A 50,528-nucleotide genomic window follows, 5' to 3' on the forward strand; every position below is an offset into this window, starting at 1 on the left:
TCGCGCTGTACGGACAGATTAATATCGGTCACTCGGGGGTGATTGGCTTAACGACACAATCTGGCGTGCTACTGGTCCGTTATCCTTTTAAAAATACCTATATCGGCACCATTGTTTCTGACTCACCCCTCTTCAGGAAATACCTCAAGGTACAAAATACAGGGATAGCCAGCTCCATCTCGCGGTTTGATAAAATCGAGCGCATTTATGCCTATGAGAAAAACAAACGCTACGGGCTGGTCACCACCGTGGCCGTCAGCATTGATGAAGCTCTCTCTCCCTGGCGCAAACAGGCCATTCAGCTGGCGGTACTGATTTTCGTTTTCGCGGCGATACTCATCGTTGCGTCATGGTTCCTCTATTCCGACTTGTCCCGAAAAGCGCGGGATAACAAAGCGCTAAAAATTATCGCCTCTGAGGATGCGCTGACCGGGCTGTACAACCGCCGCATCTTTGATGAAAGGATCCTCTCGGAAATCGCGCGGTGTGCTGACCATGACGCGCCGATATCCATGCTCCTTGTGGATGTGGACTACTTTAAAAAATACAACGATAACTACGGTCATCCGGAAGGGGACCGGTGCCTGGCACTGCTGGGTAACAGTCTTCGTGAGAGCCTGACCCGTGATAGCCAGACTGTGGCGCGATATGGCGGAGAGGAGTTCGCCCTGATATTACCTGATACGGATATTCAGGAGGCGCTTCGTCTGGCGCAGACCATTATTCGCAATGTCTATTCCCTGCAAATCGATCATGCTTTTAGCCCCTTCAGGCGGGTTACGGTCAGCGTCGGGATTTCCACCGCGCGCGCCGTCGACATCGCAGGCAGCCAGCAGAACCTGATTATTGCCGCTGACCAGGCGCTCTACCAGGCAAAACGCGCCGGACGTAATCGTTATGCGTTTGTCGGGCTATGAGCAAAAAAAAAGCCCACTCAGGAGTGGGCAAGAAATACTGGAAGCAATGTGAGCAATGTCGTACTGAATACCTGAGTATTTCTCTCAACTATCCAGTGTTGAGAAAGATAATCTTTCTCAACAAAAGATGCAACCCTACATTTCATGTGGCGCGACCTGTTCGCTGGCTAATCATTACGCACTCTCTCGTTGTGATGCTTATCACGAATTTCCTTTCTCAGATCCTGTGCTATTCTTTTTTGTGTCGTTGATTTAATGACAAAAACCATACAGAGAGGAACGTTATGGGAATTTTATCCTGGATTATCTTTGGGCTTATTGCGGGTATTCTGGCGAAGTGGATCATGCCGGGCAAAGATGGCGGTGGGTTTATCGTCACCGTAATACTGGGTATTGTCGGCGCGGTAGTCGGCGGCTGGATCAGTACGTTGTTCGGGTTTGGCAAGGTCGATGGCTTTAACTTCGGTAGTTTCGCCGTCGCGGTGATTGGTGCACTGGTTGTTCTGTTTATCTACAGAAAGATCAAAAGCTAAGCCCTGTAAGCGTTAAAAAAGGCTGCCAGATGGCGGCCTTTTTACGTTGCGGGTTTACCACCAGCCAAGCTGCGTGCCGGCAAACGCCGCGAGGGCAACGATCAGCATAATGACGGTTGTTTTGCGCATTTATGCCCCTGGAGCCGCATAACCGCCGACAAAAAACCATGCTAAAAAGACCACCGCCGTTATAAAAATAACGACCGGGAAGAGGATCCCTATTCTCATACCATCACCTGTTTCGGTTTCTATAACGCCGTAGAGTGTACGGGGTTAATCCATAGTGAGAAAGCGTGTTTTGCTTTTTCCTTTCTTATCCTGATACATCGCGACGTCCGCGGCACGTAATGCGCTGTCCGGATCGGTTGCGCCTGGGTCAATTTCGATAACGCCGAGGCTGGCTCCCGGATAGATAATGTGAACGCTGCCCAGCCAGTATTCACCGGCAATACAGGCGCTGAGACGCGTTTTGAGCAGAGTGACCTGCGTGATATCGCCTTCACTGTGGGGCTGGCCCAGCGACGCCACCAGAAACTCATCACCACCCAGCCGGCCAATGATGTCGTCCTGCTGCTTTCCTTCCGTCAGACGCTTGCCCACTTCAACCAGGAACTGGTCACCGGCTTCGTGTCCATAACGGTCGTTAATCAGTTTGAAATCATCCAGATCGATAAACGCGATGATGGCGTTACGCTTCAGGTGCCGGGCCAGCGAAAACAGGGTGGTCAGATCCTCAAACAGGGCACGACGGTTGGGTAAACCGGTCAGGGCATCGGTATAAGAGTGCGCAATGAGGGCCGCGTTGGCTTCGCGAAGCTGGGTGACCAGCGACTCCTTCTGGATGTACTGGCCAATCAAACCCGCGAATAATCTCAGCACCTGCTCACCGCGCTCGCTGAGGGGTTTCTTCGCCGTGCTGGTGGCGCAGAGCGTTCCGTACAATGAACCATCGGCAAGATGGACGGGGATGCTCATATAGGTAGTAATGCCAAGCGCTTTTGCCGCTTCACATTCAGGCCAGCGTTCGGGGACGTCGTTACTGAACAGGGTATCGCTATCCAGCGCGCGCTTGCACAGCGTTTCATCCCAGGGAACGCTCAACCCTTCGGGGATCGTCATCTGCTTGCTGTTGCGGGCGTAGAGGATATGCTGCAGCCGGGCCTGGATATCCACTTTAGTGAGGTAAGTTGACTCCATGTCGGTCACGATCTCCAGCATCTCCAGTAACTGACGAACGAGGCTTTCAAGGGATTGTTCAGTGGCGAGGGTTTCTGAAACACGGGCAAGGATAATATCCGACATGACGTAGAATGACTCCCAGGCAGAAGACGTCTGCATCTGCATGTTATGCTGAATTTTTAGGCTTCAGCCATAGTAAAACATGAATATAAAAAATTTAATATATGCGCGGGTTGGGGGAGAGGGCGAAAAAAGCCCCGGCGTTGAGGACCGGGGCAAAGACATCTTGATTACGGAATGATGTTCTCTGGTCATATCGAGAACATTCCGCACTATAGGCTGGAAAAGTGCAGTTAAAATGGAGAAATCATGGAGAACGCGGCGCTGGCCCGTTACCCTTAGCCTGTCATGATGTCAAAAGGATCAATAAGATGAGATTTCTGCTTCTGGCCCTTGCGCTACCGCTGGCGGCCTGCACCACAAAAACCACCCCGCCGGATGCCCCTCAGCCACCGCATGCTATCGGGATGGCTAACCCGGCTTCCGTCTACTGTCTGGAAAAAGGGGGAGAGCAGATCCCGATCCAGAGCCCACAGGGCGTGCGCACGGAGTGCAAATTACCCGATGGTAAAGTGATCGATGAATGGGATCTCTACCGTCGCGATCACCCGCAACCCGCCAGGTGACAGCGGGGCCGGGATTGCGATACACTTCTCTTTAGGATTATTCTTAGCCAGTTTCTGGCCATCGTTATCGTGAGAGAAGTATGTTTCAGCTTAAACCGGGCAGCATGGCGTTGATCGTGGGTGCCCGCACGGCGTCAGGCCGTCGCAATATTGGTAAATCTGTTGAGTTATTTGGCCTTTGCCAGCCTGGTCTGCGCTTCGTTAACCCGGTTAACGGCGTAATGACACAATTACCCGCCACGGCAGATCGCGCACTTTGGCTGGTGACGGGTGATGTCTACGCCTTTGACAATCAGCATGGCTTTGCGTTTGTTCGCGCCGAACATCTGATGCCGCTCAACCCGGATGAAGCACCGCAGATTCTCGGTGAACTCACCGTCAGCTGATTACAGATGGCGCAGCCAGTCAGCTAAGACCTGCGCGTGATTTTGTTCCGTGTTTTTGGCAGCAAACAGCAGCGTGACGGTCTGCTTTTTGGCCCGCGCCGCCAGACGCATGCCGTCGTCCACATGCTGCGCCAGCTCTTCCCGATAGGCCTGACTGAAGGCCGCGAAATCAAGAGTTTCGCTGTGAAAGGCCTTGCGTAATTCATTCGACGGCGCGAGCGCTTTACACCATTCATCATAGGCGAGGTCCGTTTTTTTAACCCCGCGCGGCCACAGTCGGTCCACCAGCACCCGGTAGCCGTCCTCCGGGCTAGCCTGTTCGTATACCCGTTTGCATTGAATCATGATCCTACCCTCCCAATTTAAGGTATTGTGATAACTGCAAAAGATCGGTAGTCTGAGGTTCCTTATGTTATCTGATAATTCTCTGGCATAAGGAACCTTTCATGGAACACCTCCCGGTTAAAACGACGCTGCGCATTGCGCTGGTTGGCGACTACAATCCCGCTGTTATTGCGCATCAGGCGATCCCGCTGGCCATTGACGATGCCGCTGCCGTCCTTGACCTCACCGCCGATTACGACTGGCTTGCCACCACGGAGCTCACCAGCCCGGAAGATCTGGTGGGCTACGATGCCATCTGGCTGGTTCCTGCAAGCCCCTATAAAAACACGGAAGCCGCTTTTATCGCCGCGCGCTACGCCCGTGAAAACGGCATTCCGTTCCTGGGCACCTGCGGTGGGTTCCAGCATGCGTTGATCGAGTATGCCCGTAATGTGTTGGGCTGGAGCGATGCGGCACATGCTGAGACGGATACCGAAGGCACTATGGTGATTGCGCCGCTCACCTGCTCGCTGGTGGAAAAAACCGATGCCATTGAACTGCGTAATAATACGCTGATTGCGAAGGCGTACGGCAAACCGGAAATTGAAGAGGGGTATCACTGTAATTATGGCGTGTCGCCGGCGTTTGCCGAGGCGCTGGAGAGCGGTGATATGCATGTCACAGGCTGGGACGATCAGGGAGAAATTCGTGCCGCGGAACTGGTTACCCACCCGTTCTTTGTGATCACCTTATTCCAGCATGAGCGTGCTGCGCTGGAAGGCCGTCCGGTGGTGCTGGTACAGGCGATGCTGCGCGCGGCCCGCGGATAAAAAAGGCAGACCCGAGGGTCTGCCTCCGTATTTAACGGGGCGCGATCTCCCGGTCTCGCCCGGCCAGCATGCCGCAGACGGCCATGATCACAGCGGCCAGCGCGCAGCCCAGAAGCGGGAGACGCCAGTCTCCCGTGGTATCATGAATTTTCCCCATTACCGGCGGCCCACAGGCCGCGAGCAGATAACCAATCGACTGTGCCATGCCGGACAGCGCCGCCGCCTGATGCGCGGAGCTGGCGCGCAGACCGATGAACGTCAGACCGAGGATCATCGTTGCCCCGGTACCAAAGCCAAACACCAGCGTCCATATTACCGCCAGCTCAGGCATAAACCACAGGCCCGCCGCACTCACCGCGCACATCAGCGCCACCGCGCCGGCGATCCCCCGCTGATCCTTCAGACGGTGGAGGATCAGCGGAACGGCAAGACCCGGTACCGCCGTGGCCAGCTGTAAAAGTCCATGCACCGAGCCGGCCTGCGCTTCGCTGTAGCCGTGGCTGAGCAGTATCGCCGGCAGCCAGCCGATGATGACGTAGTAAATCAGCGAGTTGATCCCCAAAAAGAGCGTCACCTGCCAGGCGAGGGCCGAGCGCCAGATGGCGCGGTTATGCAGCGCGCCAGCGCCCGTGACCGTCGCGGCGTGTTCCTGACGCCACTGCGGCAGCCACAGCAGCAGCGCGAGCAGTGGAAATACCATCAGCATCAGCAGCGCGCCATGCCAGCCCGCCGCCCCCTGCGCCAGGGGAACAATCAGTGCCGAGCCGAACGCCGCCGACACGCCCATCGTCAGGGAATAGGCGCCGGTGAGTTTCGCCACCTGGCCGGGAAAGTCACGTTTAATTAACCCGGGTAACAGTACATTGCCGAGCGCAATGCCGCAGCCTATCACCGCCGTTCCAGCGAAAAGCGCAGCGGCGGAGGGCAGGGAGCGCACGGCAATCCCGGCGCAAATCAACAGCAGGGCGATAAACAGGCTGCGCTCCATGCCGATGCGCCGGGCCACACCGGCTGCAAGCGGCGAGACCAGAGCGAAGGCCAGCAGCGGCAGGGTGGTCAGCAGACCGGTTTGCGCCGTGCTTAAGCCATAATCAAGACGAATAGTATCGAGCAGCGGGGCTGCCCCGGTAAAGGTGACGCGAAGCGTCGTGGCAATCATCAGGATGCCTGCGATCAGCAGCACGCCGTGTTTTCCTGAGGTGCGAAGTGCAGTAGTCATTTTGTTCTCATACGTTCAAGCGAGTGCACACCATACCGATTTTCGCGGCGGTTGAAATCAGGCTAAAATGACAGTTTATCGCTAAAATCGGACAACCTGATGATTGGTCTGGGACTGGACGGCTACGATCCTGATAGCCAGCACGATGCGGCCGTCGCATTTCGCATACGCGTGGTGGCAGAGGAACAATATATTCCGCTTCATCACCACCGCAAGGGACAGCTAATTCTGGCCCTTGGCGGGGCGATCACCTGCGAAGTGGAAAATGCCATGCTGATGGTGCCGCCTCAGTATGCCGTCTGGATCCCCGGCCAGATGCCGCACAGCAACAGAGCCACGCCGGGGGCACAACTCTGCTTTCTGTTCATTGAACCGGGGACCGCGCGGTTGCCCGACCGCTGCTGCACCCTGAAAATCTCTCCGCTGGTACGGGAATTGATTTTATCGCTGGCAGAAAAATCACGTGAACAGCTGCACCTTGCGGCCACCTCGCGGCTGGTGAATGTCCTGTTTGATGAACTGCCGCTCCAGCGCCAGGAGCATCTGCAACTGCCCGTCTCACCCCATCCCAAAATCCGGCTGATGAGCGAGAAGATGGCGGAAGAGCCGGCGGCCTGGCAGACGCTGGCGCAGTGGGCAAGCCACTTTGCCATGAGCGAACGCAACCTGGCACGGCTGGTGGTGAAAGAGACCGGCTTGAGCTTTCGCCGCTGGCGTCACCAGCTGCAGTTGATTGTGGCGTTACAGCATTTGATTAGCGGCAAATCAGTGCAGCAGGTGGCTCAGTCACTGGGCTATGACTCGACCACCGCGTTTATCACCATGTTTAAAAAGGGGCTGGGTCAGACGCCAGCGCGTTATATGGCCAGCCTGACTACGACTTCCCGATAAACAGCGAGACAAGACCCGCCGCAATCAGCGGGCCCACCGGAACGCCGCGAAAGAGCGCCACACCCAGCACGGTGCCCACCAGCAGGCCCGCTACCAGCGAGGGCTGGCTGCTCATCAGCGTGACGCCGCGTCCCCCCAGCCACGAAACAAAAATCCCCACCGCGATCGCCACCAGTGATTTCCAGTTGACGAACGAGTGCAGCAGCGTTGAGGCGGGAAGGGTACCGCTGGCGATGGGCGCCATCACCCCAATGGTTAAAATGATGATCCCGATGGTCAGCCCTTGTTTTTCTATCCACGGGAAAAAGGTATTGAGCGGCGTTACGCGCACAATGATAAGCACCAGAATCGAGATGGCGACGGTAGTGTTATGGCTGATAAAGCCGAGCGCGGCGAGCGCCAGCAGAATGAGCAGAGTCGGGTCAAACATAGGGGAATCCTTGCCAGAAAAATGATCCTGCTTACTGTACGCGGAAAAACGGTGGACAGGTTTAAAAAGATTTTTATCGCTGTCATAACCTTGTCATTTACGCGGATTAAAACGAAGGGAGATATCGCAAAAGGGGTCGCCATCATGAACGATCACATGTTTGTCGAAACGCTGATTATCTCCTCATCGTTTTTTGCCATCGCCGTTATTCTGGTCGCATCCGTGCTGTTTCTGGAAAGAAAAGGCTGACAGGAGCGCCAGCCAGCGCGGTCAGGCTCTGTGGAACGTCACCAGCTCAGGACGGGCGATGCGCAGGTAATCCTGGGTGTCCATAATCACGGATTTCTCCAGCAGACCGGCGTTAAACGCGATTTCGTCAACGCGCTCGAACAGCAGCGGGTCGGCAACCAGCGCCAGATCAGGATGGAAGCTAAAGGGCGGGATGGCGCCAAACACGCAGGCGGTGAGAGCATCGACCTCGGCCGGGCTGGCGAGAGAGGCTTTCATCCCACCAAAATGGCTGGCAAGCTGGCTCAGGTCGGCCTGCAGATCGGCGGCCAGGATCGCCAGAACGTGTTTTTTTACGCCGTTTCCCTTCACTTTGCACACCAGCGCTTTTGCCCCCTGGCGCAGTTCGGTCCCGCGAATTTCACTTACCGCTTCGCATTTTCCGACCGCCTCATGCTCCATGACGCGAAACCGTGCGCCCTGCTCGGTGAGTAAAGTAATCAGTTGCTGATGGGTTCCTGCCCCAATAACGTCGTCAGTCATAACGCTTTCCCGGTGATAATCCAGTAGATAGCTTTCTACATTAGCACGGGATGTACGGGGTCGAAAGAAAACAGCCAGCGGGTTCGCTGGCTGTTGGATTATGCGTTGCTGGTGGCGGACTGCTTGTGGAACAGCTCCCTGAACACGGGATAAATATCATCCTGGTCACGGATGTGCTGCATGGCAAAATTATCAAACATCGACTGCAGATGTTCATACTCCCGCCACAGGGTCTGGTGTGCGCGACGGGTGATTTCGATATAGCTGTAGTAACGCACCACCGGCAGAATCTTTTTCGCCAGAATTTCGTGACACAGCGGTGAGTCATCTGCCCAGTTATCGCCGTCCGACGCCTGCGCGGCATAGATGTTCCACTGCGCCGGGTCGTAACGCTCTTTCACCACTTCATCCATCAGCTTCAGCGCGCTCGAGACGATGGTGCCCCCGGTCTCCTGAGAGTAGAAGAACTCGTGTTCATCCACCTCTTTGGCCTGGGTATGGTGGCGAATATAGACCACTTCCACGTTCTTATACGTTCGGCTCAGGAAGAGATAGAGCAGAATATAAAAACGCTTCGCCATATCTTTGGTGGCCTGGTCCATGGAGCCGGAAACGTCCATCAGACAGAACATCACCGCCTGGCTGGAGGGTTCCGGACGTTTTTCGTAGTTCTTGTAGCGCAGGTCGAAGGTGTCGATAAACGGTACCCGGTCGATCTTCGCTCTCAGCTCGGCAATCTCTTTACGCAGGCGTTCCTCTTCCAGCAGTTGCGCCGGCTCGCTGTTTTCCACCACCTTCAGGCTGCTCTCCAGTTCGCGCAGCTCACGACGTTTTCCTGCCGTCATGGCCGTGCGTCGCGCCAGCGAGTTCTGCAGCGAACGCACGACGCTGATATTGGCGGGCACACCGTTGGCGGTATAACCCGCGCGATGGGTTTTGTATTCATTAAGCTGACGGTGCTGATTCTTTTTCAGATTCGGCAGCGCCAGGTCTTCGAACAGCAGGTCGAGATATTCATCTTTTGAGATCTGGAAGACAAATTCGTCCTGACCTTCACCGTCCTGGCTGGCCTGTCCCTGACCGCTTCCTGAACCACCGCCGCCGCCCTGAGGACGCTCAATTCTGTCGTTCTGAACGAAGTGGTCATTACCTGGGTGTACGCGATGGCGCAGACCGCCTCGCCCCTGATGAAACATCGGTTCGCTGATGTCATCGGTGGGGATGGAGACAGACTCGCCGCTGTCGACGTCGGTCACCGAGCGTTTGTTGATGGCCTCGGAGATAGACTGTTTAATTTGCGCTTTATAACGACGCAAGAAGCGCTGGCGGTTCACCGTGCTCTTGTTTTTGCCGTTAAGACGCCGGTCAATAAACCAGGTCATATACCCCCCGTACTGCATTTGCCAACTTGCATTTTGTAGGCCCGGCAGGCGTTTAACGCCACCGGGCACTTGTTTTAAGACGATTTACGCACGCGCAGATACCATTCGCAGAGCAGGCGAACCTGTTTACGGGTGTAGCCTTTCTCCATCATACGATCGACAAAATCGTCGTGCTTTTTCTGTTCATCGGTTGAGGTTTTGGTGTTAAACGAGATCACCGGCAACAGCTCTTCGGTATTAGAGAACATTTTCTTCTCAATGACCGTGCGCAGCTTCTCGTAGCTGGTCCAGTTCGGATTGCGGCCGTTGTTGTGCGCTCTGGCGCGCAGGACGAAGTTCACAATCTCGTTACGGAAGTCTTTCGGGTTGCTGATCCCGGCCGGCTTCTCGATTTTTTCCAGCTCCGCGTTCAGGGATTCACGGTCAAACAGCTGGCCGGTATCCGGATCGCGGTACTCCTGATCCTGGATCCAGAAGTCAGCGTAGGTGACATAACGGTCGAAAATGTTCTGCCCGTATTCTGAATAGGACTCCAGGTAGGCCGTCTGGATCTCTTTGCCAATGAACTCGGCGTATTTCGGGATCAGGTAACCTTTCAGGAACTCAAGGTAGCGTTCAGCCTGCTCTTGCGGGAACTGCTCGCGTTCGATTTGCTGCTCCAGCACATAGAACAGATGAACCGGGTTAGCCGCCACTTCCGCATGGTCGAAGTTAAAGACACGGGAGAGGATCTTAAACGCAAAACGCGTGGACAGACCGTTCATCCCTTCATCAACCCCGGCGTAATCGCGGTATTCCTGATAGGACTTCGCTTTCGGGTCGGTATCTTTCAGGCTTTCACCATCGTATACGCGCATTTTTGAGTAGATGCTGGAGTTTTCCGGCTCTTTCAGACGCGACAGGATGGAGAAGCGTGACAGCGTTTCCAGGGTGCCGGGCGCGCAAGGGGCATGCGCCAGCTCACTGTGGTTAAGCAATTTCTCGTAAATTTTGATCTCTTCGGAGATCCGCAGGCAATAAGGCACTTTGACGATGTAAACGCGGTCAAGGAACGCCTCATTGTTTTTGTTATTACGGAAAGTCACCCATTCAGATTCGTTCGAGTGGGCGAGAATGATCCCGTTAAACGGCAGGGCGGAGATACCTTCCGTCCCGTTGTAGTTCCCTTCCTGGGTCGCCGTCAGCAGTGGATGCAGCACTTTGATCGGTGCTTTAAACATCTCGACGAACTCCATAATCCCCTGGTTTGCCCGGCACAGCGCGCCGGAGTAACCGTAGGCATCCGGGTCATTCTGCGCGAAGTTTTCCAGCTTACGGATATCGACTTTACCCACCAGAGCGGAGATGTCCTGGTTGTTCTCATCCCCGGGTTCTGTTTTCGCGATGGCAATCTGTTCCAGGATAGACGGCCAGACTTTCACCACGCGGAATTTGGTGATGTCGCCGCCAAACTCGTGCAGGCGTTTCGCCGCCCACGGCGACATGATGGTGCCGAGATAGCGACGCGGGATGCCATACTCTTTGTCCAGAATTTGCGCATCTTCCTGCGGGTTAAACAGGCACAGCGGATGGTCGTTGACCGGGCTGCGCTCGCCGTTCGCGCTCAGCACATAGATAGGCACGCGCTGCATCAGCGACTTCAGGCGTTCTGCCAGCGAGGACTTACCGCCCCCCACCGGGCCAAGTAAATAGAGGATCTGTTTCTTCTCTTCCAGGCCCTGAGCAGCATGCTTCAGGTAAGAGACGATTTGTTCAATGGCATCTTCCATACCATAGAACTCTTCAAACGCCGGGTAGCGGGCGACCACCCGATTCGAAAAGAGACGGGAAAGCCGGGGTTCCAGGGCAGTATCAACCATGTTTGGCTCACCAATAGCCATCAATAGCCGTTCTGCCGCATTGGCATAAGCACTGCGATCTTGCCGACAGATGGTAAGAAACTCCTGCAGTGTGAACTCTTCGTCCTTGGCAGCTTCATAACGCTGGCGATAGTGATCGAATATATTCATGGCATGCCGTCCTTTCGTTTTTTAGCACAGGATAAGAGCCGTTCGTATGAGTAGTGGAGGCTCCCGGAAGAGGATCTCTCGCACCTCACTGCCAGAGCAGCAACCTGTGTGCCAGGTCGGACGCTAAGCACCGCGGGGTGTTCAGGAAAACTCTTCTTAAATTAAAGCGTAGATGGCATTTGCAAAACTTGCATGCCGATAAAATCTAATTTCAATGACATATCAATAACTCATCCAAAAATTTCCACAGTGGTGATAAGGCAAATGCCCCTTTTTCATACAGTGGTCATATAAATGAAAGCGGGTTGTCATCTGAAAAGTTAAAAATAATGGGTTAATCAGACTGATTAGCAGGCAAAAAATTTTGGGATGTACGGGAATGGCGGTTACACTTCACCCGCTGATTATTTGACTACAGGAAAGAATGGATTGTGACCAAACTCAAACTTCTGGCATTGGGCATCCTTGCCGCGACCGCAGTAAGTACCGCACAGGCGGAAAGTCAGTGGACGGTTGGCGCGGGCGTTGGCGTCATTAACAGCCCGTACAAACAGTATGACCGTGATCTTTATCCCGTTCCCGTTGTCACCTATGAAGGCGATAACGTCTGGTTCCATGGGCTCGGCGGTGGATACTATCTGTGGAACGATACGGCCGATAAGCTCTCCATTATGGCTTACTACGACCCAACGCACTTCAAGCCGGGCGACAGTGACAGCCACGCGCTGCGTCAGCTCGACAAGCGTAAAGGCACCCTGATGGCTGGGCTTTCCTATGTGCATAACACCCAGTATGGTTTCCTGCGTACTGCCCTCGCGGGTGACACGCTGGATAACAGCAACGGCTTTATCTGGGATCTGGCGTGGTTATACCGCTACACCAACGGTGCGCTGACCCTGACGCCAGGTATCGGTGTGCAGTACAACAGCGAGAACTACAACGACTACTATTACGGCGTCTCTAAAAACGAGTCCCGTCGCAGTGGTCTGAAAAGCTACAGCGCTGATGATGGCTGGAATCCCTACCTGGAGCTGACCGCTAGCTACAACTTCCTCGGGGACTGGAGCGTATACGGTACTGGCCGTTACGAGCGACTGAGCGATGAGGTGAAAGACAGCCCGATGGTCGACAAGTCCTGGGCAGGCATTTTCTCAGTCGGTGTGACCTACAAGTTCTGATTGCACTACTAACGTGCAGTCCGTGCATTAAAACGGGGCGCTTGCGCCCCGTTTGCTTTGGTATGGTGCAGAGAAGCACAATCCCCTAGCGCTTCACAATCTTAATTGTCTGTCCTAAGCGAGAGGGTTTTTCATCGCTCGCTTTCTGCGGCGTGCTCACGCAAGCGGTTTCCACACAGACGAACGTTTTATACCCTTCATCCGTCATGTCGGCCATGCTGACAGAAAGCGCCGGGCCCGGGTTCCAGCCCACCACGTCGCTGTGATGATGATGAACCACTTCGATACCACGGTTCAGGGCGCCGTCGTGGATCACGCTGCAGGCTTCCGGATGCAGATAGACGCGGTCGGTACGGTCAGGGAAAGTCTGTACCCCGTCGCTCAGTTTACCTTCTTTCGCGTTGTCGACTTTGTCGATATACGTATCGCCAAGGCCGCTCACCTTCACCGCGCCGATGTCACCCACGTGGAAGTAGGTATGCAGGGCAGAGGTGGTTTCGAACTCACCGTGGGCTTCCAGTTCAATTTCACAGGTCTTGCCCAGCTTAAAGCGGGCGTACAGGGTGAAATCATGCGGCCAGAGGGCGCGGGTTTGATCATTCGCCTGAAGTTCAAAGGTCAGCACAGCGCCGTTGTCATCTTCATTATGCGCTTTCAGAGTCCACTGCTGGTTACGGGCAAAACCGTGGGAAGGCAGACCTGGCTGTGCGGACGGGCCAAACCATGGCCAGCAGATCGGTACGCCACCGCGGATGGCTGCCCCTTTTTTAAAAGAGGTCGCATCGCTCAGCCATAAAGCTTCGGCTTCACCTTCCGGTTTCCAGGAGAGCAGATGAGCGCCGTTCAGTGCCACGGAGGCTTTAACGCGCGGATGGTCAACGACGATGACATCGGCACCATCAATCTGACGGCGGGAAAGCACAGGGGTAAGCTGTTCGACTACCGGAAGTGCAAAAATTTTATTAATCATTAAGCAATCCTCTGTCTTGGCAATAAAAAAGGCGACCGAAGTCGCCTTTTTGCATCAAACACTCATCTCAACTTATTTGGAGATGTGAGCGATCAGGTCCAGTACTTTGTTAGAGTAGCCGGTTTCGTTGTCGTACCAGGATACCAGTTTAACGAAGTTGTCGTTCAGTGCGATACCTGCTTTAGCATCGAACACGGAAGTGCACACTTCGCCGTTGAAATCGGTAGATACAACGTCGTCTTCGGTGTAACCCAGAACGCCTTTCATTGCGCCTTCGGAAGCAGCTTTGATTGCTTTCTTAATTTCTTCATAAGAAGCAGCTTTTTCCAGACGAACGGTCAGGTCAACAACGGATACGTTAGGAGTTGGAACGCGGAACGCCATACCAGTCAGTTTGCCGTTCAGTTCTGGCAGTACTTTACCTACTGCTTTAGCAGCACCGGTAGAGGATGGGATGATGTTCTGAGCCGCGCCACGGCCGCCGCGCCAGTCTTTGTGAGACGGGCCGTCAACGGTTTTCTGAGTAGCGGTGGTTGCGTGAACGGTAGTCATCAGACCTTCGATGATGCCGAAGTTGTCGTTGATAACTTTAGCCAGCGGTGCCAGGCAGTTGGTGGTGCAGGATGCGTTAGAAACGATGTCCTGGCCAGCGTAAGTCTCGAAGTTTGCACCACGAACGAACATTGGGGTGTTGTCTTTGGAAGGACCGGTCAGAACAACTTTTTTCGCACCCGCAGTGATGTGTTTACGTGCAGTTTCGTCGGTCAGGAAGATACCGGTAGCTTCAGCTACAACGTCAACACCGATTTCGTTCCATTTCAGGTTAGCTGGGTCTTTCTCAGCAGTAACGCGGATGGTTTTGCCATTAACAACCAGGTGGCCGTCTTTCACTTCAACGGTGCCGTCGAAACGACCGTGAGTTGAGTCGTACTTCAGCATGTACGCCATGTATTCAGCGTCCAGGAGATCGTTGATACCAACGATTTCGATGTCAGAACGTTTCTGAGCAGCACGGAAAACAATACGGCCGATACGGCCAAAACCGTTGATACCTACTTTGATAGTCATATATTCCACCAGCTATTTGTTAGTGAATAAAAGGTTGCCTGTAAAATTACAAAAACCTTACGCAGCGTCAAGCGGAATCGTGTCAATCATTGCGACAAATCAATCCTGTGACTAACGTTTGTGCGACTGACTCGCCTCACTTTCCCTTTGAGCTTGCAACCACATGGGGGCTGCGCCCGGGATTTTAAAGTCCTCTCAGGATAAAAATGTGAACATGATCACAATTGCCTGACCGCCTTTTCGCGACACATAAGTTTAGATCAAAAGTGCACGCAAGGGTGTTAATGTTTTGTTAGAATCCGGGTTAAAAGATGTCTGTTTCTACAGCGAGATGTAAGCCTATGTCGAACCAACGTAACCCTGACGATTTGAAAAAAAACCTCACAGAAATGCAGTTTTACGTGACGCAGAATCACGGCACGGAGCCGCCGTTCACCGGACGTTTACTGCATAACAAACGCGATGGCGTTTACCACTGTCTGGTCTGTGATGCGCCGTTGTTCAATTCCCAGACGAAATACGATTCTGGCTGCGGCTGGCCGAGCTTTTACGAGCCGGTGAGCGACGAGGCAATCCGCTACCTGACTGACTCATCCCATGGCATGGTGCGCACGGAAATACGTTGCGGCAACTGTGATGCGCACCTGGGTCACGTCTTCCCGGATGGACCACAGCCAACGGGCGAGCGTTTCTGCGTCAATTCAGCCTCCCTGAGCTTCAGCGACGATGAAAACGGCGACCAGATCAAAGGTTGAAAAAACGATTCAGCAAATTATTCCTGCTAAAGGGAGCGATTGTGAATATTGAAGAGATGATTAGCGGCATGACGCCGGAGATTTATCAGCGCCTGGTCACCGCCGTTGAGCTTGGAAAATGGCCTGACGGCGTCGCGCTGACGCCGGAGCAAAAAGAGAACAGCCTGCAACTGGTCATGCTGTGGCAGGCGCGCAATAACACCGACGCGCAGCACATGACCATCGACACCAACGGCCAGATGGTGATGAAGAGCAAGCGTGAGCTGAAAGAAGAGTTCGGCATCACGCCGAAGCCGATTGCCACTTTCAAATAATGATCTCAATGTAGGCCGGGTAAGCGTTAGCGCCACCCGGCACAATGCAGCTTAGTGCGGGATCCCCAGCGACGCCGCCAGCTGCTTCGCTAACTGGTTTTCGTCATCCGCGCCATACTCCCAGAACATCGCCCCGGCGAGGCCTTTCGCTTTGATATAGTCCGCTTTGATGGCAACGGAACGTGGGTTCTCATACGAAATCGCAAACAGCGCGTTGCCATCGGCACCCTTCACCGAGAGCCACGGCACTTTCGCCTGGTCGTCCCAGTGCTCTGTAAAGCGCTTCTGCGGATCGTTCAACAGCTTTTTCACGATATCGTTGTACTTCACGTAGGTATCTTTGGTCAGGTCATAGCCGAGTGATCTGAACAACCCGATCTCCTGTGGCCCGAAGTAGGGCTGGGTAACTGGATTTTTTTGTGCGTCGGGTTTGCTCCAGTCAATGCCCGGCTCCACGGCGCGTTTCGGCACGCGGCCATAGAAACCGATCCCAAGGTTCATCTGCTGCGGCTTCAGCCCGGCGGCCAGATAGTTGTTCACCACAAAATCGACGCTGTATTTATCTGCGGCGGCCACCGTCGGCCAGGTGCTGGAGTCATACAAATTGGCGTTGAAATATTGCGTTCCGTACGCCATGTCGTAGGTCATCAGGTTGATGTAGTCGAGCAGGGGAGCGATGGCGGTGACATCCACCCAGCTTTTCGGACTTTCCGCGTTGGCGCCCACCGCAATGGTCACCAGCTTTTTGTCTCCGAAGGCGGCGCGCATCTCTTTTAGCAGGGCGGTGAAGTTATCCCGGTCGGCGGGCTGGCTTGCAACCAGACCCCATGCGCCATTCACCGGGTACTCCCAGTCGAGATCGATCCCGTCCAGACCGTACCTGTCGACAATCTCCTGCGCGGAGCGGATAAACACCGCGCGGCTCTCTTTGGTTGCCGCTGCGCCAGAGAAACCGCGTGCGCCCCAGCCGCCGACGGAGAGCAGGACCTTAAGGTTCGGGTTTTGTTTGCGCAGGGTCGGGATGAATGCGAGGTCGGAGGCGACTTTGGGTGATAACCAGATCTGGTGCAGCCTGGTCGAGTCTTTCAGCGCGGCGTTGGTTTCGTCTTTTTCGTCGTTATAGATCAGACCAAACGAGTAGTTGAGATGCGTAATCTGGCGGACGTCTAATTTGTTGATGTCGCCACCCGGTCCGGCAGTGACGTCACCTCCGCCGTTAAAGTAGCCTACGGACATCAGGTTACTGGCAGAAGCAACGGAAGCGCACAGCAGGGGCAAAGCTGCCAGCAAAGGCATACGTTTCATACAAGTTCCTCTTTGACATAATAAAATTAACCACGCCACGGAAAAGGCGTGGCGAAAAAACAACCTGATGAGAATAGCATTGCCGCTTCGCTGAGGATGCGAGGGAGTTCACTTTATGGGAGATCGGAGAGGGGTTGCCGGGTGGCGGCTTCGCCTTACCCGGCCTACGCTCGATATGTAGGCCGGGTAAGGCGAAGCCGCCACCCGGCATAAAAGACTACGCCTGCGTTTCCAGCCAGTCTTCGAGCGTATACAGCGTCGCGCCTTCCGCGGCCATGTCCATAAACGCCTGGGCACTGTCCTGCGGCTGAATATTCACCCCACGGCAACCATCGGTGATGACGCTGACGGTATAGCCTAACTGGAGCGCGTCCAGCACGGTAAACTTCACGCAGTAATCGGTTGCCAGTCCCAGCACAATCAGCTCCGTGATTTCATGGTGACGTAACCACGCGTCCAGCGCCGTTTTCTGGCGATGCCCGTTATCAAAAAACGCGCTGTAGCTGTCGATAGCCGGGTTTTCCCCTTTATGGAACACCGCATCGATGGCTTTCTGTTTCAGGAGCGGATGCAGTTCCGCGCCTTGTGTCTGCTGTACGCAGTGATCCGGCCAGAAGGTTTGTGGCAACCCGTCGAGTTCTCCCTGAGTGAAAGGCTCGACGTGATGCTGGCTGGCAAAGCTGCCGTGATTCGCCGGGTGCCAGTCCTGGCTTGCGACAACGGCTTCACCACGGGCTTTGCACCAGTCAATCAGCGTGTTGGCCACGTCAACGGTGCTGTCACCCTCGGCGACGGCCAGTGCACCGCCCGCGCAGAAATCATTTTGCAAATCGACCAGTAGCAGGGCGCGTTGCTTCATGAGACCTCCTTATTCGTCAGGCGTCAGTTCGCCGCGCAGGTTTTGCATCATCGCGCTGCGAATGGACTGAATATCCAGATCCTGGCTCAGTAAATAGTGAAGTTTAGTCAGCGTTGCTTCAACGGTCATGTCGAAGCCGCTGATCACCCCCGCATGCGCCAGCGCGTTGCCGGTGGCATAGCCGCCCATATTGACTTTACCGGACATGCACTGCGTCAGGTTCACCACTACAATTCCGCGCTCGCTGGCCTCCTGAAGCTCTTTCAGGAATTCGCCGTTCTGCGGCGCATTGCCCACGCCATAAGAGCGCAAAATCAGCGCTTTCACCGGCTGGCGCAGGAAGTTGCGCACCACGTCCGCAGAGATCCCTGGGTAGATGGTGACCACGCCAATCGGTTGCGGCGTGATCGGATGCACAATCAGCTCGCCTGCGGTGTTTGGCGCAGGCGGGGTTCCCAGACGACGAATATGAATACCGGCTTCCAGCAGCGGCTGAAGGTTAGGTGAAGCGAATGCGTCAAACCCGTCGGCATGGGCTTTGGTGGTGCGGTTGCCGCGATACAGGCGGTTGTTAAAGAACAACGACACTTCGTTAATCGGGTAATTCGCCGCCACGTACAGGGAGTTCAGCAGGTTGATCTGACCATCGGAGCGCAGTTCCGCCAGCGGAATTTGCGAGCCCGTCACGATAACCGGCTTGCTCAGATTCTCCAGCATGAAGGAGAGCGCCGAGGCGGTAAAAGCCATGGTGTCGGTACCGTGGAGGATCACGAAACCGTCGTACTGGTCGTAATGGGCTTTGATGTCATCCGCGATGTGCTGCCAGTCTTCTGGCGTCATATCGGAGGAGTCCATCAGCGGCTCATACTCGTGGATAGTGAAGTCAGGCATTTCCGGACGATGGAATTCTGGCATCAGCGCAAGCTGACGCTGAAGGTGGCCGGAGACGGGGATATAGCCGTTTTCAGAGCGTTGCATACCGATGGTACCGCCAGTGTAGGCTACATAAATCGATTTCTTCTGCATGGTAGTGAGTTCTTGTTCTTCAAAAGAAAAAAATCCCCTCTTCGCGAGAAGAGGGGACGGTTTTTAACGGACGTTCGCGCAGGTCAGGCAAAACGCGTAACGACTTTGTGGATCATTAAAGGCCGCGAGCTTATCGCTTTCCGCTTTCATCGCTTTTGCCGCCGTGGCGACGGGCGCGGGCAGATAGGCCTGCAGCGCCTCCGGCAGCATGGCGCGCACGGAGCCGGACATGCTGTCCATGACCATATCAAAGAACGACGGCTCGTCCTGATAGTATTCAACATGCCACTGTTTCAGCTTCGCCAGTTCAGCGGCCTTCTTCACCGCGTCATCGAAGTCGCCCAGGCTGTCGACCAGACCGTTGCTCTTCGCATCCTGGCCGGTCCAGACGTGGCCCTGGGCAATCTGGTCGATCTGCTCAGGCGTCTTTTTACGCGAATCCGCCACCAGGGTGATAAAGCGTTTATAGCCGTTCTCAATGCTGAGCTGCATCATCTCAGAGACTTCCGGCGGCAGAGATTTTGTCACCGACACATCCGCCAGCGGGGAGGTCGCCACGCCGTCGGTATGCACGCCCAGAGAATCCAGGCTGTTTTCCACGGTGTTGATCACCCCGAAGATGCCAATTGATCCGGTCAATGTGCTTGGGTTAGCCACGATGTAGTTCGCGGGGGTTGAGATCCAGTATCCCCCGGAGGCGGCCATTCCGCCCATGGAGACGACGACCGGCTTGCCGGCGGCACGCGCGGCAGCCAGTTCAGCGCGGATCACCTCGGAGGCGCTGACGCTGCCGCCAGGGCTGTTCACCCGCAGCACAATCGCTTTCACTTTCGGATCCAGGCGCGCATCGCGGATTTGTGAAGCCGTGGTATCACCGCCCACGTTCCCCGGCGTCTCCTGACCGTCCATGATAGCACCGTTGGCAAAGACCACCGCGACGCTGTCACCGTTCTCATCCGGTTTTTTCGCCGAGTAATCGTACATGCTGATGGCACTGTAATTTTTGTCCTCTTTGCTCCAGCCAAACTGTTTGCTCAGGGATTTTTCAATTTCGGCGCTGGTGCCCAGGGCATCAACCAGTTTGTTGTCTAGCGCATATTTCGCGGTATCGCCATCTACCTTACGCAGGCCGTCCAGCACGCCCTGTGCGCCAGGGAACACCTGTTCCGGCGTAATCTGGCGGTTAGCGGCAACGGTGCCCAGATAGTTCTGCCACAGTTCGCCAATCCAGCGGCTGTCCGCTTCACGGGCGGCAGGGGACATATCATCGCGGATGAACGGCTCAACGGCAGATTTATAAGTCCCGACGCGGAAGACGTGGGTGGTGACCTTCAGCTTGTCGAGCAGCGATTTGTAATACAGACCGTTGGTGGCAAAACCGTGCAGATCGACCGTGCCCTGTGGGGAGAGCCAGATCTTATTGGCAAAGCTCGCCAGATAATATTGCCCCTGGCTGTAGCTGTCGCCCACGGCAATCACCGGCTTGCCGCTGTCGCGGAATTCGCGCAGCGCTTTACCGATGTACTGCATGGAAGGCTGATCGCCGCCGGCAAAATCTTTCAGATCCAGCACGATCCCGGTGATGTTACGGTCGTCTTTGGCCTGACGAATGGTATCGACAATATCAAACAGGGAATTTTCCTGCAGACGGTCTGATGTCGCGCCAAACAGCTGGCGGCTGATTACCCCCAGACGGCTGCTGGCGGACGGTTTATCAACAATAACGCCGGTGATATCGAGTAACAGCGCCCCGCGAGTCGAATGCTGCGCCTGATTCGCGTTACTGATGTGCATCCAGATGCCCGCGCAAACCAGAACCAGGAAAATGAAGAAGATGTTCATCACCAGGTTGCGGACGAAGTTGAGCAGTCGCCACGTCCATTTAAAGAAACCGGCAAAGATTCGCCAAAGGGTTCGCATGTATTCTCCCTAACCAGAAAATGACTGTTTCCGTCGCCACTGGACGGTAATGTTGGGTTATCGTAATGACCCAACCGCCACTTGTCAGCAGGAATCGCCTGCCAGGCTGTAACAAAATCTGCCGTCGTGTTAATTTTGTGAGTAAATTTCAAGAAAGGAGTTAACCAATGGATGCACTCGAACTGCTTGTTAACCGCCGTAGCGCTTCACGTCTGGCCGAACCGGCCCCGGCGGGCGAACAGCTGGAGAACATTCTGCGTGCCGGTATGCGTGCGCCCGATCATGGCACTCTGCAGCCGTGGCACTTCTTTGTGATTGAAGGCGAAGGCCGCGATCGTTTCAGCCAACTGCTGGAGCAGGGCGCGGTGGCCGCAGGGCAGGATGAGAAAGGTATCGACAAGGCGCGTAATGCTCCGTTCCGCGCCCCGATGATCATCGCTGTCGTGGCAAAATGCCAGGCTGACCATAAGGTGCCGGTCTGGGAACAGGAAATGTCTGCCGGCTGCGCCGTGATGGCGATGCAAATGGCCGCTGTCGCGCAAGGCTTCAACGGCATCTGGCGCACCGGTCCGCTGACCGAAAGCCCGGCGGTCCGTGACGGTTTTGGCTGCGGCGAGCATGACAAAATTGTCGGTTTCCTCTATCTCGGTACCCCGCAGCTCAAAGCCTCCAGCACCATCAGCGTGCCGGACACCACGCCTTTCGTCAGCCGTTTCTGATAACGCACGCTAAACTGTCTGGATTCTGAGCATCTGCCGCAGAATTCAGACAGTCATACTTACCTCTTTATGGAATGAGCGCTACCATAGCGCGATTGAGATGACAGGAGACGTCCATGAGCGAGCAAACCATTCGTTTAACGCAGTACAGCCACGGAGCCGGTTGCGGTTGTAAAATTTCCCCGAAAGTGCTGGAGACCATCCTGCACAGTGAACAGGCGAAGTTTGTCGACCCGAACCTGCTTGTCGGCAACGAAACGCGTGACGATGCAGCGGTTTATGACCTGGGTAACGGCACCAGCATTATCAGCACCACCGACTTCTTTATGCCGATTGTCGACAACCCGTTCGACTTCGGGCGTATTGCGGCCACTAACGCCATCAGCGATATCTTCGCCATGGGCGGCAAACCGATTATGGCGATCGCTATTCTGGGCTGGCCGATCAACACCATCCCGCCAGAAGTTGCCCGCGAGGTGATAGATGGCGGGCGTTTCGCCTGTCAGCAGGCGGGGATTGCGCTGGCCGGTGGTCACTCGATTGATGCGCCGGAGCCTATCTTCGGGCTGGCCGTCACCGGTGTGGTGCCGACCGAGCGCGTGAAGCGTAACAGCACCGCGCAGGCGGGCTGCAAGCTGTTCCTCACCAAGCCGCTGGGCATTGGCGTGCTGACCACCGCCGAGAAAAAATCCCTGCTGAAACCAGAGCACCAGGGGCTGGCGACAGAAGTCATGTGCCAGATGAACCTCGCGGGTGCCGCTTTCGCCAATATCGACGGCGTGAAGGCGATGACCGACGTGACCGGTTTTGGTCTGCTGGGACACCTCTCCGAAGTGTGTCAGGGGGCGGGCGTGCAGGCGCAGGTCTGGTATCAGGACGTGCCGAAACTGCCGGGCGTGGAAGAGTACATTGCTCAGGGCGCAGTCCCGGGCGGTACCCAGCGCAACTTCGCCAGCTACGGTCATCTGATGGGCGACATGCCTGAAGAATGGCGCAACCTGCTGTGCGATCCGCAAACTTCCGGCGGTCTGCTGCTGGCGGTCACGCCGGAGTCTGAAGCCGAGGTTCAGGCGACGGCTGCCGAGTTTGGCATTACCCTGACGGCGATCGGCGAGCTGGTGACCGCACGCGGTGGCCGACCGATGATTGAGATCCGTTAATTCGATGCGGTTGTTTATTGCCGAAAAGCCGAGTCTGGCGCGAGCCATCGCCGATGTGCTGCCTAAACCGCATCGCAAAGGCGACGGCTTTATTGAATGCGGTAACGGGCAGGTGGTTACCTGGTGTATTGGTCACCTGCTTGAGCAGGCGCAGCCGGATGTCTATGACAGCCGCTACGCCCGCTGGAATCTGAATGATTTGCCCATCGTGCCCGAAAAATGGCGCCTGCAGCCCCGACCTTCGGTCACCAAACAGCTCAACGTGATCAAACGCTTCCTGCATGAAGCGGCTGAGATCGTGCACGCGGGTGACCCGGACAGGGAAGGGCAACTGCTGGTAGATGAAGTGCTGGACTACCTGGAGCTGGCACCGGAAAAGCGCCAGCAGGTACAACGCTGCCTGATCAACGACCTCAACCCGCAGGCCGTTGAGCGTGCGATCTCGCGTCTGCGCGCCAACAGCGAGTTTATCCCGCTGTGCGTCTCCGCGCTGGCCCGTGCGCGTGCGGACTGGCTGTACGGCATCAACATGACCCGCGCCTACACCATCCTCGGGCGTAACGCTGGCTATCAGGGCGTGCTCTCCGTGGGCCGCGTGCAGACGCCGGTGCTGGGGCTGGTGGTGCGTCGCGACGAAGAGATTGAGAATTTCGTCGCCAAAGATTTCTTTGAAGTGAAAGCGCATATCGTCACCCCGAAAGAGGAGCGCTTTACCGCTGTCTGGCAGCCGAGCGATGCCTGCGAATCGTATCAGGATGAAGAGGGGCGTTTGCTGCATCGTCCGCTGGCGGAGCATGTGGTTAACCGCATCACCGGGCAACCGGCCATCGTGACCAGCTATAACGATAAACGGGAATCAGAACCCGCGCCTCTGCCGTTTTCACTTTCTGCCCTGCAGATTGAGGCCGCGAAGCGCTTTGGGCTTAGCGCGCAGAACGTGCTGGACATCTGCCAGAAGCTGTATGAAACCCACAAGCTCATCACCTATCCGCGTTCGGACAGCCGTTACCTGCCGGAAGAGCATTTTGCCGGACGCCACGCGGTGATGAACGCCATTAGCGTCCACGCGCCGGATCTGCTGCCGCAGCCGGCGGTGAACCCGGACACTCACAACCGCTGCTGGGATGATAAGAAGGTGGATGCCCACCACGCGATTATCCCGACGGCCCGCGCCAGCAGCGTTAACCTGACGGATAACGAAGCGAAGGTCTATAACCTGATCGCCCGTCAGTACCTGATGCAGTTCTGCCCGGATGCGGTGTTCCGCAAATGCGTTATCGAGCTGGACATTGCCAAAGGCAAGTTTGTCGCCAAAGCGCGCTTCCTCGCGGAAGCGGGCTGGCGCACCCTGCTTGGCAGTAAAGAGCGCGACGAAGAGAACGACGGCACGCCGCTGCCGGTGGTGGCTAAAGACGACGAGCTGCTGTGTGAGAAAGGGGAAGTGATTGAGCGCCAGACGCAGCCGCCGCGCCATTTCACCGATGCGACGCTGCTGTCGGCGATGACCGGGATCGCCCGGTTTGTGCAGGATAAAGATCTGAAGAAGATCCTGCGCGCCACCGACGGTCTGGGCACCGAAGCGACCCGTGCCGGAATCATCGAGCTGCTGTTTAAACGCGGTTTCCTGGAGAAGAAAGGACGCTATATCCATTCGACTGAGCCGGGACGCGCCCTGATTCATTCCCTGCCGGAGCTGGCCGCAAGGCCGGACATGACCGCGCACTGGGAATCGGTGCTGACGCAGATCAGCGAAAAACAGTGTCGTTATCAGGACTTTATGCAGCCGCTGGTGGGGACGCTTTATCAGCTGATCGATCAGGCGCGCAGCACGCCGGTGAAGCGGTTCAGAGGAATGGTGGCACCGGGGAGCGGTGCGAAGAAACCGTTTAAAAAGAAAAAGAGCGCGCCAGCCTCTTAAACCGTAGGCCGGGTAAGGCGTAGCCGCCACCCGGCGAAAACAGTTCTGCGGCCTGAAAGAAGCCCGGTGGCGCTAACGCTTACCGGGCCTACAGGTTGAAAACGCAGCGATTGCTTAAATCACACCCTGCCCAATCATCGCATCCGCCACCTTGACGAACCCGGCGATATTCGCGCCGCGCACGTAGTTGGTTTGCGACGCCTCTCCGCCGTATTCCACGCAGGCGTGGTGAATATCCAGCATGATATGGTGCAGACGCGCATCCACTTTCTCCGCTTTCCAGCCGAGACGCGCGGCGTTTTGCGCCATTTCCAGACCGGAGGTCGCCACGCCGCCTGCGTTGGCGGCTTTGCCCGGTGCAAACAGCACGCCCGCTTCCAGGAACAGATCGGTCGCCTCGATGGTGGTCGGCATATTGGCCCCTTCGGCCACCGCCTTCACGCCATTGCTAATTAATGTCCGCGCGGCGTCCACATCCAGTTCGTTCTGCGTGGCGCACGGCAGGGCGATATCCACCGGCACGTTCCACGGCTGTTTGCCTTCCAGCCAGGTCAGGCCAAACTCTGCGGCATAGTCGGCGAGACGGCCATCGCGGCTGGCTTTGACTTCGCACAGGCGCGCCAGCTTTTCCGCCGTAAAGCCCGCTTCATCCACCACCGTGCCTCTGGAGTCTGACGCCGTCACCACGCGGGCACCAAACTGCATCGCTTTTTCGATAGCGTACTGCGCCACGTTACCGGAGCCGGACACCGCCACGCGCATCCCTTCAAAGCCCAGGCCGTGGCGCTTGAGCATCGCCTCAGTGAAATAGACCAGGCCGTAGCCCGTGGCCTCCGGGCGGATCAGGCTGCCGCCGAAGGACAACCCTTTGCCGGTGAAGACGCAGGCGCTGTTGTTAGAAAGCTTTTTCATCATCCCGGCCATAAAGCCCACTTCGCGGGCTCCGACGCCGATATCTCCCGCTGGCACGTCGGTATCCGGGCCAAGGTGGCGGTAGAGTTCGGTCATCAGCGCCTGACAGAAACGCATCACTTCGCCTTCGCTTTTGCCTTTGGGATCGAAATCACTTCCGCCTTTACCGCCACCCATCGGCAGGGTGGTCAGCGCATTTTTAAAGGTTTGCTCGAAGCCAAGGAATTTGAGAATCGACAGGTTAACGGAGGGGTGGAAACGCATCCCGCCCTTAAACGGCCCGATGGCGGAGTTAAACTGCACGCGCCACGCGCGGTTAACCTGAACCTGATTACGATCGTCCACCCAGGTCACGCGAAACTGGATAACGCGCTCTGGTTCAACCAGGCGCTCAAGCAGAGACAGCTGACGATAACGTGGATTTTCTTCAAGGAAGGGCCACAGGGTGGTCATCACTTCACGAACGGCCTGGGCGAACTCGCTTTGATGCGGGTCGCGCTGCTGAACATGGGCAAGGAAACTTTCCAGAGAGCGTGTCTGATCCATAGATATAAGAACCTCTTATAGTTATTTGTGTCTATTGCTTATGCAATTTGTGTTGTTTTTTTGACTATACCACCCGCACCGCTTTGTGAAGCAAGCAGAAATTCATGCCGAAAGGGAAATTAATGACCCGGGGTAGGTCATAACAAAAAGCGATGGCGAGATAAATTAAAGGTTCCGCGTGGATTAACCGTTATAGTCTTTATCAGGACACGACAGGAAGATAAGTCTATGAACCGTTATGTATTCACCGCGTTATGTTTGATGTTCTCGGCCGGCGCGCAGGCTGACCGTATTCGCCCGGATGTGGAAGTGAATGTCCCGCCTGAGGTCTTTAGTTCCAGCGGCCAGAGAGCGCAGCCCTGTAACCAGTGCTGCATCTATCAGGATCAAAACTATTCCGAAGGGGCGGTGGTGAAGGCGGACGGCGTGCTGCTGCAGTGCCAGCGCGATGAGCGCGCCATCAGCACGAACCCGCTGGTCTGGCGTCGCGTAAAACAATAAACGCTTCCAGCAGCGGAATATCGGCCGGGGCTAAGGGGTAGCTGAACGCCTCTTCTGGTGTACACCACACCAGCGCGCTGTGGTAGTGCGCCGTGAGCTCGCCGCTAAAAGCGGGCACGTGCCAGGCATGCAGGTGGATCAACCGCTGCGAGACCTCCCGCTGGTGGCTGGCGACATACTGGCCCGGAAGGGCCACAATACCGAGTTCTTCCTGCAGTTCGCGGATAAGCGCCTCCGGTTGTGTTTCGCCGGATTCCACCTTTCCGCCGGCGAATTCCCACATCCCCGGTTGGTCAGCGTGAGCAGGGCGCTGTGCCAGTAAAATGTTGCCGTTTTTTTCGATGATGGCCGCAACGACATCGACTGTTTTTAGCATGGGCGTCAATACTTAATAACGAAAAACACCATATTATCGTGCCCTTTGTCAGAGTCCAGCCATCAGGAGAATCCGGTGAAAGAGACGTACACCTGGGTCGACCCCATCCCAACCCTTCCGGCGAGTTTAAAACCGATAGCCGCCATGCAGAAAAAACATTTTGGCGCCGTGCTAAACCCCACGCGCTGGTGGGGACGTATGCCGCGTCTTTTCTGGCTGGTGGCGCTGTTTGTCGGTTTTCTGGAGCGTCGTCACGCGCGCCTGACGCCCGTGCTGCGCTCCCTGCTCATGACGCGGGTATCGCAACTCTGCCACTGCGCTTTCTGTATTGATGCCAATAGCCTGCGGCTGGCCGAACGCTGTGGGGCGCTGGATAAAGTTCAGGCCGTGAGCAACTGGCAAGACTCCGCGCTGTTCACGAGCCAGGAGCGTGCGGCGCTGGCCTACGCCGAGGCGGTGACCGCCACGCCGCCCCGGGCGGATGAGGCCATCCGAACGGCGCTGAAACATCACTTCACGGACGACGCGATTACTGAGATGACGGCGCTCATTGCGTTTCAGAATCTCTCTGCCCGCTTCAATGCCGCCCTGGATATTCCGTCTCAGGGCCTGTGTGCCACGTTTAACGAGAAGCCTCATGCTTGATCGCCACCTGCACCCGCGGTTAAAACCGACACTGAATGGACTGGTGTCCGTACTGGATAAGCCGGGCATCACCCCTGACGGATTAACCCTGACCGGGTTTGCCATCGGCGTGCTGGCGCTGCCGTTTCTGGCCCTTGGCTGGTACCCCGCGGCGCTGGTCGCTATTGCGCTAAACCGCCTGCTGGATGGTCTGGACGGCGCGCTGGCGCGTCGGAGAGGGCTGACGGACGCAGGGGGATTTCTCGATATCGCGCTCGATTTTCTGTTCTACGCCCTGGTGCCGTTTGGTTTTGCGCTGGCGGCACCCGCTGAGAATGCGCTGCCTGCCGCCTGGTTGCTGTTTGCGTTTATCGGCACCGGCAGCAGTTTTCTGGCGTTTGCGGCGCTGGCCGCGAAGCACGACATTGACAACCCCGGCTATGCGCACAAGTCGTTTTATTACCTCGGCGGGTTAACGGAAGGGACGGAGACCATCGCGCTGTTCGTGCTGTGCTGCCTGTTTCCGGCGCACTTTGCGCTGTTTGCGTGGGTATTTGGCGCGCTGTGCTGGCTGACCACCACAACGCGCATCTGGAGCGGGTACGTGACGCTTAAATCACGTCACGCTTAGCGGGCGCTGTCGGGCCCGCGCTCGCCGGTGGAGACCGGGTTCTGCGGGTGACTGCTCCATTCGTACCAGCCGCCGTCATAGACTGCGGCCTTCTTCCAGCCCATCGCCCGGGCGTACATGAAGGCTTCAGACGCTCGCCAGCCTGTGCCGCAGTAAAACGCGACCTGTTGTTCCGGCAGAATGTTCCAGCGCTTCCACATGGTGGCAATATCGTCAGCTGTGCGCATGGTGCCATCCGGGTTATGAAAATCTTCCATGTGGGTGGCATCGCTGCCGGCGTGGCCCCAGCGGGCACCGGCAATGTCACCTTTGGGCTTGATGTAGCTGTAGCCGCTGGTTTCGCCGATGAACTCCGGCCACGAACGAATGCTGACCAGGGAGGCATCCTGACGGTGCAGCATCCCGCGTGCCTGCGTCATATCAACCATCAGTTGCGGCTGGCCGGGGATCGGCGTGCCAAAATCAGGGGCCGGCATCACCTTCGCTGGCGTACCGCGCTCAACCGGAAGGTTGGCATCTGACCACGCCTTCCAGCCGCCATCGAGAAGGCGCACATCTTTCACCCCCGCATAAAGCATAATCTGCGCCACGCGTGCGGCGGCGTAGACGTCACGGCCATACAAAATGACGGTGGTGTCGTGACGGATCCCGTGCTTCGCCAGCATCGCTTTCAGCTTATCGTCGGAGACTTTATTCCATAGCGGCTCGCTCTCCACTTCGTTGGTGTCGATATAGCCCGCGCCGGGAATGTGATTCAGCAGATAAAACTTCGGCGCGCCCCAGGCGGCCTCAATCACTTTCCAGTCACCCTCCGGTGCGGCAACCACCGGTTTACCCTGCTGAAGCTGATGGATCCACTGCGGGTAGACGAGCTGTTCGAAATGGGGCAGGCGCTGAAGGCGCTCGGGCGTCTGCAGGGCATCGCTGAGCAGCGAAACAGAATGGAATCCAGCTTTCTCCAGACGGGCTCTCACCGCCTGATTATCGCGCGCGTTCCCATACAGCGCGATGGCCGACGAGGGGGAAAGCTGATGCTGTTTGGCCCACAGCGCAATCTGCTCGTCGCTCATCGCGTCCAGCCAGGCGGCTGACAGATTAAGTGCGGCGGGTTCATGCCCGGAGGGACCGCTGAGCGTTTGCGGCCAGCCGTTATAGATGGCGCTGGCGCGGGTGTCGACAGGCGTGCCGTGCTGTGCCTGAAGCTGGGATAGCGTCATCGCGTTGGGCATATCAGCGGCCAGAGAGGAAAAAGAGGCGAGGCCGCAGAGCAGGGCCAGCGCGGTCAGTTGAGAAACACGTTTCATCGAATAACCTGACGTCAGTAAAAGAGGGGGGCATTGTCGTCTCTCCCGTCATGGAAAACATTGCGTTAGCACATTATTGCCAGCGAGAAATCTCAATCAGCTCGCCGCCGGGCGGAATATCGTCCTCATCGTGGGTGACCAGCACCACCGGAATATCGCGTGCGCGAACGGCGTCAAATACCCATTGCCGAAATGAGGCCCGTAGCGTCTTATCGAGGCGGCTGAACGGTTCATCCAGCAGCAGCGCCTGCGGCTCCGCGAGCAGGGCCCGCAACAGGCTGACCCGGGCGCGCTCCCCGCCGGAGAGGGTGGCCGGATCGCTGGCGTAACGGCCGCCCAGACCGGCGGAGTCCAGCGCCTGCTCGACCGCTTCCCGACGCGCGCCTCCGACGATCCGCTCAGGCAACGCCAGCAGCAGATTTTGCCCGACGCTGAATGTGTCGAACAGCAGCGCGTCCTGAAAGAGAATACCCAGCCCGCGGGATTCCACGGGAAGGGCGTCGCAACGACGCGCGTCGAGCCACAGTTCGCCCCGCGCCTGAAAATCGTCTGACAACGCGCCGATCATCCAGGCAAAGAGGGTCGATTTGCCGCTGCCGGAGGGGCCCATCAGGGTGACTATCTCCCCGCGGGGAACGCAAAAATTGACTTCGCGGAACAGCGGTTCGATGGTGAGATTTTTTACCTGCAACATTAACGTAATCCCTGGCGGTAGTGGCCCACGAACCGGGATAGCAGGGCGGCAAGGCCAAACACGGCCCCCGTAACCAGCAGTAACCCCAGCGCCCGGTTAGCCAGAAGCGGAATGCTGCCCCCGCTGCTGAGCGCGACGGTTTCGGTGGTCAGCGTGGCGAAACGCCCTGCGCCCAGCCACAGCGTCGGCATGTACTGCGCCATGCTGACGGAAAAGCCGGTGGCAAAGGCCAGCAGCGCAGGGCGTATCAGCAGCGGACATTTCAGCAGGCAGAAGATTTTTGTCCGTCGCCAGCCCAGCGTTCTGGCGGTAAGGAGAAGCCGGGGATCGATCCGGCGCCAGGCAGGTTGCAGCACCAGCAGCATCCACGGTAACACCCACAGCAGATGGCTCCAGAGCACGGCGGCATACTGCCCGTCGAGCCCCAGCTGCAACGCAATCGTATATTGGCCGGTGACGAGCGGCAGCGCCGGAAGGGCAAGCGGAGACCATACCCACACTGTGCCGCGCTGCGGTCCCCATTCCAGCCAGAGCGCGCTGACGACCAGACCGAGCAGGCTCGACAGCAGGCCGAAGGAGAGGCTGTTCCCCACAGGGCCCACGTCGTCCCGCTGCGCCAGCATCAGCAGCACCGCAGCGCACAGGACGCCGCATGCGGGCAGAAACCCGCTTACTGCGCTTTCCGGCAGAATGCGCTGAGATCGGCGGCGCGTCCCGGTGAGGTCGGCAACCGTGCGGCGCCATGCCTTCCAGAAGCCGTACCCCAGGGCGGCCAGGGCGGCCAGCAGCAAAAGCAGAACCAGGCACAGCAGCATCCCTTTCACCTGCTGCCCGGCATCGCCCTGGCTCAGCCACTGCCAGGCCAGCACGGCCAGGGTAGGCGGATTTCCGGGGCCGAGAACGATCGCCACATCCACAACCGACAGCGACCACGCGAGTACCGCCAGCATCACCGCGCCGAGGAGAGGGGCGATCGCCGGGAGGATCAGCCAGTTAAGTATCTGAAACCGCCCGTACCCGAAGGTTCGCAGGACGATCTTCTGCTGTGCCAGCCGTTTTTCCGGCAGTACGGCGTAAATTGCCCACAGCACAAACGCGCTCTCTTTTACGGCGAGCGTCAGCCCCAGCCCAACGCCGTAGCGGTCAAAGGGAGCCGTACAGACGGTACAGAGCTGATAGAACAGCCCGCCCTCGGCAAACAGCAGTAACGCGCTGGTGGCAAACGCCACGTGCGGGATCGCCAGCAGCCACGGCAGGCGGGTGGTGAGACGTCGCCAGCGTTTGCCGGGCCAGAAAAGGCTGACGAAAATCAGGGCAATCAGCAACGCGCCCAGCGTGGCGATGAGCGTTGAGACCAGCGTGGCGAGGGCCGCCTGCGGAAGCTGCGGGTCGTCCAGCAGCCTCTGCCAGTTTGCCGCAGAAAACGCCGGGGCTAACAGCATGGCGCCAGCGGGCAGGATCGGCAGATAGATAACCGCCATCGCCAGCCAGACCAGCCCGCTTAGCGGGTGCCGTAACGACGCAGCCATTCCTGCTCCAGCGCGTTCACCCAGCCGGACTGCGGCTCTGCAAGCACTTTCGGTAGCCCCTGAGGCGTATAGGCCTGCAAGCGCGTTGCTTCACTGTCAGGCAGCGCCCTGGCATCCAGCACGCTTGGGTCGCCCCAAACGGCGGGGTCAGCTTTGCGGATCTGCGCCTGCGGTGAAAGCAGGAAATTGGCGACCACCTTCGCGCCTGCACTGGCGCGGGCGTTGGCCGGAATCGCCACAAAATGAACGTTACCGATCGTTCCGCCGTGAAAACCAAAGCTGTAGCTGTCGGCGGGCAGTTCGCCGCGGGCGACTTTTTGCTGCGCATGGGCCGGGTTAAATGTCAGCGACAGGTTCAGACTGCCGCTGGCAAGCAGGGTATCCATCCGGGCAGGTGAGGGCGGGAAATCTTTTCCTTCGCGCCACAGCAGGGGATGGAGTGTGTCGAGATAATCCCAGAGCGGCGCGGTCACCTGGGCAAAGGTATCATCGGGCGCTTTTTGCAGCGCCTGTGGACGAGCGGTGAGTGCCAGCATCAGCTGCTCAAGGAATGCCGTGCCGGTAAAATCGGGCGGGCGAGGGTAGCTCATCTTACCCGGATGCTGCTGCGCGTAAGCCAGCAGCGCCTGCGGATCCGCCGGTGGCGCTGGCATGGTGCCTTTGCGGGCGATAAAGGTCAGCTGTGCGCCGCCCCACGGCGATTCCGCCCCGTCGGTGGGCACCGCAAAGTCTTCGGTAACGGGTTTGCGGGTATCGACATAGCGCCAGTTCGGCAGAGTCTGTGCCCATCCGCTCAGCAGCAGGTTAGCCTCTTTTAACGTGCGGAAATTTTCACCGTTGACCCACAACAGATCGACGGAGCCGTTGCTCTTACGCCCTGCTGCGGCTTCCGTCTGAATGCGTTTTACCGCGTCGGCAGCATCCGCCAGCGGGACGATCTTAAGGGTAATGGCATAGTGCGTTTGCATCTCACCGCTGACCCACTCCAGATAGCGGTTGACCGCAGGATCGCCGCCCCAGGCGTTAAACCAGACGGTCTGGCCTTTGGCCTGTTGTTGGATTGCCTGCCAGCTGTCGGCAGCACAGAGGGGGGCTGCCAGCAGCAGGCCGGTCAGAAACGCGCAAAAACGCACACGGCGCATAATGCCTCACTTTTTAGACAAGGGGGTGTAACGGGAAAAGAGCTGGCGCGTGACCAGCGGTAATAACCCCAGTAGTGTAAAGGCGAATACCATGCCCGGCGACAAAATATCGCGAAGCGATGCCACTTTTCCCAGTTCGCGCCCGGCGTTCAGAAAGACAACCGTCGCGGGCAGCATCGCCACCTGGCTCACCCACCAGTAGCGGAATACCCCCATGCGGGTCAGCCCCATCAGCAAATTCACCAGAAAAAACGGGAACAGTGGCATCAGGCGGAGGGCAAAAAGATAGCCCGCGCCGTCATGCGTCATGCCAGCGTTAACCGTTTTCATCTGCTGAGCAAATCGCTGCTGGACCCACTCACGCAGCAGATAACGGCTGGCGAGCATCGCAAGCGTTGCCCCGAGCGTCGAGGCAAACGAGACCAGCACGATGCCTTCACCCAGGGGAAACAGCGTCCCACCCAGCAGGGTCAGTATCGCTGCACCCGGTATCGACAGGGCGGAAACCAGCACATAGAGCGCAAAAAAGATCAGGGCGCTCTGCAGCGGCGCGTGGTCGACGTGGGCGAGTAACGCCTGCTGATGCGTTTTAATCTCTTCCAGAGAGAGTGTACCCGGCGGAAGGAGAACAAACGTCAGAATAAATGCGCCCAGAAGGGCGCACAGGAGAAGGATTTTTCGACTGTTCACGCGTCATTACAGCTTGAAGGTCGCCCACACTGGCGCATGATCTGACGGCTTTTCCATGCTGCGGATATCGTAGTCGATCCCGGTTTCGATGCAGCGTTCTGCCAGCGGCGCGCTGGCCAACAGAAGATCGATGCGCAGGCCACGGTTGTCGTCAAAGCCTTTTGAGCGATAGTCGAACCAGGAGAAGCGGTCCTGCGTTTCCGGGTTGGCATTGCGGAAGGTATCCACCAGGCCCCAGCCCAGCAGGCGCTCCATCCACTCACGCTCTTCCGGCAGGAAAGAGCATTTGCCGGTACGCAACCAGCGCTTGCGGTTCTCTTCGCCAATACCGATATCGCGATCCGTCGGGCTGATATTCATGTCGCCCATGATCAGCACCGGATTCTCTTTTTTGAGTTCGTTTGTCAGGAAGTCCTGCAGATCCTGATAAAACTTCGCTTTGGCCGGGAATTTTGTCTCGTGGTCACGGCTCTCACCCTGCGGGAAATAGCCGTTAATGACCGTGATATTGCCGAGCGCAGAAGGCACTTCCGCCATGATGATGCGGCGCTGGGCTTCTTCACCGTCACCGGGGAAGCCGCGGCGTACGGAAACCGGCGGCGCTTTGGTCAGCAGCGCGACGCCATAGTGACCTTTCTGACCGTGGTAAAAGACGTTATAACCGAGTTTCGCCACCTCTTCGAGAGGGAACATGTCGTCGTGGACTTTGGTCTCCTGCAGGCCAATCACATCTGGCTGATGTTGCTCAACGATAGCTTCAAGCTGATGAGGGCGGGCACGCAGGCCGTTGATATTAAAAGAGACAAATTTCATAGTCGCTGCCAGTGCAAGGTGAATAGTGCAAGGATGGTAGCAGAATTTACGTCAACTGTTACCGGCTTCGACCAATAACTGCGACAGATAATGCCGGTGGTGCAATATTTGCACCATTCTGACGCGCATCGCCCTCAAACAGGGCGTAAATGGCCGATAAATTTCGCGAGCGATCACAATTCCAGAATTATATTTGGCCTGTGCATACTCTTTCTGATTTTCATGCGGCAAAGGGCCGCTTGTCGTAAAAATATTCACTATTTATGCACTAATAGTGAATAACTCCATATTGTAACTCATTGATATTCTGTTCATCCAACCCGTTTATGCATTTTTATCGCTGGCTGGCACGAAGGCTGCAATCTACATTCACAGTGCAAACACTCAATTATTTAACATTCAAATAACCTTTTATTTACCGGATGAGGTCGCTATGTCTCTGTCAATTACGCGTGAAAATTTCGATGAATGGATGATGCCGGTTTACGCTCCGGCGGCTTTTATTCCGGTTCGTGGGGAAGGCTCGCGCCTGTGGGATCAGCAGGGTAAAGAGTATATCGACTTTGCGGGTGGGATTGCGGTAAACGCGCTGGGCCATGCGCACCCGGCGCTGCGGCAGACGCTGAATGACCAGGCGGCGAAGTTCTGGCATACCGGCAACGGCTTTACCAACGAGCCCGCGCTGCGCCTGGCGAAAAAGCTGATCGACGCGACGTTTGCCGAAAAAGTCTTTTTCTGTAACTCAGGGGCGGAAGCCAACGAAGCGGCGCTGAAGCTGGCGCGCAAATATGCCCACGACAAATTTGGTGCCCACAAGAGCGGTATCGTGGCGTTTAAAAATGCCTTCCACGGGCGCACGCTCTTTACCGTCAGCGCGGGCGGCCAGCCTGCTTACTCGCAGGATTTCGCACCGCTGCCGCCGGATATCCGTCACGGTATTTATAACGATCTGCAGTCCGCCAGCGAACTGATCAACGACACCACCTGTGCGGTAATTGTCGAGCCGATGCAGGGTGAGGGCGGCGTTCTTCCGGCACAAAAAGCGTTTCTGCAGGGGCTGCGCGAGCTGTGCGATCGTCACAATGCGGTACTGATTTTCGATGAAGTGCAGACCGGCGTGGGCCGTACCGGTGAGCTGTATGCCTATATGCACTACGGCGTGACGCCTGACGTGCTTTCTACTGCCAAAGCGCTGGGCGGCGGCTTCCCGATTGGGGCGATGCTGACCACCGATAAATTCGCCAGCGTGATGACCGTGGGCACCCATGGCACCACTTACGGCGGCAACCCGCTGGCCACCGCCGTCGCCGGGCAGGTTCTCGACATTATTAATACCCCAGAGGTGTTGAAAGGCGTTAAGCAGCGTCACGACTGGTTTGTTGAGCGTCTGAATGCCATCAACAGCAAAACGGGGCTGTTTAAAGAAATTCGCGGCCTGGGGCTGTTAATTGGCTGTGAGCTCACCGCTGAGTTTGCCGGAAAAGCTAAACTTATTTCACAGGAAGCGGCAAAAATGGGCGTGATGGTCCTGATTGCCGGTGCCAACGTGGTGCGTTTTGCTCCTGCGCTGATTGTCAGCGAGGAAGAGGTGCAAACCGGTCTGGACCGTTTTGCGCTGGCGTGTGAACAGGTGAAGTCCGGGGTGTCATCATGATGGTCATCCGTCCCGTTGAGCGCGGCGATCTCGCCGGGCTCATGCAGCTTGCCGGTAAGACGGGAGGCGGGCTGACCTCGCTTCCTGCCGATGAAAAAACGCTGTCGGCGCGCATTGAGCGCGCCCTGCAAACCTGGCAGGGGACGTTGCCAAAAAGCGAACAGGGATATGTGTTCGTGCTGGAAGACACCACCACGGGGACCGTGGCCGGGATCTGCGCCATCGAAGTGGCCGTGGGGCTTAACGACCCGTGGTACAACTACCGCGTTGGCACCATGGTACATGCCTCGAAAGAGCTGAACGTCTATAACGCGCTGCCGACGCTGTTTCTTTGTAATGACCACACGGGCGCCAGCGAGCTCTGCACGCTGTTCCTCGACCCGGCGTGGCGCAAAGAGGGCAACGGCTATCTGCTCTCCAAATCGCGCTTTCTGTTTATGGCCGCCTTCCGCGATCGCTTTAACGAAAAAGTGGTTGCGGAGATGCGCGGCGTGATTGACGACAAAGGCTACTCGCCGTTCTGGGAGAGCCTGGGCGAGCGCTTCTTCTCGATGGAGTTCAGCCGGGCGGACTACCTGTGCGGCACCGGTCAGAAAGCCTTTATCGCTGAGCTGATGCCGAAGCATCCTATTTATACCCATTTCTTAACGCCGGAAGCGCAGGCGGTGATCGGCGAAGTCCATCCGCAAACCGCGCCTGCCCGCGCGGTGCTGGAGAAAGAGGGCTTCCGCTACCGTAACTATGTGGACATCTTTGACGGTGGGCCAACGCTTGAGTGCGATATCGACCGCGTCCGTGCGATCCGTAAAAGCCGGCTGGTTGAAGTTGCCGAAGGTCAGCCCGCGCCGGGTGACTGGCCGGCGTGCCTGGTGGCGAACGAAAATTACACCAACTTCCGCGCCATGCTGGTGCGGACCAACCCGAAATGTGAACGTCTGGTACTGACGGCTGCAGAACTGGATGCCCTGAAATGTAACGCCGGCGATACGGTTCGCCTGGTGCGTCTCTGCCCTGAGGAGAAAACAGCATGACATTATGGATTAACGGTGACTGGGTCACGGGCGAAGGCGAACAGCGCGTAAAAACCAATCCGGTAGGCAAAGAGGTGCTCTGGAAGGGGAACGACGCCAGCGCCGCGCAGGTGGAACAAGCCTGCCATGCCGCACGTCGCGCGTTTCCGGCGTGGGCAAAACAGCCTTTCGCCGTGCGCCAGGCGCTCGTTGAAAAGTTCGCCGGGCTGCTGGAGGCGAACAAAGCCGAGCTGACGCGCATTATTGCCTCTGAAACCAGTAAACCGCGCTGGGAAGCGGCTACGGAAGTGACGGCGATGATCAATAAAATCGCCATTTCAGTGAAGGCCTACCACACCCGCACCGGCGAGCAGCATACCGAGATGCCGGACGGCGCGGCCACGCTGCGCCACCGTCCGCACGGCGTGCTGGCGGTGTTTGGTCCTTACAACTTCCCGGGGCATCTGCCGAATGGCCACATCGTGCCGGCGCTGCTGGCGGGCAACACCGTTATTTTCAAGCCGAGTGAGTTAACGCCGTTCACCGGCGAGGCGGTGGTTAAGCTGTGGGAACAGGCGGGCCTGCCGTCGGGCGTGCTGAATCTGGTGCAGGGCGGGCGTGAAACCGGTCAGGCGCTGAGCGCGCTGAGCGATATCGACGGCCTGCTGTTTACCGGCAGCGCCGGGACGGGCTATCAACTGCATCGCCAGCTGGCGGGGCAGCCGGAAAAAATCCTCGCCCTCGAGATGGGCGGCAACAACCCGCTGATCGTGGAAGATCCTGATGATATCGATGCCGCGGTGCACCTGACGATTCAGTCTGCTTTTATTACCGCCGGACAGCGTTGCACCTGTGCCCGCCGTCTGCTGGTGAAACGGGGCGCGCAGGGGGATGCGTTCCTTAAACGTCTGGTTGAGGTGAGTGCGCGTCTGGTGCCCGCCGCGTGGGATGCCGACCCGCAGCCGTTTATCGGTGGGCTGATTTCCGAGCAGGCCGCGCAAAACGTGCTGAAGGCCTGGCAGGACCACGTCGCTCGCGGGGCGAAAACCCTGCTCGAACCGAAGCAGGTTCAGCCGGGTACCTCGCTGCTGACGCCGGGCATCGTTGAGATGAGCGGGGCGAGCAACGTGCCGGATGAAGAGGTCTTTGGTCCGCTGCTCTGCGTCTGGCGTTATGACGATTTTGACAGCGCCATCGTAATGGCCAACAACACCCGCTACGGCCTGTCGAGCGGACTGATTTCGCCGCAGCGTGAGAAGTTTGAACAGCTGCTGCTGGAAGCGCGTGCGGGGATTGTGAACTGGAACAAACCGCTGACCGGTGCTGCGAGCACCGCGCCGTTCGGCGGCGTGGGCGCGTCGGGCAACCATCGCGCCAGTGCGTGGTACGCCGCAGATTACTGCGCATGGCCGATGGCGAGCCTGGAAAGCCCGGCGCTGACGCTGCCGGAAACGCTTAATCCGGGGCTGGACTTTACCGGAGGGGAACGTCATGAAAGCGCGTGAAGTCAACTTTGACGGGCTGGTGGGGCTGACGCACCACTACGCCGGTCTCTCTTTTGGTAATGAAGCCTCGACGAAGCACCGCTTTCAGGTCTCCAACCCGAAGCTGGCGGCGAAGCAGGGGCTGTTGAAAATGAAAGCGCTGGCGGATGCCGGTTTCCCGCAGGCGGTTATTCCGCCGCAGGAACGCCCGAACGTCGCGGTGTTGCGTCAGCTCGGTTTCACCGGCAGCGATGAGCAGGTCGTTGAAAAAGCGGGAACGCAAACGCCGCACCTGCTCTCTGCGGCAAGTTCGGCCTCTTCGATGTGGGTCGCCAACGCGGCCACCGTCGCCCCGTCAGCCGACACGCTGGATGGCAAAGTCCATCTGACGGTGGCGAACCTTAATAACAAATTCCACCGCGCCACCGAAGCGGAAACCACCGAGCGCGTGCTGCGCGCCATATTCAACCATGACGCCCATTTTGCGGTGCATCCGGCTCTGCCGCAGGTGGCAATGTTTGGCGACGAAGGTGCGGCCAACCATAACCGGCTGGGGGGCGATTACGGTGAACCCGGCGTGCAGCTGTTTATCTACGGGCGCGAGGAGGGCGGTCATTCTGCCCCTGTTCGCTATCCTGCGCGCCAGACGCTGGCCGCCAGCCAGGCGGTCGCCCGCCTGAACCAGGTCAATCCTTCGCAGGTGATTTTTGCCCAGCAAAACCCGCAGGTGATCGACCAGGGCGTGTTCCATAACGACGTGATCGCCGTTTCGAACCGTCAGGTCCTCTTCTGCCACGAGCAGGCGTTTGCCCATCAGGAGAAGCTGCTCGCCACGCTGCATGAACGCGTACCCGGTTTTATGCCGATTCAGGTGCCTACCCGGGCGGTGAGCGTCCAGGATGCGGTCGAAACGTATCTGTTCAACAGCCAGCTGCTAAGCCGTGATGACGGCAGCATGATGCTGGTCCTGCCGCAGGAGTCGCGGGATCATAGCGGGGTGTGGCGTTACCTGACCGAGCTGGTGAAGGCCGATAACCCGATTGACGAGCTGCGGGTGTTTGACCTGCGCGAAAGTATGGCCAACGGCGGCGGACCGGCCTGTCTGCGCCTGCGCGTGGTGTTGACGCAGTCAGAAATGCAGGCCGTTAACCCGGCAGTGATGATGAATGAGACGCTGTTTACTACCCTGAACGACTGGGTGGACCGCTACTATCGCGACCGGTTAACGCAGGCTGACCTCGTTGACCCGCAGCTGTTACGCGAAGGTCGCGAGGCGCTTGACGCGTTAACATCAATCCTGCAGCTGGGATCGGTTTATCCGTTCCAGCGCTAAGGAGTGGGTATGGAAAATTTACTGGCGCTGACCCTGGCTGATGAAACGCCGGAACAGAGTGAGGGGGAGGGCCCCTCATTCCACTGGCGGTGGGTGGGGCGTGGGGTGCTTGAACTGACGCCGGTTGTAGAGAGCGAACTCTCGCTACTGCTTTCGACCGGTATTCACGGGAATGAAACGGCGCCCGTGGAGATTGTTGACCTGCTGCTGCGCGCGTTGTATCGCAAAGAGATTACGCTTCAGTGCCGCGTGCTGGTGGTGCTTGGGAACCCACCCGCGCTGGCGCAAAACAAACGCTATCTGGTGAGCGACATTAACCGCATGTTCGGCGGGCGCTGGTCGCAGTTCCCGCAGAGTGACGAGACGGCGCGGGCGCAGTGGCTGGAGAACGTGGTGAGCGCGTTCTTTGCGGCGGCGGGGCCAGTGCGCTGGCATCTGGATCTGCACACGGCCATTCGCGCGTCTTACCATGTCCGCTTCGGCGTGCTGCCGCAGCGCAATCAGCCGTGGGATGAAGCGTTCCTCGACTGGCTGGGTGATGCCGGGCTGGAGGCGCTGGTGTTCCACCAGTCGCCGGGCGGAACCTTTACGCACTTTACCTGTGAACACTTCGGCGCGCTGGCCTGTACGCTGGAGCTGGGGAAAGCGTTGCCGTTTGGGCAAAACGATCTCACTCGCTTTGCGCCAACGCATCTTGCCCTGCGGGCATTGCTGGGTGGGGCGGCGCCCGAGCACACGCATCAACCCGTCGAGCGGTATCGGGTCGTACAGCAGATCACGCGCCGCAGCGATGCTTTCCAGCTTCATATGGCCGCGCACACCCTGAACTTCACGCCGTTTCGTAAAGGGGCGCTGCTGGCTGAAGATGGCGAAGAGCGTTACGAGGTACAGAAAACCACCGAGTATGTGTTATTTCCCAACCCCACCGTGGCATTTGGCCTGCGTGCCGGGCTGATGCTGGAAAAAATATCCTGACCTTTTCCCCTCTCATCACTCGGGAGGGGAAAAACATTTCTTAGCAATTAAAGCGCTCATACTTCTTTTGCGGATTATTCCTGGTGAATTGCTTTATTATTAATCCGCTCTCCGCTATACTTCTGCTCATTCTCTTTAAAATCATCGTGTTAAATATTATTTGTTGCAACTCTCCACGCTTTATCCTTATTTTCTCCACATTTGACGAAAATTTGTTTTTTACACTTTCATTGTTTTACCGTTGCTCTGACTAATTGACGATAAACCCCGTAAAGTTAATCTCGTCAACACGGCATAGCGCCGAAGAATAACTGAAAGAAAGGAAATAAATTATGCGTAAGTTTACTGCACTGTTTGTTGCTTCTACCCTGGCTCTGGGCGCTACCAGCATGGCGTTCGCCGCAGATACCGCAACCACCTCTGCCGCGCCTGCTGAAGGCAAAATGATGATGCATCATAAAGGCAAGCCGGGTATGCACGAGATGATGATGTTTAAGGACCTGAACCTGACAGATGCGCAAAAGCAGCAGATCCGCGACATCATGAAAAGTCAGCGCGATCAGATGAAACGTCCACCGCTTGAAGAGCGTCGTGCGATGCATGACATCATCGCCAGCGACAGCTTCGATAAGGCGAAAGCTGAAGCGCAGATCGACAAAATGGCCGAGCAGCATAAAGCCCGTATGCTGGCTCACATGGAAACCCAGAACAAGATCTACAACATTCTGACGCCGGAACAGAAAAAACAATTTAATGCGAATTTTGAGAAGCGTCTGACAGAACGTCCGGCGATGGAAGGTAAAATGCCAGCACCAACCGAATAATCGGTTCACACTCTTAAGACCGCCGGGATCCTGTCCACAAAAGCGCAATCGCTGTGGACAGGACCGGCGGTTTTTCTTTCCTGCCCTCTTGCCTGCCGCCGCCAGCGCGGTATTCTCCTGTAGTCGCTTCAGAGAATGTTTGTAGAGTCATGACGTTAGTAAATTTATTGACGTTGCGCTAAGGCTTGCCCGCTCTGCTGCCGATACTGTGTCTGTGAATACCCAACGATAACAAACAAGACAGCAACGATAGCAATATCCTTGCCCTGGCACGGGTTGTGCCATTCAGGAGTGGTGATGGAGTTCTTTGATATCCGTAAGATGCCGGTCAGCCTCTGGCGCAATGGTGCTGGCGAAACGCGTGAGATTTGTTGTTTCCCACCCGCAACGCGCGATTTTCACTGGCGTGCCAGTATCGCGACTATCGCCAGCAACGGCGAATTCTCCTCATTCCCCGGCGTCGATCGGGTGATTACCTTGCTGGAAGGAGGGGAGGTGACGCTCGATGCCGGTCAGGCGTTCTTCCATACCCTAAAGCACCATCAGCCTTACAGTTTTGCCGGCGATCTGCCGGTCAAGGCGCTGCTGTCCGATGGGCGGATGGCGATGGACTTCAATATTATGACCCGTCGCGACTGTTGTCGGGCGAAGGTGCGCGTGGCCGACCGGACCTTTACCACCTTTGGCACACGCGGGGGCGTGGTCTTTGTCTTAAGCGGGGCGTGGCAGTTGGGGGATAAATTGCTGACGGCCGATCAGGGCGCCAGCTGGGAGGAGGGTACCCATACTCTGCGTCTGCTGGAGCCTCAGGGCACCCTGTTGTTCAGTGAAATTACGTGGCTGCCAGGCCATTGAGCTCAATGACTTCAAACTTACCGGCTAAGACGGGTTTACAGAGAATTTTATAGCCATCGTGGTCAAATCCGGCGGGTGTGCGCAACAGGGTTGCCGCGTCGTTGATATCGTCGACGGCGCCCAGCCAGAACCAGTTGTTGACGATGTGGTACTGGGTCATCGCTTCACCCACCTCTTTTAGCGCAACGGCGCCTTCCCAGGGCCAGCAGTTAACGCTGATGGTCGCCAGGCCGGCGAGGAGCCGGGCGTGATGCGCGTCGACACTCTCTTTCCCGCAGCAGGCGCCTGCGCAGCGCTTAAGTGCCGACCGGAAACAGGCCCGTCCGCGGGTGGTCGCCTCGAGACCCAAAAGGCTGTAGCAAAGCTGCAGCTCATCCGCCAGGGTTTGCAGCGCCTGGAGCGCGGCACGTTTATTCGCAAACAGGCCGTAAAGATTCGGGGCATGAGAAAAATCGACCTCGCGCGCGTAGACAACCTGCGGCTTGCCGGCGGTTATTTGCAGGGAGCAGAGCTGACGATTGCGGCGCAGGCGCTTGTTAAACAGCGGCTGTTGTTCTTTTATAAGCCTGGCTTCCAGTAACAGCGCGCCCATTTCTCCCGCCGTCTCGAACCAGGATATGCGGCGCGACTGGCGCAGCATGGCGGCCTCGTCCGGCGTACGCAGATGGGATAACACCCGGCTGCGAATATTCACGCTTTTGCCGATATAGAGCGGCAGGGTGTCGCTTTCACCGTGAAAGATATACACGCCCGGCAGCTTAGGCAGCGCTTCAAGCCAGGGACGAAGGTGCTCGGGATATTCGTAGATAGCCGCCGCTTCAAATTCAAGACGCGGGGCGGATTGACGCCTGCTCACATACCACTCCATATACTGTTCAGGTATACAGTGTAGCAGAGGCGGTTTGGTTAAAAAAGAGCCGGGTCGCGGCTGCGCCTTACCCGGCTTACAAAACTGGGTTACCGTTTTGCTTTATTTTTTCCAGAAATCGTCAAACACCGTAATCGGTGGGCGACGCTTGTGTTCGGTTTTCAGATACCAACCTTCGATGATTTTGGCGGTACCTTCATCCAGCGTTTTGCCTTCAAGATAATCATCGATATTGTCATAGGTCACGCCCAGGGCTGCTTCATCCGGCAGGGAAGGACGATCATCCTCCAGATCCGCTGTCGGCGCTTTCTTGTACAGATGCTCCGGGCAGCCCAGCGCGGCAAGCAGCTGCTTACCCTGACGCTTATTCAGACGGAAGATCGGGTTAATGTCGGTGCCGCCGTCGCCGTATTTGGTGAAGAAACCGGTGATCGCTTCGGCTGCATGGTCGGTGCCGACCACGACGCCTTTGGTCATCCCGGCGATGCTGTACTGCGCTTTCATACGCTCACGGGCTTTTTCGTTGCCGCGAACAAAATCGCTCAGCTCAATGCCCGCTTCGCGCAGGGCCTGCTCGCTCGCCAGCACCGATCCTTTGATATTCACCGTCAGTACGCGGTCAGGCTGAATAAAGGCGATGGCATCCTGACAATCCTGTTCATCCGCCTGTACGCCATACGGAAGGCGTACGGCGATAAACTGCAGGCTTTCATCTCCCGTCTCCTCGCGCAGCTCTGAAATCGCCATCTGGCAGAGCTTACCGGTCAGCGTGGAATCCTGGCCGCCGCTGATGCCCAGCACCAGAGATTTCAGGAAAGAGTTGGTCTTTAAATACGCTTTTAAAAAATCCACGCTGCGGCGGATCTCTTCATTTGCATCTATCGCGGGCTTCGCGCCCAGCGCCTGGATAATCTCTTGTTGCAGAGTCATCACGCTCTCCATAAACAGAATGTGTTAACTGTTAAAACTAACCCTTTGGACGGAAAACGACAAGGATCACAGTTTCGAGTGCGCTAATTTGCGCCGTTTTAGCAGGTTATCGTTGTTTTATTAGAATTTTCCGAAATTCGTCTGGCGTAACTCACAAAGTTGAACAATAGTACTTTTTATCCCATGCTTAGATAACACGCTGATAAACAAGAGGACGGAATATGAACAAGAACGTAGCAGGAATTCTTAGCGCAGCGGCGGTACTGACTATGCTGGCAGGGTGTACGGCGTACGATCGCACCAAAGATCAGTTCACACAGCCCGTGGTGAAAGATGTCAAAAAAGGCATGACGCGTTCGCAGGTGGCTGCGATTGCCGGTAAGCCGTCTTCAGAAGTGACGATGATCCACGCGCGTGGTACCTGTCAGACCTATATCCTGGGTCAACGTGATGGTAAGGCAGAAACCTACTTTGTCGCGCTGGACGATACCGGTCATGTCATCAACTCCGGGTATCAGACCTGTGCAGAATATGACACCGATCCGCAGGCACCTAAGGCGCAGTAACCTTGCTGCTCTGAGGATGTTAACAAACCGGCCCATCGGCCGGTTTTTTTATCCATACGTAAATCTTATTTCTTTGCGCGAATTATTTGCCCGAAATGTGAAGGTAGTCAACAAGCCAGGTCAATGAGAGACAATTTAGGCCTGTCCAGAATTATCCCCCCTCTGTACCATTACGTATACTCACTCCAACGATAAACAACAGTCAGCACACTACCTGTCAGCCAGGAGAGCGAGTCGAGTGATAGCGAGACGGCAGGTAGTCATACATGAGGGAAATTACGATGGAAAAGAAACATATCTACCTGTTCTGCTCAGCGGGCATGTCAACCTCGCTTCTGGTGTCAAAGATGCGTGCGCAGGCTGAAAAGTATGAAGTGCCTGTGGTGATCGAAGCGTTCCCGGAAACGCTGGCGGGTGAAAAGGGGCAGACTGCGGATGTCGTTTTACTCGGGCCGCAAATTGCCTACATGCTGCCAGAAATACAACGTCTGTTACCCAATAAACCGGTCGAAGTGATCGACTCGGGGCTGTACGGCAAGATTGATGGTTTAGGTGTACTTAAAGCTGCTGTGGCAGCCATTAAAAAAGCGGCTAATTAATTTTTATTTTTCCCGTCAAAGAGTTATTTCACACACAATACGCCGTAACAGTCGTTGCGGCATTTAAGGGTATTTTCCTATGAGTAAAGTCATCGCTTCACTTGAAAAGGTACTCCTTCCTTTTGCTGTTAAAATAGGAAAGCAGCCTCACGTTAACGCCATCAAAAACGGCTTTATTAAATTAATGCCATTGACGCTGGCCGGGGCAATGTTCGTTTTAATTAACAACGTTTTTCTGAGCTTTGGTGAAGGTTCCTTCTTTTATTCATTAGGAATTCGCTTAGACGCATCGACAATTGAAACCCTTAATGGTTTTAAAGCCATCGGCGGTAACGTATACAACGGTACGTTGGGTATTATGTCGCTGATGGCGCCTTTCTTTATCGGAATGGCACTGGCAGAAGAGCGGAAAGTGGATCCGCTGGCCGCCGGGTTATTATCCGTTGCCGCCTTTATGACCGTCACCCCCTACAGCGTCGGTGAAGCCTATGCGGTGGGCGCCAACTGGCTGGGTGGGGCCAACATCATCTCCGGTATTGTTATCGGTCTGGTGGTGGCAGAGATGTTTACCTTTATTATCCGTCGCAACTGGGTGATTCGCCTGCCGGATAGCGTGCCGGCTTCCGTTTCCCGTTCATTTTCCGCGTTGATTCCAGGCTTCATTATTCTCTCCATCATGGGGATTATTGCCTGGGCGCTCTCTCACTGGGGCACAAACTTCCACCAGATCATCATGGACTCTATCTCTACGCCGCTGGCGTCGATGGGTGGTGTGGTCGGTTGGGCGTACGTGATTTTCACCTCCCTGCTGTGGTTCTTCGGCGTGCATGGTTCACTGGCACTGGCCGCGCTGGACAGCGGTATCATGACCCCATGGGCACTGGAAAACGTTGCACTTTATCAGCAGTACGGCTCCGTTGACGCGGCGCTGGCGGCCGGTAAAACCTTCCATGTGTGGGCGAAGCCGATGCTGGACTCCTATATCTTCCTGGGGGGTACCGGGGCGACGCTGGGTCTGATCATCGCGGTCTTTATTGTCTCTCGTCGCGCTGACCATCGTCAGGTGGCGAAGCTGGCACTGCCGTCAGGTATCTTCCAGATTAACGAACCGATCCTGTTTGGTCTGCCAATCATCATGAACCCGGTGATGTTCATTCCTTTCATCCTGGTTCAGCCGCTGCTGGCGGGGATCACCCTGACCGCGTATTACCTGGGCATTATCCCACCAATTACCAACATTGCGCCATGGACAATGCCGGCGGGTCTGGGGGCATTCTTTAACACCAACGGTAGCGTCGCCGCCTTCCTGCTGGCGATATTCAACCTCGGGATTGCAACGCTGCTCTACATGCCGTTCGTGGCCATCGCCAACAAAGCCGCAACCGTTATTGATGAAGAAGAGAGCGAAGAGGATATCGCCCTCGCACTGAAATTCTAAAATTGCACGGCGCGGGGCAACCCGCGCCAGCGAAAAGGAGCTTAAAGATGTTAGATTTGGACAGTATCGTTGCAGAAGAAAGCGCAGAGAATGACCTCGAAGAAGTGGTGATGGGCCTTATCATCAACTCCGGTCAGGCACGCAGCCTGGCGTATGCCGCGCTCAGGCAGGCTAAGCAGGGCGATTTCGCCGCCGCGAAAACCATGATGGAACAGTCCCGTACCGCGCTCAATGAAGCGCACCTGGTGCAGACGAAGCTGATTGAAGGCGACCAGGGCGAAGGGAAGATGAAGGTCAGTCTGGTGCTGGTACACGCCCAGGATCACCTGATGACCTCGATGCTGGCGCGCGAGCTGGTGGCGGAGTTAATTGAGCTTCACGAGAAGATGCAGTAAGTCAGACTGAGTAGCAGGGGGTCAGCACGATGGAAATTAAAACCGCACTTGAGCAGCAACTGTTTAATGGCAAGAATTTTCACGTGGTTATCTACAACAAGACGGAGAGCGCGAGTGGTCTGCACCAGCATGACTACTACGAGTTCACGATTGTTCTGACCGGCCGCTACTATCAGGAGATCAACGGTAAGCGCGTTCTGCTTGAGCGCGGAGATTTTGTCTTTCTGCCGATGGGCTCCCATCACCAGAGCTTTTACGAATTTGGCGCCACCCGCATTCTGAACGTGGGCGTCAGCAGACGCTTCTTTGAGAAGCACTATTTGCCGCTGGTGCCGTTCTGTTTTGTGGCATCACAGGTCTATCGCGTCAAAAACGAGTTCATGACCTGGATTGAAACGGTGATTGCCTCGCTCAACTTCCGCGACAATGAGTTCGATGAGTTTATTGAAACGGTGACCTTCTACGTGATGAACCGGCTGCGCCATCACCGTGAAGAGCAGCAGGTGACGGATGATATTCCACAGTGGCTGCGCAGCACCGTTGAGCTGATGCACGATAAAGGCCAGTTCAGCGAAAATGCGCTGGAAAATATGGTTTCACTGTCGGGGAAATCCCAGGAATATCTGACCCGTGCGACCCAGCGCTATTATCGTAAAACGCCGGTGCAAATTATTAATGAAATCCGCATTAACTTTGCCAAAAAACAGCTGGAAATTACCAACTATTCTGTCACGGATATTGCCTATGAGTCCGGGTACAGCAGTCCCAGCCTGTTTATTAAAACGTTTAAGAAATTGACCTCATTCACACCAAACAGTTACCGGAAGAACCTGACGGTAATTAATTAACGTTCGGCGGATTGCCCGCCACAAATATTGCTTTAATGGCTTGCCCAAATAGCGGGAAGAGTACGCTATACCTTGCAGGCGATTAACCTGATACGCTAAGGGAGATATTATGCAGAAGAAATTGAAAGTCGTAACCATTGGTGGCGGCAGCAGCTATACCCCGGAATTACTTGAAGGTTTCCTGAAACGGTATCACGAATTACCGGTCAGCGAATTATGGCTGGTTGACGTTGCGGAAGGGCAGGAAAAACTGGATATCATTTTTGACCTGTGTCAGCGCATGGTGGCGAAAGCCGGTGTGCCCTTAACCGTACACAAAACACTCGATCGCCGTCTGGCGCTGAAAGATGCGGATTTCGTTACTACCCAGCTGCGCGTGGGCCAGCTGAAAGCGCGCGAGCTGGACGAGCGTATTCCCCTGAGCCACGGTTATCTGGGGCAAGAGACCAATGGCGCGGGCGGCCTGTTTAAAGGTCTGCGTACCATCCCGGTCATTTTCGACATCGTCAAAGACGTGCAGGAGATCTGCCCGAACGCGTGGGTGATTAACTTCACCAATCCGGCCGGTATGGTGACCGAGGCGGTCTATCGGCATACGAATTTCAAACGCTTTATCGGTGTCTGTAACATTCCGATTGGCATGAAGATGTTTATCCGTGACGTGCTGGCGCTGACTGACAGCGACGATCTTTCCATCGATCTGTTCGGCCTGAATCACATGGTGTTCATCAAAGATGTCATCGTGAACGGCAAATCGCGCTTTGCCGAACTGCTCGACGGCGTGGCGTCGGGACGTCTGACCGCCGCATCCGTGAAAAATATCTTCGACCTGCCGTTCAGTGAAGGGCTGATCCGTTCCCTTAATCTGCTGCCGTGCTCCTACCTGCTCTACTACTTTAAGCAGAAAGAGATGCTGGCCATTGAAATGGGCGAGTACTATAAGGGCGGCGCACGGGCTCAGATCGTGCAGAAAGTTGAGAAGCAGCTGTTTGATTTATATAAAGATCCGAACCTGAACGTCAAACCAAAAGAGCTGGAGCAGCGCGGAGGAGCTTACTACTCCGATGCGGCGTGTGAAGTGATCAACGCCATTTACAACGACAAGCAGGCCGAGCACTACGTCAATGTGCCGCACCATGGCCATATCGACAATATCCCGGCCGATTGGGCCGTGGAGATGACCTGCATCCTCGGCCGCGATGGCGCGAAACCGCATCCGCGTATTACCCACTTTGATGAGAAGGTGATGGGCCTCATTCACACCATCAAAGGGTTCGAGGTGGCGGCCAGCAACGCGGCGCTGAGCGGTGAGCTGAACGACGTGCTTCTGGCGCTGAACCTCAGCCCGCTGGTGCATTCCGACCGCGACGCAGAAGTGCTGGCGACAGAGATGATCCTGGCCCACGAAAAATGGCTGCCAAACTTTGCCGCCACGGTAGAGAAGCTCAAGTTCCAACACCGTTAAGAGGATGTGCGATGGAAAACCTGCTGATCGTCAATGCTGATGATTTTGGCCTGTCAAAAGGGCAGAACTACGGCATTGTTGAAGCCTGTCGTCGGGGGGTAGTCACCTCGACGACGGCGCTGGTGAATGGAGAAGCGATTGAGCATGCGGCGCAGCTGAGCCGCGAGGTGCCTGACCTGGGCGTGGGCATGCACTTTGTGCTGACCCTGGGCATGCCGCTTTCAGCGATGCCGGGCCTGACGCGCGACGGACAGTTGGGGAAATGGATTTGGGAGATGGCGGAACAGGACGCGCTGCCGCTTGAAGAGATTGCTCGCGAGCTGGACTGTCAGTTCAACCGTTTTGTGGACCTCTTTGGTCGTGAACCGACGCATATCGACAGCCATCACCATGTGCATATGATCCCGGCGATTTTCCCTCTGGTTGCGGAATTTGCGCAGCGTAAAGGCGTCGCCATGCGCGTGGATCGCGACGTGCGCGGGCTGCCGGCGTACGCCGTGGCCACAACCGAGGGGTTCAGCAGCGCGTTCTACGGCGATGCGATCGACGAGGCGCTGTTCCTGAAGGTGCTGGACGATTCCGCTGCTCGGGGTGAACGGTCGCTGGAGGTGATGGCGCATCCCGCCTTTGTCGATAACACCGTGCGTAAGAGCGCCTACTGCTGGCCGCGCCTGGCGGAGCTGGATGTGTTGACGTCGCCATCGCTCAAGTACGCGATTGCTGAGCGCGGATATCGGTTGGGAACGTTCAGGGATCTGTGAGACATTCACCCT

54 protein-coding genes (1 of these 54 only partly in view) are annotated in these 50,528 nt (G+C 56.6%); 30 read left to right on the forward strand and 24 right to left on the reverse strand.

What is annotated here, in order from left to right; all coding sequences use genetic code 11:
- Both EKN83_RS10865 and EKN83_RS10870 read left to right on the forward strand, forming a co-directional pair.
- Positions 1-917 carry the 3' portion of a sensor domain-containing diguanylate cyclase gene (locus tag EKN83_RS10865; protein ID WP_126800904.1) on the forward strand. Its footprint begins 556 nt before the window's first position, so the window shows 917 of its 1,473 coding nt (coding positions 557-1,473); the start codon falls outside the window, past its left edge; the stop codon is at positions 915-917.
- A 284-nt stretch (positions 918-1,201) separates the two neighbouring features.
- Positions 1,202-1,450 (forward strand): GlsB/YeaQ/YmgE family stress response membrane protein, encoded by a 249-nt coding sequence (locus tag EKN83_RS10870; RefSeq protein WP_008500746.1) that lies wholly within the window; start codon positions 1,202-1,204, stop codon positions 1,448-1,450.
- Positions 1,451-1,579: 129 nt separating this feature from the next.
- On the opposite strand, the gene EKN83_RS10875 is transcribed toward EKN83_RS10870, so the two are convergent.
- A complete protein-coding gene (locus EKN83_RS10875; protein WP_014883431.1) occupies positions 1,580-1,678 on the reverse strand; it encodes a YoaK family small membrane protein in 99 nt (32 codons plus the stop codon).
- Between the two features lie 45 nt (positions 1,679-1,723).
- A complete protein-coding gene (locus EKN83_RS10880; RefSeq protein WP_045285018.1) occupies positions 1,724-2,752 on the reverse strand; it encodes a sensor domain-containing diguanylate cyclase in 1,029 nt (342 codons plus the stop codon).
- A gap of 308 nt (positions 2,753-3,060) precedes the next feature.
- On the opposite strand from EKN83_RS10880, the gene EKN83_RS10885 reads away from it, so the two are divergent.
- A complete protein-coding gene (locus EKN83_RS10885; protein WP_025758195.1) occupies positions 3,061-3,315 on the forward strand; it encodes a DUF333 domain-containing protein in 255 nt (84 codons plus the stop codon).
- An 80-nt stretch (positions 3,316-3,395) separates the two neighbouring features.
- On the forward strand, positions 3,396-3,701 hold the full coding sequence (locus EKN83_RS10890) for a hypothetical protein (RefSeq protein WP_025758196.1): 306 nt from the start codon (positions 3,396-3,398) through the stop codon (positions 3,699-3,701).
- On the opposite strand, the gene EKN83_RS10895 is transcribed toward EKN83_RS10890, so the two are convergent.
- Positions 3,702-4,046 (reverse strand): DUF488 domain-containing protein, encoded by a 345-nt coding sequence (locus EKN83_RS10895; protein WP_025758197.1) that lies wholly within the window; start codon positions 4,044-4,046, stop codon positions 3,702-3,704.
- 101 nt (positions 4,047-4,147) lie between these two features.
- On the opposite strand from EKN83_RS10895, the gene EKN83_RS10900 reads away from it, so the two are divergent.
- The gene (locus tag EKN83_RS10900) at positions 4,148-4,855 is read left to right on the forward strand and encodes a CTP synthase (RefSeq protein ID WP_045284965.1); all 708 of its coding nucleotides are present in this window, start codon (positions 4,148-4,150) and stop codon (positions 4,853-4,855) included.
- A 31-nt stretch (positions 4,856-4,886) separates the two neighbouring features.
- Here the strand turns inward: EKN83_RS10900 and EKN83_RS10905 are convergent, their stop codons facing one another.
- Positions 4,887-6,074: a CynX/NimT family MFS transporter gene (locus EKN83_RS10905; protein WP_126800905.1), complete on the reverse strand. Its 1,188-nt coding sequence runs from the start codon at positions 6,072-6,074 to the stop codon at positions 4,887-4,889.
- 99 nt (positions 6,075-6,173) lie between these two features.
- Here EKN83_RS10905 and EKN83_RS10910 point away from each other — a divergent pair, with 99 nt between their 5' ends.
- Positions 6,174-6,965 carry an AraC family transcriptional regulator gene (locus EKN83_RS10910; RefSeq protein ID WP_025758201.1) on the forward strand — a complete coding sequence of 264 codons (792 nt, stop codon included), beginning with the start codon at positions 6,174-6,176 and terminating at the stop codon, positions 6,963-6,965.
- On the opposite strand, the gene EKN83_RS10915 is transcribed toward EKN83_RS10910, so the two are convergent.
- A complete protein-coding gene (locus tag EKN83_RS10915; RefSeq protein ID WP_008500737.1) occupies positions 6,949-7,395 on the reverse strand; it encodes a DUF441 domain-containing protein in 447 nt (148 codons plus the stop codon). The genes EKN83_RS10910 and EKN83_RS10915 overlap by 17 nt on opposite strands.
- Positions 7,396-7,539: 144 nt before the next feature.
- Here EKN83_RS10915 and yoaI point away from each other — a divergent pair, with 144 nt between their 5' ends.
- Positions 7,540-7,644: a small membrane protein YoaI gene (yoaI, locus tag EKN83_RS10920; protein WP_010430055.1), complete on the forward strand. Its 105-nt coding sequence runs from the start codon at positions 7,540-7,542 to the stop codon at positions 7,642-7,644.
- Positions 7,645-7,665: 21 nt separating this feature from the next.
- Here yoaI and EKN83_RS10925 read toward each other — a convergent pair whose 3' ends face one another.
- From EKN83_RS10925 to yeaG, 3 genes are all read right to left on the reverse strand, one after another.
- Complete coding sequence (locus tag EKN83_RS10925) at positions 7,666-8,166, reverse strand: YbaK/prolyl-tRNA synthetase associated domain-containing protein (RefSeq protein ID WP_126800906.1); 501 nt, start codon at positions 8,164-8,166, stop codon at positions 7,666-7,668.
- 98 nt (positions 8,167-8,264) lie between these two features.
- A complete protein-coding gene (locus tag EKN83_RS10930; protein ID WP_047958303.1) occupies positions 8,265-9,548 on the reverse strand; it encodes a YeaH/YhbH family protein in 1,284 nt (427 codons plus the stop codon).
- 74 nt (positions 9,549-9,622) lie between these two features.
- Positions 9,623-11,557: a protein kinase YeaG gene (yeaG, locus tag EKN83_RS10935; RefSeq protein WP_025759338.1), complete on the reverse strand. Its 1,935-nt coding sequence runs from the start codon at positions 11,555-11,557 to the stop codon at positions 9,623-9,625.
- Positions 11,558-11,988: 431 nt separating this feature from the next.
- Between yeaG and EKN83_RS10940 the strand changes: the two genes are divergently transcribed.
- A complete protein-coding gene (locus tag EKN83_RS10940; protein WP_025759337.1) occupies positions 11,989-12,735 on the forward strand; it encodes a MipA/OmpV family protein in 747 nt (248 codons plus the stop codon).
- Positions 12,736-12,820: 85 nt separating this feature from the next.
- On the opposite strand, the gene EKN83_RS10945 is transcribed toward EKN83_RS10940, so the two are convergent.
- Positions 12,821-13,705: a D-hexose-6-phosphate mutarotase gene (locus tag EKN83_RS10945; protein ID WP_045285250.1), complete on the reverse strand. Its 885-nt coding sequence runs from the start codon at positions 13,703-13,705 to the stop codon at positions 12,821-12,823.
- 72 nt (positions 13,706-13,777) lie between these two features.
- Positions 13,778-14,773, reverse strand: a complete 996-nt coding sequence (gene gapA / locus EKN83_RS10950; protein WP_014831506.1) for a glyceraldehyde-3-phosphate dehydrogenase — start codon at positions 14,771-14,773, stop codon at positions 13,778-13,780.
- Between the two features lie 341 nt (positions 14,774-15,114).
- Between gapA and msrB the strand changes: the two genes are divergently transcribed.
- Together msrB and EKN83_RS10960 are read left to right on the forward strand one after the other, a co-directional pair.
- Positions 15,115-15,528 (forward strand): peptide-methionine (R)-S-oxide reductase MsrB, encoded by a 414-nt coding sequence (gene msrB, locus EKN83_RS10955; RefSeq protein ID WP_025759332.1) that lies wholly within the window; start codon positions 15,115-15,117, stop codon positions 15,526-15,528.
- A 41-nt stretch (positions 15,529-15,569) separates the two neighbouring features.
- Positions 15,570-15,842, forward strand: a complete 273-nt coding sequence (locus EKN83_RS10960) for a YeaC family protein (RefSeq protein ID WP_025759331.1) — start codon at positions 15,570-15,572, stop codon at positions 15,840-15,842.
- Positions 15,843-15,893: 51 nt separating this feature from the next.
- On the opposite strand, the gene EKN83_RS10965 is transcribed toward EKN83_RS10960, so the two are convergent.
- From EKN83_RS10965 to sppA, 4 genes are all read right to left on the reverse strand, one after another.
- Positions 15,894-17,147 (reverse strand): glycoside hydrolase family 18 protein, encoded by a 1,254-nt coding sequence (locus EKN83_RS10965; protein WP_126800907.1) that lies wholly within the window; start codon positions 17,145-17,147, stop codon positions 15,894-15,896.
- A 217-nt stretch (positions 17,148-17,364) separates the two neighbouring features.
- Positions 17,365-18,006 carry a bifunctional nicotinamidase/pyrazinamidase gene (pncA, locus tag EKN83_RS10970; RefSeq protein WP_025757381.1) on the reverse strand — a complete coding sequence of 214 codons (642 nt, stop codon included), beginning with the start codon at positions 18,004-18,006 and terminating at the stop codon, positions 17,365-17,367.
- A 9-nt stretch (positions 18,007-18,015) separates the two neighbouring features.
- Positions 18,016-19,032, reverse strand: a complete 1,017-nt coding sequence (ansA, locus tag EKN83_RS10975; protein WP_008500705.1) for an asparaginase — start codon at positions 19,030-19,032, stop codon at positions 18,016-18,018.
- Between the two features lie 63 nt (positions 19,033-19,095).
- Entirely contained in the window at positions 19,096-20,952 is a 1,857-nt protein-coding gene (sppA, locus tag EKN83_RS10980) for a signal peptide peptidase SppA (RefSeq protein WP_094918942.1), read from the reverse strand.
- 167 nt (positions 20,953-21,119) lie between these two features.
- Between sppA and EKN83_RS10985 the strand changes: the two genes are divergently transcribed.
- The 3 genes from EKN83_RS10985 to EKN83_RS10995 all read left to right on the forward strand — a co-directional run bounded on the left by EKN83_RS10985 (position 21,120) and on the right by EKN83_RS10995 (position 24,749).
- Positions 21,120-21,671, forward strand: a complete 552-nt coding sequence (locus EKN83_RS10985) for an NAD(P)H nitroreductase (protein ID WP_045285253.1) — start codon at positions 21,120-21,122, stop codon at positions 21,669-21,671.
- A 116-nt stretch (positions 21,672-21,787) separates the two neighbouring features.
- Positions 21,788-22,831, forward strand: a complete 1,044-nt coding sequence (gene selD / locus EKN83_RS10990) for a selenide, water dikinase SelD (protein WP_059385745.1) — start codon at positions 21,788-21,790, stop codon at positions 22,829-22,831.
- A gap of 4 nt (positions 22,832-22,835) precedes the next feature.
- A complete protein-coding gene (locus tag EKN83_RS10995; RefSeq protein ID WP_045285254.1) occupies positions 22,836-24,749 on the forward strand; it encodes a DNA topoisomerase III in 1,914 nt (637 codons plus the stop codon).
- A 114-nt stretch (positions 24,750-24,863) separates the two neighbouring features.
- On the opposite strand, the gene gdhA is transcribed toward EKN83_RS10995, so the two are convergent.
- Positions 24,864-26,207 carry an NADP-specific glutamate dehydrogenase gene (gene gdhA, locus EKN83_RS11000; RefSeq protein WP_126800908.1) on the reverse strand — a complete coding sequence of 448 codons (1,344 nt, stop codon included), beginning with the start codon at positions 26,205-26,207 and terminating at the stop codon, positions 24,864-24,866.
- A gap of 228 nt (positions 26,208-26,435) precedes the next feature.
- Between gdhA and EKN83_RS11005 the strand changes: the two genes are divergently transcribed.
- Positions 26,436-26,708, forward strand: coding sequence for a YnjH family protein (locus EKN83_RS11005; protein WP_025757376.1), 273 nt, complete (start codon positions 26,436-26,438; stop codon positions 26,706-26,708).
- On the opposite strand, the gene EKN83_RS11010 is transcribed toward EKN83_RS11005, so the two are convergent.
- Positions 26,668-27,084, reverse strand: a complete 417-nt coding sequence (locus EKN83_RS11010; RefSeq protein ID WP_126800909.1) for a pyrimidine (deoxy)nucleoside triphosphate diphosphatase — start codon at positions 27,082-27,084, stop codon at positions 26,668-26,670. The genes EKN83_RS11005 and EKN83_RS11010 overlap by 41 nt on opposite strands.
- Positions 27,085-27,159: 75 nt before the next feature.
- Between EKN83_RS11010 and EKN83_RS11015 the strand changes: the two genes are divergently transcribed.
- Positions 27,160-27,729 carry a carboxymuconolactone decarboxylase family protein gene (locus EKN83_RS11015; RefSeq protein WP_025757374.1) on the forward strand — a complete coding sequence of 190 codons (570 nt, stop codon included), beginning with the start codon at positions 27,160-27,162 and terminating at the stop codon, positions 27,727-27,729.
- Positions 27,722-28,339 (forward strand): CDP-alcohol phosphatidyltransferase family protein, encoded by a 618-nt coding sequence (locus EKN83_RS11020; RefSeq protein ID WP_126800910.1) that lies wholly within the window; start codon positions 27,722-27,724, stop codon positions 28,337-28,339. The genes EKN83_RS11015 and EKN83_RS11020 overlap by 8 nt, the downstream gene beginning before the upstream one ends.
- Here EKN83_RS11020 and EKN83_RS11025 read toward each other — a convergent pair.
- The 6 genes from EKN83_RS11025 to xthA all read right to left on the reverse strand — a co-directional run bounded on the left by EKN83_RS11025 (position 28,336) and on the right by xthA (position 34,511).
- Positions 28,336-29,643: a sulfurtransferase gene (locus tag EKN83_RS11025; protein ID WP_126800911.1), complete on the reverse strand. Its 1,308-nt coding sequence runs from the start codon at positions 29,641-29,643 to the stop codon at positions 28,336-28,338. The two genes, EKN83_RS11020 and EKN83_RS11025, sit on opposite strands and share 4 nt — an antisense overlap.
- Positions 29,644-29,716: 73 nt before the next feature.
- Positions 29,717-30,337, reverse strand: a complete 621-nt coding sequence (locus EKN83_RS11030; protein WP_126800912.1) for an ATP-binding cassette domain-containing protein — start codon at positions 30,335-30,337, stop codon at positions 29,717-29,719.
- Positions 30,337-31,866 carry a thiamine ABC transporter permease gene (locus tag EKN83_RS11035; protein ID WP_126800913.1) on the reverse strand — a complete coding sequence of 510 codons (1,530 nt, stop codon included), beginning with the start codon at positions 31,864-31,866 and terminating at the stop codon, positions 30,337-30,339. The genes EKN83_RS11030 and EKN83_RS11035 overlap by 1 nt, the downstream gene beginning before the upstream one ends.
- Entirely contained in the window at positions 31,839-32,999 is a 1,161-nt protein-coding gene (locus EKN83_RS11040; RefSeq protein WP_409513607.1) for an ABC transporter substrate-binding protein, read from the reverse strand. Before EKN83_RS11040 ends, EKN83_RS11035 begins: the two co-directional genes overlap by 28 nt.
- A gap of 15 nt (positions 33,000-33,014) precedes the next feature.
- Complete coding sequence (locus tag EKN83_RS11045; protein ID WP_126800915.1) at positions 33,015-33,698, reverse strand: TVP38/TMEM64 family protein; 684 nt, start codon at positions 33,696-33,698, stop codon at positions 33,015-33,017.
- A gap of 6 nt (positions 33,699-33,704) precedes the next feature.
- Positions 33,705-34,511, reverse strand: coding sequence for an exodeoxyribonuclease III (gene xthA / locus EKN83_RS11050; protein ID WP_126800916.1), 807 nt, complete (start codon positions 34,509-34,511; stop codon positions 33,705-33,707).
- 433 nt (positions 34,512-34,944) lie between these two features.
- On the opposite strand from xthA, the gene EKN83_RS11055 reads away from it, so the two are divergent.
- From EKN83_RS11055 to ves, 7 genes are all read left to right on the forward strand, one after another.
- Positions 34,945-36,165: an aspartate aminotransferase family protein gene (locus EKN83_RS11055; protein ID WP_126800917.1), complete on the forward strand. Its 1,221-nt coding sequence runs from the start codon at positions 34,945-34,947 to the stop codon at positions 36,163-36,165.
- Complete coding sequence (astA, locus tag EKN83_RS11060; RefSeq protein WP_025757366.1) at positions 36,162-37,196, forward strand: arginine N-succinyltransferase; 1,035 nt, start codon at positions 36,162-36,164, stop codon at positions 37,194-37,196. Before EKN83_RS11055 ends, astA begins: the two co-directional genes overlap by 4 nt.
- The gene (gene astD, locus EKN83_RS11065; protein WP_126800918.1) at positions 37,193-38,680 is read left to right on the forward strand and encodes a succinylglutamate-semialdehyde dehydrogenase; all 1,488 of its coding nucleotides are present in this window, start codon (positions 37,193-37,195) and stop codon (positions 38,678-38,680) included. The genes astA and astD overlap by 4 nt, the downstream gene beginning before the upstream one ends.
- Complete coding sequence (astB, locus tag EKN83_RS11070) at positions 38,667-39,992, forward strand: N-succinylarginine dihydrolase (RefSeq protein WP_104556287.1); 1,326 nt, start codon at positions 38,667-38,669, stop codon at positions 39,990-39,992. Before astD ends, astB begins: the two co-directional genes overlap by 14 nt.
- Positions 39,993-40,001: 9 nt before the next feature.
- Positions 40,002-40,967 carry a succinylglutamate desuccinylase gene (gene astE / locus EKN83_RS11075; RefSeq protein WP_126800919.1) on the forward strand — a complete coding sequence of 322 codons (966 nt, stop codon included), beginning with the start codon at positions 40,002-40,004 and terminating at the stop codon, positions 40,965-40,967.
- A 332-nt stretch (positions 40,968-41,299) separates the two neighbouring features.
- Complete coding sequence (gene spy, locus EKN83_RS11080) at positions 41,300-41,791, forward strand: ATP-independent periplasmic protein-refolding chaperone Spy (protein ID WP_126800920.1); 492 nt, start codon at positions 41,300-41,302, stop codon at positions 41,789-41,791.
- A 297-nt stretch (positions 41,792-42,088) separates the two neighbouring features.
- Positions 42,089-42,646, forward strand: a complete 558-nt coding sequence (gene ves / locus EKN83_RS11085; protein WP_025757361.1) for an environmental stress-induced protein Ves — start codon at positions 42,089-42,091, stop codon at positions 42,644-42,646.
- Here the strand turns inward: ves and cho are convergent.
- Positions 42,624-43,502, reverse strand: a complete 879-nt coding sequence (gene cho / locus EKN83_RS11090; RefSeq protein ID WP_045285270.1) for an excinuclease Cho — start codon at positions 43,500-43,502, stop codon at positions 42,624-42,626. The two genes, ves and cho, sit on opposite strands and share 23 nt — an antisense overlap.
- Positions 43,503-43,616: 114 nt before the next feature.
- A complete protein-coding gene (gene nadE / locus EKN83_RS11095) occupies positions 43,617-44,444 on the reverse strand; it encodes an ammonia-dependent NAD(+) synthetase (RefSeq protein WP_025757359.1) in 828 nt (275 codons plus the stop codon).
- A gap of 221 nt (positions 44,445-44,665) precedes the next feature.
- Between nadE and osmE the strand changes: the two genes are divergently transcribed.
- The 7 genes from osmE to chbG all read left to right on the forward strand — a co-directional run bounded on the left by osmE (position 44,666) and on the right by chbG (position 50,516).
- Entirely contained in the window at positions 44,666-45,010 is a 345-nt protein-coding gene (osmE, locus tag EKN83_RS11100) for an osmotically-inducible lipoprotein OsmE (protein WP_003857836.1), read from the forward strand.
- A 281-nt stretch (positions 45,011-45,291) separates the two neighbouring features.
- Positions 45,292-45,609 (forward strand): PTS N,N'-diacetylchitobiose transporter subunit IIB, encoded by a 318-nt coding sequence (gene chbB / locus EKN83_RS11105; protein WP_008500676.1) that lies wholly within the window; start codon positions 45,292-45,294, stop codon positions 45,607-45,609.
- A 79-nt stretch (positions 45,610-45,688) separates the two neighbouring features.
- Positions 45,689-47,047: a PTS N,N'-diacetylchitobiose transporter subunit IIC gene (gene chbC / locus EKN83_RS11110; protein ID WP_025757358.1), complete on the forward strand. Its 1,359-nt coding sequence runs from the start codon at positions 45,689-45,691 to the stop codon at positions 47,045-47,047.
- A gap of 47 nt (positions 47,048-47,094) precedes the next feature.
- Positions 47,095-47,442 (forward strand): PTS N,N'-diacetylchitobiose transporter subunit IIA, encoded by a 348-nt coding sequence (gene chbA, locus EKN83_RS11115; protein ID WP_045285271.1) that lies wholly within the window; start codon positions 47,095-47,097, stop codon positions 47,440-47,442.
- Between the two features lie 29 nt (positions 47,443-47,471).
- A complete protein-coding gene (chbR, locus tag EKN83_RS11120) occupies positions 47,472-48,290 on the forward strand; it encodes a transcriptional regulator ChbR (protein ID WP_025757356.1) in 819 nt (272 codons plus the stop codon).
- A gap of 109 nt (positions 48,291-48,399) precedes the next feature.
- Entirely contained in the window at positions 48,400-49,755 is a 1,356-nt protein-coding gene (locus EKN83_RS11125; protein ID WP_045285272.1) for a 6-phospho-beta-glucosidase, read from the forward strand.
- A gap of 11 nt (positions 49,756-49,766) precedes the next feature.
- Positions 49,767-50,516, forward strand: coding sequence for a chitin disaccharide deacetylase (gene chbG, locus EKN83_RS11130; protein WP_025757354.1), 750 nt, complete (start codon positions 49,767-49,769; stop codon positions 50,514-50,516).
- The last annotated feature ends 12 nt before the right edge of the window (positions 50,517-50,528 follow it).

The organism is Enterobacter sp. WCHEn090032, from assembly GCF_003986875.1.
Classification (GTDB): domain Bacteria; phylum Pseudomonadota; class Gammaproteobacteria; order Enterobacterales; family Enterobacteriaceae; genus Enterobacter; species Enterobacter sichuanensis.

Bases quoted from the DNA above. Each gene is read 5' to 3' on its own strand.
- EKN83_RS10870 (WP_008500746.1), top strand. From the start codon at position 1,202: ATGGGAATTTTATCCTGGATTATCTTTGGGCTTATTGCGGGTATTCTG.
- EKN83_RS10875 (WP_014883431.1), bottom strand. From the start codon at position 1,678: ATGAGAATAGGGATCCTCTTCCCGGTCGTTATTTTTATAACGGCGGTG.
- EKN83_RS10880 (WP_045285018.1), bottom strand. From the start codon at position 2,752: ATGTCGGATATTATCCTTGCCCGTGTTTCAGAAACCCTCGCCACTGAA.
- EKN83_RS10885 (WP_025758195.1), top strand. From the start codon at position 3,061: ATGAGATTTCTGCTTCTGGCCCTTGCGCTACCGCTGGCGGCCTGCACC.
- EKN83_RS10890 (WP_025758196.1), top strand. From the start codon at position 3,396: ATGTTTCAGCTTAAACCGGGCAGCATGGCGTTGATCGTGGGTGCCCGC.
- EKN83_RS10895 (WP_025758197.1), bottom strand. From the start codon at position 4,046: ATGATTCAATGCAAACGGGTATACGAACAGGCTAGCCCGGAGGACGGC.
- EKN83_RS10900 (WP_045284965.1), top strand. From the start codon at position 4,148: ATGGAACACCTCCCGGTTAAAACGACGCTGCGCATTGCGCTGGTTGGC.
- EKN83_RS10905 (WP_126800905.1), bottom strand. From the start codon at position 6,074: ATGACTACTGCACTTCGCACCTCAGGAAAACACGGCGTGCTGCTGATC.
- EKN83_RS10910 (WP_025758201.1), top strand. From the start codon at position 6,174: ATGATTGGTCTGGGACTGGACGGCTACGATCCTGATAGCCAGCACGAT.
- EKN83_RS10915 (WP_008500737.1), bottom strand. From the start codon at position 7,395: ATGTTTGACCCGACTCTGCTCATTCTGCTGGCGCTCGCCGCGCTCGGC.
- yoaI (WP_010430055.1), top strand. From the start codon at position 7,540: ATGAACGATCACATGTTTGTCGAAACGCTGATTATCTCCTCATCGTTT.
- EKN83_RS10925 (WP_126800906.1), bottom strand. From the start codon at position 8,166: ATGACTGACGACGTTATTGGGGCAGGAACCCATCAGCAACTGATTACT.
- EKN83_RS10930 (WP_047958303.1), bottom strand. From the start codon at position 9,548: ATGACCTGGTTTATTGACCGGCGTCTTAACGGCAAAAACAAGAGCACG.
- yeaG (WP_025759338.1), bottom strand. From the start codon at position 11,557: ATGAATATATTCGATCACTATCGCCAGCGTTATGAAGCTGCCAAGGAC.
- EKN83_RS10945 (WP_045285250.1), bottom strand. From the start codon at position 13,705: ATGATTAATAAAATTTTTGCACTTCCGGTAGTCGAACAGCTTACCCCT.
- gapA (WP_014831506.1), bottom strand. From the start codon at position 14,773: ATGACTATCAAAGTAGGTATCAACGGTTTTGGCCGTATCGGCCGTATT.
- msrB (WP_025759332.1), top strand. From the start codon at position 15,115: ATGTCGAACCAACGTAACCCTGACGATTTGAAAAAAAACCTCACAGAA.
- EKN83_RS10965 (WP_126800907.1), bottom strand. From the start codon at position 17,147: ATGAAACGTATGCCTTTGCTGGCAGCTTTGCCCCTGCTGTGCGCTTCC.
- pncA (WP_025757381.1), bottom strand. From the start codon at position 18,006: ATGAAGCAACGCGCCCTGCTACTGGTCGATTTGCAAAATGATTTCTGC.
- ansA (WP_008500705.1), bottom strand. From the start codon at position 19,032: ATGCAGAAGAAATCGATTTATGTAGCCTACACTGGCGGTACCATCGGT.
- sppA (WP_094918942.1), bottom strand. From the start codon at position 20,952: ATGCGAACCCTTTGGCGAATCTTTGCCGGTTTCTTTAAATGGACGTGG.
- EKN83_RS10985 (WP_045285253.1), top strand. From the start codon at position 21,120: ATGGATGCACTCGAACTGCTTGTTAACCGCCGTAGCGCTTCACGTCTG.
- selD (WP_059385745.1), top strand. From the start codon at position 21,788: ATGAGCGAGCAAACCATTCGTTTAACGCAGTACAGCCACGGAGCCGGT.
- EKN83_RS10995 (WP_045285254.1), top strand. From the start codon at position 22,836: ATGCGGTTGTTTATTGCCGAAAAGCCGAGTCTGGCGCGAGCCATCGCC.
- gdhA (WP_126800908.1), bottom strand. From the start codon at position 26,207: ATGGATCAGACACGCTCTCTGGAAAGTTTCCTTGCCCATGTTCAGCAG.
- EKN83_RS11005 (WP_025757376.1), top strand. From the start codon at position 26,436: ATGAACCGTTATGTATTCACCGCGTTATGTTTGATGTTCTCGGCCGGC.
- EKN83_RS11010 (WP_126800909.1), bottom strand. From the start codon at position 27,084: ATGCTAAAAACAGTCGATGTCGTTGCGGCCATCATCGAAAAAAACGGC.
- EKN83_RS11020 (WP_126800910.1), top strand. From the start codon at position 27,722: ATGCTTGATCGCCACCTGCACCCGCGGTTAAAACCGACACTGAATGGA.
- EKN83_RS11025 (WP_126800911.1), bottom strand. From the start codon at position 29,643: ATGAAACGTGTTTCTCAACTGACCGCGCTGGCCCTGCTCTGCGGCCTC.
- EKN83_RS11030 (WP_126800912.1), bottom strand. From the start codon at position 30,337: ATGTTGCAGGTAAAAAATCTCACCATCGAACCGCTGTTCCGCGAAGTC.
- EKN83_RS11035 (WP_126800913.1), bottom strand. From the start codon at position 31,866: ATGGCTGCGTCGTTACGGCACCCGCTAAGCGGGCTGGTCTGGCTGGCG.
- xthA (WP_126800916.1), bottom strand. From the start codon at position 34,511: ATGAAATTTGTCTCTTTTAATATCAACGGCCTGCGTGCCCGCCCTCAT.
- EKN83_RS11055 (WP_126800917.1), top strand. From the start codon at position 34,945: ATGTCTCTGTCAATTACGCGTGAAAATTTCGATGAATGGATGATGCCG.
- astA (WP_025757366.1), top strand. From the start codon at position 36,162: ATGATGGTCATCCGTCCCGTTGAGCGCGGCGATCTCGCCGGGCTCATG.
- astD (WP_126800918.1), top strand. From the start codon at position 37,193: ATGACATTATGGATTAACGGTGACTGGGTCACGGGCGAAGGCGAACAG.
- astB (WP_104556287.1), top strand. From the start codon at position 38,667: ATGAAAGCGCGTGAAGTCAACTTTGACGGGCTGGTGGGGCTGACGCAC.
- astE (WP_126800919.1), top strand. From the start codon at position 40,002: ATGGAAAATTTACTGGCGCTGACCCTGGCTGATGAAACGCCGGAACAG.
- spy (WP_126800920.1), top strand. From the start codon at position 41,300: ATGCGTAAGTTTACTGCACTGTTTGTTGCTTCTACCCTGGCTCTGGGC.
- ves (WP_025757361.1), top strand. From the start codon at position 42,089: ATGGAGTTCTTTGATATCCGTAAGATGCCGGTCAGCCTCTGGCGCAAT.
- nadE (WP_025757359.1), bottom strand. From the start codon at position 44,444: ATGACTCTGCAACAAGAGATTATCCAGGCGCTGGGCGCGAAGCCCGCG.
- osmE (WP_003857836.1), top strand. From the start codon at position 44,666: ATGAACAAGAACGTAGCAGGAATTCTTAGCGCAGCGGCGGTACTGACT.
- chbB (WP_008500676.1), top strand. From the start codon at position 45,292: ATGGAAAAGAAACATATCTACCTGTTCTGCTCAGCGGGCATGTCAACC.
- chbC (WP_025757358.1), top strand. From the start codon at position 45,689: ATGAGTAAAGTCATCGCTTCACTTGAAAAGGTACTCCTTCCTTTTGCT.
- chbA (WP_045285271.1), top strand. From the start codon at position 47,095: ATGTTAGATTTGGACAGTATCGTTGCAGAAGAAAGCGCAGAGAATGAC.
- chbR (WP_025757356.1), top strand. From the start codon at position 47,472: ATGGAAATTAAAACCGCACTTGAGCAGCAACTGTTTAATGGCAAGAAT.
- EKN83_RS11125 (WP_045285272.1), top strand. From the start codon at position 48,400: ATGCAGAAGAAATTGAAAGTCGTAACCATTGGTGGCGGCAGCAGCTAT.
- chbG (WP_025757354.1), top strand. From the start codon at position 49,767: ATGGAAAACCTGCTGATCGTCAATGCTGATGATTTTGGCCTGTCAAAA.